Genomic DNA, 56,579 nt, shown 5'->3' on the forward strand with positions numbered 1-56,579 from the left:
CCCCGGCGGATCCTCGCGGGCCCAGCGCACCCCGGCGACCCCGTCCCGCGCCGGCCCCACCACGACGACCGGGTCGGCCCCGCCCACCGCGGCGATCACCCGGTGCAGCAAGGGTTTCCCGCCGACCACCAGCATGGGCTTGTCCACACCGGACAGACGGCGAGCGAAACCCCCCGCGAGCACGACGGCGGCCAGGTCGCTCATCAGCCCAGCCTATCCCGGCACCCAAACACTCCGCATTATTACCTATCTTCCCTCTAGAAGGGCTGTTAAGGTACCGATATGACCGTGATCTACAAGTCCGACACCGGTAAGCGGGAGATCCTCCGCCGCTACGAGCAGGCCCTCGCCGCCTGGCCCGTCCCCGCCGAGCGCCGGCACGTCCCGACCCGCGAGGGCGACACCTTCGTCCTCACCTGCGGCCCCGAAACGGCCCCGCCGCTCGTGCTGCTGCACGGCTCGGGCTCCAACGCGGCGATGTGGGCCGCCGACGTGCCGGTGTGGGCGAAGCACTTCCGCGTCCACGCCGTCGACCTGATCGGCGAACCGGGCCTGTCCGCGCCCGCGCGCCCGCCGCTGGGCTCCCCCGCCTACGCGGCCTGGCTCGACGGCGTCCTGGACCACCTGAACCTGGACCGCGTGGCCATCGCCGGGGCCTCCCTGGGCGGGTGGCTGGCCCTGGACTACGCGACGCGGCGGCCCGAGCGGGTCGAGCGGCTCGCCTTGCTGTGCCCGGGCGGCGTCGGGCGGCAGAAGATCGGATTCCTGCTCAAAGCCCTGTTCTACAAGCCGTTCGGGCAGTGGGGCACCCGCCGGTCGATCAAGGCGGTCGCCGGAGTCGACCCGCGCGAAAACCCCGAGGTCGCCGACTACCTCACGCTGATGTTCACGCACTTCCTTCCCCGCCGGGACCGGCTGCCGGTGTTCGGTGACGCGGCCCTGCGGAAGCTGACCATGCCGGTGCTGGTGATCGTCGGCGGACGCGACGCGATGTTCGACTCCCGCGACACCGCGCGGCGGATCGAGCGCGCCGTGCCGCACGCGACCGTCACCCTGCTGCCCGAGGTCGCGCACTCGATCCTCGGACAGACCCGGCCGGTGCTGGACTTCCTGACTAGCCGACCAGACGGGTCGCGAACGGCATGATGTCGCCGTAGCGCACCCGGGTGACCCGCACGGTCAGCCCGGACTGCGGCGCCTCGATCATCATCCCGTTGCCGAGGTACAGCGCCACGTGGTGGATGCCGCTGCGGCCCCAGAACAGCATGTCCCCGCGCCGCATCTGCGCCAGCGGCACGCGCCGCCCGGACGTGTACTGGTAGCCGCTGTAGTGCGGCAGCGACTTCACCCCGGCGAAGGCGTAGATCATCAGCCCGGAGCAGTCGAACCCGACCTTGCGGTAGTCGCCGTAGGCGTCGGCCACGCCGCCGTCCCGGATGCCGCGCGTGGGGCCGTAGGCGTTGCCGCCGCCCCACGCGTAAGGCATCCCGAGCTGCGACATGGCCCGCGCGATCACCCGCTCGATGACCTGCGACGACGACCCGGACACGGCCGGCGCCGGGGCCGGACGGCCACCCCCGCCCGACGACGCGGACGAGGAGGACGACGACGACGCGTTCGCCGCGGCCAGCGCCGCCTGCCGCGCCTGCTCCTCGTCCTCGCGCTGCTTCTGCGCGAGCCAGTCCTCGTAACGCTGCCGCAGCCCCTGCAGCCCGCTGACCCGCTGCTGCGCCTGGTACAGCTGCTGCTCGACCGTCGTCTTCTGCGCGACCAGCTGCGCGTTCTGCGCGGCCTGGCTCTGCTGGGCCTGCACGGCCGCGGCCTGCGCGGAGTCGGCGGTGATCTTGGCCTGCGCGGCCTGGTCCTGCGCCTGCTGGGCCAGCTGCAGGGCCTGGCGGGCGGCGGCGTCCTTGTTGGACTTGTCGGTCTGCGCCTGCTGCATCATCTCCAGCGCGTTGAGCTGGCTGCCGCTGACGGCTTCCAGCAGCTGCGCGCGGGACAGGAGGTCCTTCGGGCTGGAGGCGCCCAGGTAGGCCGAGATCGACCCCATGGTGCTGCCCTGCTGGTAGCTGCTGGAGATGAACGCGTCGAGATTCGCCCGCGCCGCGTCGATCTGGGCCTGGGCGGCGTCGGCCTCGCGTTTGGCCGCGTCGGCGTCGCGCTGCGCCTGATCGGCGGCCTCCTGCGCGGCCTGCAGGTCGACCAGCGCTTTGTTGGCCTCCTCCATGCGCAGCTCGACCGTGCTCTGCAGCTCGGCGAGCCGCGACTCGGCCTCGGCGAGCTGGTTGGTCAGCTGCCCGACCTCGCCGGCCTTGGCGTTCGCGTCCTGCCGGCTCGCGCTGATCTCGGAGTCGCTCGGGTTGGGCGGCGGCGGGGGCACGGCGGTGGCCGGCCCGGTCGCGACCGACACGGCCACGAGCGCCAGTGCGCCGATCCCCATCCAGCGGCGCGCCCTCCGGCCCTGGTCACCCACGCCCTCGACTCCCTCCACGCACACGTCCCCACTGCACCCGAGACTGTGCCACCCGAGTCACTCGCAGACCAGGTGTCACACACTGCACAGCGACAACTTTCACCCCAACCGGGGATCCTCCGGACGTTCCGGTGCGTCCGAGGTGCGTGCAGAGATCGCGGATTGGCCCCGCCGTCGCCGCGCTGGGCCTGGTCCTGGTGGTGGCGGGCACGTTCCTGCCCTGGTTCCGGTCCGGGTCGGTGAGCCGGAGCAGCTACGCGGCGACCGGGCTGGCCGACCGGCTGGCGCTGCTCGACGACCCGCTCGCCGGCACGGGGCTGCGCGCGTGGGTGGCGGTTCCGGCGCTGGCGGCGGTGTGCCTGGTGCTGCTGGTCTGCGGTCTGGCGCGCACGGGCGCAACGTTGACGGCGATCCTGGCGATTACCGGGGGAACCGTCGCGCTGATCGCCACCGTCCAAGCGGGCGGAACCACGGGCGTGGTCTCCGTCTCCCTGGCCGGGCCGGTGACCACGCTGGGCGGATCCGCCCTCGCGCTGGCCGGCGCGGTCGGCACCTTCATCACGGCGAGAGCAGGTAGGACACGGTGAGCATGCCTCCCCAGGACGGTCAGTGGCCGTACCAGCAGAACCAGTACCCCCAGCAGCCGTACGGGCAGCAGCCCCCGTACCCACAGCAGCAGTACCCACAGCAGCAGTACCCGCAGCAGCCGTACACGCAGCCCTTCCAGCAGCTGCCGCCGCAGCAGCCGCCGAAGAAGGGCCGCCGCGGGCTGATCATCGGGCTGGTGGTCGCGCTGGTCGTGCTGCTCGGCGGCGGCGGTACGTGGTTCGCGCTGTCGCAGCGCGATTCGGTCGCCGCCGGTGCGGCCACCCCCACCGAGGCGGCGCGCAACCTCGCGACCGCGCTGAGCGGCAACGACGTGGTCGGCATGGTCGGCGCCCTCGCGCCGGCCGAGGCGAAGCTGCTCACCGAGCCGATCGGGCAGACCACCGACGAACTCAAGCGGCTGGGCATCCTCAAGCCGGACGCGAACCCGCAGGCCCTGACCGGCATGCAGGTCAAGGCCGAGAACCTGACCTTCGACGAGGCCGCGGCCGAGCAGGTCAACGACCACCTGACGATCACCAAGCTCACCGGCGGCACGATCACGGTGACCGCGGACCCGTCGAAGCTGCCGCTGTCGGACCGGCTGATGGAGCAGATGCCCGCCGGCGAGGGCCCGCAGACCGAGACGATCGACATCGCCGAGGAGGTCGCCGACTCCGGTGAGCCGATCCGCATCGCGACCGTGAAGGTCGACGGCGAGTGGTACCCGAGCCTGCTCTACACGATGGCCGACTACGCGCTGCGGGACGAGAACGAGCCGTGGCCGACCACCTCCATCCCGGCGCGCGGCGCGAACAGCCCGAACGAGGCCGTCAAGCAGCTCGTGCAGGCCGCGCTGGACGCCGACGTCACGCGCGTCATCGAGCTGCTGCCGCCGGACGAGATGGCCGTCCTGCACGACGCCGGCCCCGCGCTCGTCGCGGCCGCGGCCGAGGACGCCGAGCCCAGCGGCGCGAAGCTGCTCGACCTGCGGACCGAGACCTCCGCGGTGCCCGGCGGCACCCGCGCCACCGTGACCCACGTGCAGATCGAGAGCCCCGCCGGCGAGACCTACACGGTGACGAAGAAGGGCGACTGCTACGAGGCCACCGGCGAGGGCCGCACCGAGGAGCTGTGCGCCGACTTCGTCACCGACAACATCGAGAGCGAGATCGGCTCGTCGGTGCCCGAGGAGGTCACGCAGGTGCTGCGGCACCTGTCCAGCGGCATCCTGGGCCAGGGTCTCGGCGTGGTCACCACCGAGGTCGCCGGCCAGCACTACGTCAGCCCGCTGCGCACGTTCAACGAGCTGGGCCTGACCGTGCTGCGCAGCCTGCAGCCGGAGGACATCGACGCGCTGCTGCGCCTGGCGGAGTAGCGCGAAGGAGATCACACCGCCGCCTGGGCGGGTCGCGTTGAAGTCAAAAAAGGACAAGCGTACTGTTTGGGGCGTGGGAGCCTGCGCCGTCCCCGCGTCTGCGGACGCGAGCCGCGTGCGCCAGACTCGCGACAGACAGACCCGAACCGAACTGACGGCGACGACCCTGCCCAGGGAGTTAGACGTGACCGCACCAGCCAGCAAGGACAGCTTCGGCGCCCGTGACACCTTGAAGGTGGGTGACGCCTCCTACGAGGTGTTCCGCCTGGACAAGGTGTCCGGGTCCGAAAAGCTGCCCTACAGCCTGAAGATCCTGCTCGAAAACCTCCTGCGCACCGAGGACGGCGCGAACATCACCGCCGACCACATCCGCGCGCTGGGCAACTGGGACCCGGCCGCCGATCCGTCGATCGAGATCCAGTTCACCCCGGCCCGCGTGATCATGCAGGACTTCACCGGTGTCCCCTGCGTGGTCGACCTGGCCACCATGCGCGAGGCCGTCACCGACCTCGGCGGCGACCCGGACAAGGTGAACCCGCTCGCCCCGGCCGAGCTGGTCATCGACCACTCGGTGATCATCGACGTGTTCGGCCGCGCGGACGCGTTCGAGCGCAACGTCGAGATCGAGTACGAGCGCAACCGCGAGCGCTACCAGTTCCTGCGCTGGGGCCAGGGCGCCTTCGACGAGTTCAAGGTCGTCCCGCCGGGCACCGGCATCGTGCACCAGGTCAACATCGAGCACCTGGCCCGCACGGTGATGGCCCGGGGCGGCCAGGCCTACCCCGACTCGTGCGTGGGCACCGACTCGCACACCACCATGGTCAACGGCCTGGGCGTGCTGGGCTGGGGCGTCGGCGGCATCGAGGCCGAGGCCGCGATGCTGGGCCAGCCGGTGTCGATGCTGATCCCGCGCGTGGTCGGCTTCAAGCTGACCGGCGAGATCCCGGCCGGCGTGACCGCGACCGACGTGGTGCTGACGATCACCGAGATGCTGCGCCGCCACGGCGTGGTCGGCAAGTTCGTCGAGTTCTACGGCGAGTCGGTCGCGCAGGTACCGCTGGCGAACCGCGCCACCATCGGCAACATGAGCCCGGAGTTCGGCTCGACCGCGGCGATCTTCCCGATCGACGACGAGACGATCCGCTACCTCAAGCTCACCGGCCGCTCGGCCGAGCAGGTCGCGCTGGTCGAGGCCTACGCCAAGGAGCAGGGCCTGTGGCACGACCCGAGCCGCGAGGCGTCCTACTCCGAGTACCTGGAGCTGGACCTGTCGACGGTGGTGCCGTCGATCGCCGGCCCGAAGCGCCCGCAGGACCGCATCGAGCTGACCGACGCCAAGTCCGCGTTCCGCAAGTCGGTGCACGACTACGTCGAGGAGCAGCACCCGACTCCGCACACCAAGGTCGACGAGAAGGTCGAGGAGTCGTTCCCGGCCAGTGACGCGCCGAGCCTGTCCTTCGCCGACGAAGAGGCCGCGCCGGTCGTGGCCTCCGCCGCCAACGGCGCCTCGGGCCGCCCGTCCAAGCCGGTCACGGTGCGTTCGGAAGAGCGTGGCGAGTTCGTGCTGGACCACGGCGCCGTGGTGATCGCCTCGATCACCTCGTGCACCAACACCTCCAACCCGTCGGTGATGCTGGGCGCCGCCCTGCTGGCCCGCAACGCGGTGGAGAAGGGCCTGTCGGTCAAGCCGTGGGTCAAGACGTCGATGGCGCCGGGCTCGCAGGTCGTCACCGACTACTACGAGAAGGCCGGCCTGTGGCCGTACCTGGAGAAGCTGGGCTACCACCTGGTCGGCTACGGCTGCACCACCTGCATCGGCAACTCCGGCCCGCTGCCCGAGGAGATCTCGGCCGCGGTGCAGGAGAACGACCTGACGGTCGTGTCGGTGCTGTCCGGCAACCGGAACTTCGAGGGCCGCATCAACCCGGACGTCAAGATGAACTACCTGGCGTCCCCGCCGCTGGTCATCGCCTACGCGCTGGCCGGCACGATGGACTTCGACTTCGAGGAGCAGCCGCTCGGGCAGGACTCGGACGGCAACGACGTGTTCCTGCGCGACATCTGGCCGTCGCCGCAGGAGATCCAGCAGACCATCGACTCGGCGATCACGCAGGAGATGTTCACCAAGGACTACGCCGACGTGTTCGACGGCGGGGAGCGCTGGAAGTCGCTGCCCACCCCGGAGGGCAAGACCTTCGCCTGGGACCCGGAATCGACCTACGTGCGCAAGCCCCCGTACTTCGAGGGCATGCAGGCCGACCCGGAGCCGGTCACGGACATCACGGGCGCCCGCGTGCTGGCGAAGCTGGGCGACTCGGTGACCACCGACCACATCTCCCCCGCCGGTGCCATCAAGGCGGACTCGCCGGCCGGGAAGTACCTGGCCGAGCACGGGGTGGACCGCAAGGACTTCAACTCCTACGGCTCCCGGCGCGGGAACCACGAGGTGATGATCCGCGGCACCTTCGCCAACATCCGGCTGCGCAACCAGCTGCTGGACGACGTGCAGGGCGGCTACACCCGCGACTTCACGCAGGAGGGCGGCCCGCAGGCGTTCATCTACGACGCCGCGCAGAACTACGCCGAGGCCGGCATCCCGCTGGTCGTGCTCGGCGGCAAGGAGTACGGCTCGGGGTCGTCGCGGGACTGGGCCGCCAAGGGCACCCGGCTGCTCGGCGTGCGCGCCGTGATCGCCGAGTCGTTCGAGCGGATCCACCGGTCCAACCTGATCGGCATGGGGGTCATCCCGCTGCAGTTCCCGGCGGGCGAGTCGGCCTCGTCGCTGGGGCTGGACGGCACCGAGACGTTCGACTTCGAAGGCGTCACGAAGCTCAACGAGGGCGAGACGCCGCGGACGGTCAAGGTGACCGCGACGAAGCAGGACGGCACCAAGGTGGAGTTCGACGCCGTGGTCCGGATCGACACCCCGGGTGAGGCGGACTACTACCGCAACGGCGGCATCCTGCAGTACGTGCTGCGCAAGATGACCCGCGCCTGACGGTTCGCCGGCGAGAAGCGCCGCGAGTCCCCTGTGGACTCGCGGCGTTTTTTCGTCGTGCCCGGCTCCGCCGGACGGGCCGGCGGCGCTGCGGAATGCGGTGGACGTGTGGTGCGTTCGCACCGTATAAGTGGTTCGGCTGTGTTCGCCCGCCCTGCTGGGGGATGGGGTGCGGCCGTTCCGGCGGCGCCGACGCCGCGACCCCGACCACTCGTTCCTGTGAGGTGCATCCATGGCCGCCCCCGCGACCACTCCGACCGACGCCGTCCACGAGGCGCCGCCGCGGTCCGGGCTGCTCATCGGTGTCCTGGTCGTCTCCGCGTTCGTGATGATCCTGAACGAGACGATCCTCAGCGTCGCGCTGCGTGACCTCACCGCCGACCTCGCCGTCTCCACCACCACGGTGCAGTGGCTGACCAGCGGGTTCCTGCTGACCATGGCGGTGGTCATCCCGACCACCGGGTTCCTGCTCGAACGGTTCACCCCGCGCCAGGTGTTCCTCGCGTCGCTGACCCTGTTCAGCGTGGGCACCGCGATCAGCGGCCTGGCGCCGGGCTTCGGCATGCTGCTGGCCGGGCGCGTGGTGCAGGCGTGCGGCACCGCCGTGATGCTGCCGCTGCTGATGACGTCGGTGATGCGCCTGGTGCCGCCGCACAAGCGCGGCGCGACCATGGGCACGATCACCATCGTGATCGCCGTGGCCCCGGCCATCGGGCCCACCATCGGCGGCGCGGTGCTGGCGTCGCTGGGCTGGCGCTGGATGTTCTGGATCGTGCTGCCGCTGGCGCTGGCCGCACTGGCGATCGGCGCGGGCTGGTTCCGCCTGGACAGCGCCACCCGCAAGGTGCCGCTGGACATCCCGTCGGTGCTGCTGTCCGCCCTCGGGTTCGGCGGCGTGCTCTACGGCCTGGCCGGCATCGGCGAGGGCGGCGGGCACGCCCCGGTGCCGCCGTGGCTCACGATCGCCGTCGGGCTCGCCCTGCTCGCCGTGTTCACCTGGCGGCAGACCCGGCTGCAGCGCATGGACCGGGCGCTGCTGGACCTGCGGCCGTTCACCCACCGCAGCTTCGTCGTGGCGCTGGTGCTGGCCGCGCTGCTGTTCGTGTGCCTGCTCGGGGTCGCCTCGATCATGCTGCCGCTGTACCTGCAGACCGTGCTGCACACCAGCACGTTCGTCAGCGGGCTGGCGGTGCTGCCCGGCGGCCTGACGCTCGGCCTGCTCGGCCGCCCGGTCGGGGCGCTGTTCGACCGGTTCGGCGCCCGGCCGCTGGTGATCCCCGGCGCGGCGGCGCTGGCGGTGTCGATGTGGCTGTTCGTGCTGCTCGGGCCGGGGTCGCCGCTGGCCGCGGTGATCGTCATCCACGTGCTGCTGATGGCGGGCCTCGGCTTCATGATGACCCCGCTGATGACCGAGGCGCTGGGTGTGCTGCCGGACCACCTGTACTCGCACGGCAGCGCGATCCTGGCGACCGTGCAGCAGGTCGCGGGCGCGTTCGGCACCGCGGTGTTCGTCAGCGTGGCCACGCTCGGCAGCGCCGACCCGGCCGGCACGCCCGACGCCACCGGCCTGCGCACGGCGTTCCTGGTGGCCGGTGTCGTCGGGGTGCTCGCCCTGGTGACCGCGTTGTTCGTCCGCAAGCCCGCCCCGGCGGAGCCCGTGGCTCAGTAGCCGCGGGCGATCCACTCCGCCAGGTGCGGGGCTTCGGCGCCGATGGTGGTGCCGTCGCCGTGGCCGGTGTGCACGCGGGTGTCCTCGGGCAGGCTGAACAGCCGCTCCCGGATCGAGCCGATGATCGTCGGGAAGTCGGAGAACGAGCGGCCCGTGGCGCCCGGCCCGCCGGCGAACAGGGTGTCGCCGGTGAACAGCGCCTTCGCCTCGGGCAGGTGCAGGCACACCGAACCGGGCGAGTGGCCCGGCGTGTGGAGCAGCTCGATCTCGGTGCCGGCGACGGCGACGCGCTGACCGTCGTCGGCCTTCCAGAACGCCTGCCCGGCGTGGGTCATGTCCCACAGCTGCTGGTCGGCCGGGTGCAGGATCACCGGCGCGTACAGCTGCTCGCCCAGCTGCGGGGCGAAGGTGACGTGGTCGTTGTGGCCGTGGGTGCAGATCACCGCGACCACCTTGCGCCCGGCCACGGCCTCCACGATCGGCTTGTCGTCGTGGGCGGCGTCGACCACCACCACCTCGTGGTCGTCGCCGATCAGCCAGACGTTGTTGTCGACCTCCCAGCTGCCGCCGTCGAGTTCGAAGACGCCGGAGGTGACGACCCGGTCGATGCGGAAGCTCACCAGACCACCACCGAGCGCAGCACTTCACCGGCGTGCATCGTGTGGAAGGCCTTCTCGACGTCGTCCAGCGCGATGCGCTCGGTGACGAACCTGTCCAGCGGCAGCCTGCCCTGCAGGTACAGGTCGATCAGCACCGGGAAGTCGCGCTCGGGCAGGCAGTCGCCGTACCAGGACGACTTCAGCGCGCCGCCGCGGGAAAAGAAGTCGAGCAGCGGCATCTCCAGCCGCATGTCCGGGGTCGGCACGCCGACCAGCACCACCGTGCCCGCGAGGTCGCGCGCGTAGAAGGCCTGCTTCCAGGTTTCCGGGCGGCCCACCGCGTCGATAACGACGTCGGCGCCGAACCCGCCGGTCAGGGCCTGGACCGCCTCGACGACGTCGGCGTCGGTGGCGTTGACCGTGTGCGTGGCGCCCAGTTCGACCGCCCAGTCGAGCTTCTTCGCGTCCCGGTCCACCGCGATGATCTTGCTGGCCCCGGCCAGGCGGGCCCCGGCGATGGCGGCGTCGCCGACGCCGCCGCAGCCGATGACCGCGACGGAGTCGCCGCGGCTCACCGCGCCGGTGTTGACCGCCGCGCCCAGGCCGGCCATGACGCCGCAGCCGAGCAGCCCGGCGACCGCGGGGTCGGCGGCGGGGTCGACCTTGGTGCACTGCCCCGCGTGCACGAGCGTCTTGTCCGCGAACGCGCCGATGCCCAGCGCCGGGGTCAGCTCGGTGCCGTCGGTCAGCGTCATCTTCTGGGTGGCGTTGAAGGTGCTGAAGCAGTACTGCGGGCGGCCGCGCTTGCAGGCGCGGCACTGGCCGCACACGGCGCGCCAGTTGAGGACGACGTAGTCGCCCGGCTGGACGGAGTCGACGCCCTCGCCGACGCTTTCGACGGTGCCGGCGGCCTCGTGGCCGAGCAGGAACGGGAACTCGTCGTTGATGCCGCCCTCGCGGTAGGTCAGGTCGGTGTGGCACACCCCGCACGCGGCGATCGCGACCACGACCTCACCGGGGCCGGGATCGGGGATCACGATGTCGGTGAGCTCGACCGGAGCTCCCTTCGAGCGGGCGATCACGCCGCGGACCGTCTGTGGCATCGGCTGTTCCTTTCGGTGGAGAAGCATGCGCGGTGACGCATACCGTTGGCGACGGTAACCCCGATGAGCGCCGGCGCGACCTGGCCGTCGGACCAGTAAAACCTCGACCTCCGGCTAGAGTGGCCGGATGGATGCCGTGTCGGGTCTGGTGGCGCTGCGGGAGGTCGTGGACGGGCCGTTGCACGAGATCGCCCGGCGCCTGTCGCGGTTGCTGTCCGAGCGGTGGCCGCACACCGCGCTGGTCATCTTCACCCGGGAGTGCACCGGGCGGCCGCGGAAGGTGGCCGGCGCGACGGAGATGATCAACAAGGTCACCATCGGCGAGCTGGAGGCGCTGAAGGCGGCGGTCGAGCCCGGCCGTCCGGTGAGCACGACCGCGTCGATCGCGGGCGCGGCGCGGACGGTGTGGGTGGTGCGCGATCCGGCCGGCACACTGCTGGTGCTGGTCCCCCGCGCGGCGCGGCGTCGGCTGCCCGAGCCGGAGCTGCTGGCCGCGATCTTCGGCCTGGTGGTGACGTCGATCAGCCAGCAGGTCGCCCAGGCCAGCCCGGACTACCTGGCCGAGTCGCGCGCGGCCTCCAGCGAGCGGGAGCGGACGATCGCCGAGCTGGCGGCCGCGCACGAGGCGGCGCTGGTGACGATCCTGACCACGCTGCGGTCCAGCGCGCTGGACGACGGCCGTGCCCGGCTGGCGGCGGCGGACTCGGCGTCGGCGGCGCTGCTGGCGTTGCGGTCGGCGCAGAAGTCGGAGCAGGCGCTGTCCGAGGAGCCGGCGCCGGAGGCGTTCGCCCGGCTGCGGGAGGACATCCGGCGGATGCTGCGCCACCACGAGGCGCCGATCGAGTTCGTCGCCCCGGCCGGCGGGTCGCTGCCGGGCGAGATCGCCTACGCCGCCCGGGCGATGACGCGGACCGCGGTGCTGGCGTTCACCGCCCAGCCCGGGCTGGCGCGGCTGCGGATCGCCTGGTCCGGCGACGGTTCGGGGCTGGTGGTCGACGTGCGGGACCAGGGGTCCGGGGAGCTGGACGCCGAGGGGCTGCGCCGCGGCCTGCAGGGCCGGGCGCGCACGCTGGGCGCCACGGTGGACATCGACGCCGCCCCGGGCTGGGGAAGCCGCGTCACGATCTCGCTGCCGCTCGCCCCGCCGGCCGAGTCCTCGGGCGAGACGCGGCTGACGAACCTCAACCGCCGCGAGCGGGAGGTGCTGACGCTGCTCGCGCAGGGCAAACGCAACAAGGCGATCGCGGCGGAGCTGGGCGTCACCGAGAGCACGGTGAAGTTCCACGTCACCGGGGTGCTGCAGAAGCTGGAGGTGAGCTCCCGCGGCGAGGCGGCGGCGCTGGCGCTGAGCGCGGGCTTGAAGTAACGCCCGCCGCGCCCGCCGGGGCGCGGTTTCCTCAGCCTCCGCCAGCAGGGTCGTCGAGCGCGGCCGCGGCGTCGCGGGCGAGCGCGGGACTGAAGCAAAACCCACCGCGTCCGCCGGGGCGCGGTTTCCTCAGCCTCCGCCAGCAGGGTCGTCGAGCGCGGCCGCGGCGTCGCGGGCGAGCGCGGGACTGAAGCAAAACCCACCGCGTCCGCCGGGGCGCGGTTTCCTCAGCCTCCGCCAGCAGGGTCGTCGAGCGCGGCCGCGGCGTCGCGGGCGAGCGCGGGACTGAAGCAAAACCCACCGCGTCCGCCGGGGCGCGGTTTCCTCAGCCTCCCCTGGCCGAGTCGTGGAGCGCGGCCGCGGTCAGGGTGAGGTGCTGCACCAGCGCCTCGGCCGCGGCGTCCGCGTCACGGGCGAGCGCGGTCTCCTCCAGCCGGCGGTGTTCGTCGCCGCCGTCGCGGCCGGGGGTGCGCCTCGCCGCCCACCGCCGGGCCAGTTCGCTCGCGGTCCACATCCGGTCGAACGTCTCCAGCAGCACGGGATTGCCGCATCCCTCCAGCAGGGTCCGGTGGAAGACCCGGTGGGCTTCGGACCATTCCTCGCTGTAGTACTCGCCGTCGCCCGGCAGGTACGCCGGGGTGCGGGCGAGACGGTGGTGAGCGGCACGCACGCGGGCTTCCCAGTCGACGTCGCCGCGCTCGATGGACAGGCGCAGCACGACCGGTTCGACGGTCCGGCGGGCCTCGGCGATCTCCTGCCACCGCCGGTCGGAGAAGGCCGGGACGGCGAAACCCCGGTTGGGCAGCCGGTCGGCGAGACCGTCGCCGACGACCCGCACGAGCGCCTCGCGCACGACGGCCAGGCTCACGCCCTGCTCGGCGGCCAGCTCGTGCGGTTTGAGGGCCGCCCCGGGGGTGTAGTCGCCACGCATGATCGCCTCCCGCAGGCGGACGTACACCTGCTCGGACAGCATCTGCTTCCCCGCGCTCATGGACCGACTATAGATGACCGAGCTAATAATCGATTATTTGCGCTATCATCGATCACATGGCAACCGATGCGATCACCAACGACCCCTTCGCCCGCCTGCCCGGGGCAGCCTCCTTCACCGTCACCAGCACCACCGTCGCCGACGGCGCCGCCTGGCCACCCGCGCAGCTCTCCGCCGACCTCCCCGGCGGCCAGGACATCTCCCCGCAGCTGTCCTGGAGCGGCGCCCCCGAAGGCACCAAGAGCTACGCCGTCACCGTCTACGACCCCGACGCCCCCACCGGGTCCGGGTTCTGGCACTGGGCGGTCGCCGACATCCCGGCGGCGGTGACCGAGCTGCCCGAGGGGGCCGGGGACGACACCGGTCAGGGCTTGCCCGCGGGCGCGTTCCAGCTGCCCAACGACGCCCGGGTGGCCCGCTTCCTCGGCGCGGCCCCGCCCGCCGGGCACGGACCGCACCGCTACTTCGTCGTGGTGCACGCCCTCGACGTGGAGTCCGTCGGCGTCCCGGCCGACGCCACCCCGGCCCTGCTCGGCTTCGTGATGTCCTCGCACGTCCTCGGCCGCGCGGTCCTGGTCGCCACGGCGGAAACACCGCCGCCGGGCGGCACCACCGAGCGGATCGAGGTGTCCCGGCTCGTTCCCGCCCCCGCCGGCGCCGTCTTCGCGGTCCTGACCGACCCGAAGGGCCACGTGGACATCGACGCGTCGGGAATGCTCATGGACGCCGAAGGCGAACCGGTCCGGCGGGCCGGCGACCGGTTCGTGGTCCACATGGACCGGGACGCGCTCGGGGACGTCCCGCTGGGCAAGTACGACGTCGAGGTCGTCATCACCGCGTTCGTCCCGGACGAGGAGATCGCCTGGACCGTCGAGGGGCCGCAGCCGCCGCACGCGCGCCACGTCTACGGCTACCGGCTGGAGCCGGCCGAGGGCGGCACCCTCGTCACGTCGTACTACGACTGGTCGCAGGTCGGCGAGGAGTGGCGGCGGCGCGTCACCTTCCCGGTCGTCTCCGCGGCCGCGCTCAAGGCCACCCTCGGGATCCTCGAGCGCACGCTCCGCCGGAGGAAGGAGCGCCCGGCGACCTGAGCCGGGCACCGTCCGCAGTGGACATAGGCGGAAAACACGCACGGCCGCTGCGTCCGGTGCGTACAGTCCTCGGCAACGGCGTGACCGGAGGGGGCGGCGGATGCGTGCGATGCTGGGGGCGGCGCTGCTGGCCGTGACGCTGCTGACGGCGTGCCAGGACGACGAACCGGGTCCGAAGGAGTCGTCCGCCCCGACCCCGGCCGGCACGGACGAGACATCGGCGCCGCGGTTCGCGCCGCGGGTGTGGCTCGCCGAGGACGAGCGGTTCACCCCGATGTCGGCGACCGCGTTCATCCGCCAGTCGGTGCTGCGGTACGAGCACGACGACTGCGTGGACCCCGAACCGGTGGCCGATCCGGTCGACCCCGGCAAGCTCCGGACGAGCGACTACCGGCACCGCAAGGACGCCGATCCCGGTGTCCCGTCCCCGGCCAAGCCGGTCTTCCCCTGCGTCCGCCACTCGGGCGCGGAGGTTTCGCCGGACGCCGACGGCGGGTTCTACCTCGACGCGCCGGACGGCATCCAGCCCGACGACGCTCCCCCGCCGATGTACTGGGAACACCACCGCGCCGACGACACGCGCTCCGCCTTCGTGTACTGGTTCTTCTACGGCCGCAACGAACTCCGGCCCGCGGGCACCCCGGCCGGCAACACGCACGAGGGCGACTGGGAACGCGTGGCCGTCCAGTTGCGGCACGGCGAGCCGGTCGCGGTGACCTTCTTCGGCCACGGCGCCGACCCGTGCTCGGTGCCCTGGGCGGAGCTGGACCACGAGGACGGCCACCCGGTCGTGTACTCGGCCAGGGGATCGCACGCGTCGTACCCGTCGAAGGGCTGGCACGTCTCCGGCGCCACCTTCGACTGGACGTCGCAGGGCGATCTGTGGAACACGCAGCCCCGCGCGCTGGATGCCGAGCCGTGGTACGGCTACCGCGGCGCGTGGGGCGCCCAGTCGCTCGTGCCCGGGTTCTCCGGGCCGGCCGGCCCCTACCCGGGACGGCAGCTGGCCGACGTGTTCACCGACCGCCGCTGCGCGGTCCCCGCCCGGCTGCCGGACGGGTTCGCGGGGACCTGGGAAACCCGCGACCCGGTCGAGCAGTCCCCGGCGACGCGCCCGTACCACATGCGGGTGGTCCTGGACGGCGAGTCGAACGCGGTCGAATACCGCACGACCTGGACGGACCCCGATCCGCACCTGGCCTGCAGCGGGGTCCTCCAGCTGACCGACGCGACCGGGCAGTGGCTCGAGCTGCGCGAACGGATCCTCGAGAAGGAGGCCGGCAACTGCGTCACCGAGGGCACGGTGACGCTCCACCGGGACGGCGAGTCGCTGAAGATGACCTACACCGGCGGTGGCGTGACGGGGTCGGCCACGCTGTACCGCAAGCAGGACCGACCGCCCTCGCCACCCGCCCCGGCCGCACCCGACGGCATCCGGCGCTTCGAGGAGTTCCTGCACGCGCTGGGCCGGGAGGACATCGCGGTGGTCTGCGAGATCGCCGCCCCGGCCGCGAAGAAGGCCGAGGACCAGGGCTTCGGGCCGTGCGAGCAGACCTTCCGGATCACCTTCGAGATGATCTCGCCGGCGCAGAAGCGAGCCCTGCGCACCGCGACGGTCGACCGGGCGGCCGTCACCGAAACCACCGGCCGGATCGAGGTCCCGGCCACCGCGGTGCGCGCGGACACGCCCTTCACGGAGAACGACCTCGGCGACTACACCCTGCAGTACCTCGACGGCCAGTGGTACATCGTGGACTAGGGAGTGCCCGGTCACCGATTGAGGCTGCCGCTGCCGGATGGCATCCAGGTGGCTCGGACCGGGCCGGGCCGTCCGCGGTGCCGGCCCGAGATGGTCGTCACGGACAAGGCCCATTCGCATCCCTCGACCCGGCAGGCGATGCGGGACCGGCGAGTCCGATCCACCAGCCCTGAACGGGAGGACCAGATCGCCCGTCGCGCGGCGAAAGGTTCCCGCGCCACAGCAGGATCACTCACCGGGAGGCTCCGCAGCCACGGTTGCGCCCGCCCGGACAGCGGCGCAAGGTGGAGGGCTACCGGCGGCGCCGCCGGGACGCCGCCTCGATCGGAGAGGGGGTGGGAGGCGTGTTCGCGCGTTCCACCACAGTGCAAGCTCACCAGGACACCATCGACGCGGGCATCGCCCACCTGCGCGACGAGGTCATGCCGGAGCTGATGGCCATGCCCGGTTGTGTCGGCCTGTCGATGCTCGTCGACCGGGACTCCGGGCGCTGTATCGCCACCAGCTCGTGGGAGTCGCGGGAGGCGATGCGCGACAGCGCGGACCGGGTGCGCCCGCTGCGCGACCACGCCGCGGAGGTGATGGGCGGCAACCGCGCCCAGGTCGACGAGTGGGAGATCACGGTGCTGCACCGCACCCGCCCCGCACCCGAGGGCGCCTGCTGCCGCGTCACCTGGACCCGGTTCGACGAGCTCGAGCGCGCCATCGACACCTACCGCATCGGCCTGCTGCCCGAGCTGGAGCGCCTCGACGGGTTCTGCAGCGCCAGCCTGATGATCGACCGCGAGGCCGGCATCGCCGTGTCCTCGGTGACCTACGACAGCCACGAGAACATGGCGAGCACCCGCAACCGGGCCGACGCCCTGCGCTCGCGCGGCGCCGAGGAAGCCGGCGTGGAGATCCTGGAGGTGGCCGAGTTCGAACTGGCCCTGGCGCACCTGCGCGTCCCCGAAATGGCCTGACGGCCGCACCGGCCGGGGCACACCCGCCCCGGCCGGTGCTCCCTCACGCGGGCACCTTCACCGCCAGGACCGGCACGTCCGCGTTGAGCAGCAGGAACTGGGCGAGGCTGCCCAGCACGAGCTTGCCCACCGGGCTGCGCCGCTTCATGCCGATCACCAGCAGCTCCACCTCGTCGCGGTGGCGCTCCAGCAGGCCGAGCACGTGCTGCCCCACCTCGACGTCCGGCTCCCGGTCGAGCACGGTCGTCGCCACGTCGGCGGGCACGTGCGAGACCTCCAGCGGCGCCAGCCGCAGGTTGGCGGCCAGCAGACCGGTCCCGCGCCGCCGGGCCTCGGCGACCGCGGCGTCCAGCGCCAGCGTGCCCTCGTCCGAATCGCTCACCGCGACCAGCACCGCCATCAGACCGTCACCGTCCCCGTGTAGCGGGTGCGCAGTTCCTTCTCCAGCGTCTCCAGCGACCGGCCGCGGGTTTCCGGCACGAACCTCGCCACGAACGTGATCGCCCCGACGCCGAGCGCGGCGAACAGGAAGAACGTGCCCGAGATGTGGATGGCCTCCACCAGCAGCGGGAACAGCAGCCCGACCGCGAAGTTGGTCAGCCACAACACCAGCGCGCACAGCCCGAACCCGAACCCGCGCAGCTTGAGCGGGAAGATCTCGGACAGCATCAGCCACGTCACCGGCGAGATCGAGCCCTGCTGGAACGCCAGGAACGTCACCGTCAGGGACAGCACGACGAACGCGCGCCCGATCCCCTCCGGCAGCAGCAGCGAGAACAGCCCGATCAGCAGCAGCGCGGAGGTGGTGCCGATCTGCCCGGCGATCAGCATCGGCCTGCGGTCGACCCGCCCCAGCAGCCAGATCCCGGCGAAGGTGGCCAGCACCGAGATCACGCCGTTGGCGATGTTCGCGGTCAGCGCGCCGTTGGCGGAGAACCCGGCGTCGGTGAGGATCTGCGTGCCGTAGTACATGATCGAGTTGACGCCGGTGATCTGCTGGACGATCGCGATGCCGACCCCGGTCAGCACGAGCCGCCGGATCCACGGGGTCGCCAGGTCCGACCAGCCGCCGGTCTTGGCCTGCCGGTCCTCCAGCGCCAGCTGGCGCACCTCGGCCAGCTCGGCCTCCGCGCGCCGCCCCGACCGGACCTCCTTGAGCACCGCCAGCGCGTCGCCGAACCGTTCCCGCGAGGCCAGCCACCGCGGGCTCTCCGGCATGACCAGCATCCCGAACCACAGCACCACCGCCGGCAGCGTGGCCAGCACCAGCATCCACCGCCACACCCCGCCGCTCTCGCCGAAGGCGTTGCCGATGATCGCGTTGAAGGTGAACGCGAGCAGCTGACCGGTGACGATCATCAGCTCGTTCTGGGTGACCAGCCGGCCGCGCCGCTCGGCGGGCGAGACCTCGGCGAGGTAGGTCGGCACGGTCACCGACGCGCCGCCGACGGCCAGGCCGAGCACGAACCGCGAGAGCACCATGACCGTGGTGTCCGGCGCGAACGTGCAGCCCAGGGTGCCGACGAGGAAGATCACCGCCAGCGCCAGGATGGTGCGGCGGCGGCCGCGGCGGTCGGACAACCGCCCGCCCAGCACCGCGCCGAGCGCCGCGGCCAGCAGCAGCGAGCTCGTCACCAGGCCCTCGGTCAGCGGGGTGAGCCCGAGGTCGGCCTGCATGTAGGGCAGGGCGCCGTTGATCACGCCCGTGTCGTACCCGAACAGCAGACCGCCGAAGGTGGCGATCACCGTGACCAGGCGCAGCCGCCGCTTGTGCGGCCCCGGCTGGTCCGCGGGGAGGGTCTGCCCGGATGGTGCGTCGTCTTTGACGTGTGACATGAGGGGTGTCTTCCTCTAGGCGGCCAGTTCCTTGGTAACGCGTTCGAGCATGAAAGCGGAGGATTCGACGGCGCGTTCCTCCCAGGCGAAGACGCACACCGTGGCGACCCCGTCGAAGCCGAGTTCGCGCAGCGTGCCGAAGAAGGCGTCCCAGTCCACCTCACCCTGGCCGATGTCCAGGTGCTGGTGGACGCGCGCCGGGGTGCCCGGCGGGTTGAGGATGTAGCGCAGACCGGAGGACGCCTTGTGGTTGAAGGTGTCCGCGATGTGCACGTGCTGCAGCTTGTCGCCCGCGTAGCGCATCATCGCGGCGATGTCGCCCGCGCCGTCGGAGAGGTGGAACGTGTGCGGGGCGCAGTACAGGTAGTTCACCCACGGCTCGTTGATGGCGCGCACCAGGTCCACCGCGGGGTCGTTCAGCTCGCAGAAGTCGTCCGGGTGCGCCTCGAGGTTGAGGGCGATGCCTTCGCGTTCGAAGACCGGCAGCAGCTCCTCCATCGACCGCCAGAACGCGGCCTCGCTCTCCGCGGCCTGCTCCGGGCGGCCGTTGAACTCGGAGTTCATCAGCGGGCAGCCCAGCTCGGCGGTCACTTCGATCATCCGCTTCCAGTACCGGACCGCGGCCTGCCGCTCGGTCTCGTCGGGGCTGGACCACTTGTACAGCGGCAGCACGCTGGCCAGCCGCACACCGGTCTCGGCCAGCACGCGCTTCAGCTCGGCGACCTTGTCGTCGTCGGCGCGCGGGTGCAGGAAGAACGGCATGAAGTCGGCGCGCGGGGACAGTTCGAGGTACTCGTAGCCGATGTCGGCGACCGTGCGGACCATCTCGCGCATCGGCAGGTCGCGCAGCATGTAGGGGTCGAGTGCGATCTTCACGTCAGCTCCCGTAGAGGTCAGGGCGGTCCTTGAGGCGCACGGACACCACCCGCCCGGTTTCCAGCGCCTCGGTGCCGGCGTCGGTGGCCACCGCCGCGGCGTAGCCGTCCCACGCGCTGGGGCCGGCGAGCCTGCCGTCGTCGATCGAGGCGATCCATTCCACGAACTCGCGGTCGAACGCGGCGCCGAAGCGGTCCTTCCAGTCCTGCAGCACGCCGGTGCGCTGCACGGCGGCGGTCTTGACGAGCACGTCCGCCGGATCGGGCAGCCGCACCGTGCCGGACTCGCACACGGTCTCGCACTGGATGTCGTAGCCGAACTGGCAGTTCACGAACACCTCCAGGTCGACCCGCACCCCGCTGGCGGTCTCGAACAGCATGAACTGCGGGTCCACCAGGTGCTCGAACCGGTTGGCGGTGCGGCGCGGGCGGATCACCTGCGCCGAGACGATCTCCTCCCCCAGCAGCCAGCGGATCGTGTCGATCTCGTGCACCGCGGTGTCCTGCACGGCCATCGCCGAGTGGTAGGCCTCGGGCACGGTGGGGTTGCGGTGCGCGCAGTGCACCATCAGCGGGTGGCCCAGGCCGCCGGAGTCGAGGACCTCCTTCATCGCGCGGTAGCCGGCGTCGTAGCGGCGCATGAACCCGACCTGCACCAGCCGCCGCCCGAAGGACTGCTCGGCCTCGATGACGCGCAGGCAGTCCTCGGCGGTGGTGGCCAGCGGCTTCTCGCAGAACACGTACTTGCCGGCCGCGATCGCGGCCAGGACGTACTCCGCGTGCGTGGGCCCCCAGCTGGTCACCACGACCGCGTCGACCAGCGGGTCGGCGATGACGTCCTGGCCGGTGGGCAGGGCGCGGGCGCCGATGCCGGAGGCGACCTCGGCGGCGCGGGCGCCGTCGACGTCGGTCACCGCGACCACCTCGGCACCGGTGACCACGTCGGTCAGGCGCCGGATGTGGTCCTGGCCGATCATGCCGGTGCCGATCACTCCGATGTGGATGGTCATGCGCGCTCCCCTCCCGGGCGGCGGGTGCCGGAGAGGCCGCACGAGTTCAGGTACTCGCGGGTGCGCACGGCGATGGGCAGGGGCACGTCCGGGGCGCACGGGTAGAGGTCCTGCTCGACGATCACGAAGATCTCGGCGTCCAGTCCGGACAGCGCGTCGATCACCTCGGCCGGGTTGGGCACGCCGGCCGGCGGTTCGACGCACACGCCGAGCTTGACCGCCTCACCGAAGGACAGGTTCTCGGCCCGCACCCGGTCGAGCACCGCCGGGTCCATCTGCTTGATGTGGACGTAGCCGATGCGCTCGCCGAAGCGGCGGATCAGGTCGACCGCGTCGCCGCCGCCGTAGGCGACGTGCCCGGTGTCCAGGCACAGGTTGGCGTAGCGGGGGTCGCTCTCGTTGAGGTAACGCTCGATCTCCTGCTGGGTCTGGATGTGGCTGTCGGCGTGCGGGTGCAGCACGAGCCGCACGTCGTACTCCTCCAGCAGGATCCGGCCCAGGTCGCCGGCGCGGCGGCCGAAGGAGGCCCACTGCTCGGCGGTCAGCTCGGGCGATTCGGTGTAGGCACCGGTCTTCTCGTCGCGGTACATCGGCGGGATGTAGACGAGGTGGTGCGCGCCCGCGGCGGCGGTCAGCTCGGCGACCCGGCGGGTGGTGGCGAGCATGTCGTCCCACTGGCCGGGGCGGTGCAGGGCGCCGAAGGTGGTGCCGCCGGAGACCTTCAGGCCGCGCTCCCCCAGCTCGTCGGCCAGCTGCCGCGGGTCGGTGGGCAGGTAGCCGAACGGGCCCAGCTCCAGCCATGCGTAGCCGGCCTGGACGAGTTCGTCGAGGAACCGGGTGTGCGGGACCTGCTGCTCGTCCTGGGGAAACCAGACGCCCCACGAGTCGGGGGCGGAGCCGAGGCAGAGGTTGCCGATCACGGTGCGCGTCGTCGCGGTGGTCATGGTGCTCCTAGCTGGAGGTGGGGAAGTCGAACCCGGCGGTGAACTTGCCGGTGTGCGGCCAGCGGCTGGTGACGACCTTGGCGCGGGTGTAGAACCGGACGCCTTCCGGGCCGTGGATGGGGCTGTCGCCGATGAGCGAGTCCTTCCAGCCGCCGAAGGAGTAGTAGGACATCGGGACCGGGATGGGCACGTTGACGCCGATCATGCCGACCTTGACCTCGCGCTGGAACCGGCGGGCGGCCTCGCCGCTGCCGGTGAAGATCGCGGTGCCGTTGCCGTAGGGGTTGGCGTTGATCAACGCGATGGCCTCGTCGATGGTGTCCACCCGCACGATCGCCAGGACCGGGCCGAAGATCTCCTCGCGGTAGGCGTCCATCTCGGTGGTGACGTGGTCCAGCAGCGACGGCCCGACGAAGAAGCCGTCCTCGTGACCGTCCACGGTGAGGCCGCGGCCGTCGACGACGACGGTGGCGCCCTGCTCGGCGCCGCTGGTGACGGCGCCGATGACGCGTTCGCGGGCGGCCTGGGTGACGACCGGGCCCATGTCGTTGCCGGCGTCCGAGCCCGGGCCGACCTTGACCTCGTTCGCCTTGCGTTCGAGGATCTCCACCAGCTCGTCGCCGGCCTCGCCGACGGCGACCCCGACGGAGATCGCCATGCACCGCTGGCCGGCGGAGCCGAACGCGGCCGCGGTGAGGTGGTTGGCGGCGAACTCCAGGTCGGCGTCGGGCAGCACGACGGCGTGGTTCTTCGCCCCGCCGAGGGCCTGGACGCGCTTGCCGGAGGCGGTGGCCCGCTCGTGCACGTACTTGGCGATCGGGGTGGAGCCGACGAACGACACCGCCGCGACGTCCGGGTGATCGAGGATCGCGTCCACCGCGACCTTGTCGCCGTGCACCACGTTGAACACGCCCTCGGGCAGCCCGGCTCGCGCGTACAGCTCGGCGACGAAGTTGGACGCCGACGGGTCGCGCTCGCTGGGCTTGAGCACGAAGGTGTTGCCGGTGGCGATCGCGATCGGGTGCATCCACAGCGGCACCATGATCGGGAAGTTGAACGGCGTGATGCCGGCGACCACCCCGAGCGGCTGGCGGAAGCTGTGCACGTCGACGTCGCGGGAGACCTGGTCGGAGAACCCGCCCTTGAGCGCGTCGGCGATGCCGCACGCGTACTCCACGACCTCGCGGCCACGGACGATCTCACCGCGCGCGTCGTCGATGACCTTGCCGTGCTCGGCGGAGATGATCCGCGCCAGCTCGTCCTCGTGGCGCACGAGCAGCTCGCGGAAGGCGAACATGACCCGGACGCGCTGGGTGAGCGAGGAGTTGCCCCACGACTCGAAGGCCTTGCCCGCGGCCGCGACCGCGGTGTCCACGTCGGACGGTCCGGCGAGCAGCACCTCGGCCTGCTGCTGCCCGGTGGCCGGGTCGTAGACGGGGGCGGTGCGGGTGGAGCCGGCGCGGGCGGGCGCGCCGCCGATCCAGTGTTCGATGGTGTTCACGCTGTTCCTCACAGGTAGTGGCGCTGTGCTCGTTTGGTGGCGGAGTAGGTTTCGTAGGCCTTGCGGGTCGAGTCGAGTTCGGAGACCTCGCTGACCGGCACGTCCCACCACGCCGATCCGGGCGGGTTGGGGCCGTACAGGTCGGTCTCCACGTGCACGACGGTGGTCGTGCGGTTCGCCTTCGCCCGGGCGATCGCCGCCCGGAACTCGTCCACCGTGGACGCCCGCAGGACCGTGGCGCCGAGGCTTTCCGCGTTGGCCGCCAGGTCGACCGGCAGCACGCCGCCTTCCAGCAGGCCGGTGTCGCCGCTGCGGTACCGGTACCGCGTGCCGAACCGCTGGGAGCCCAGGGTTTCCGACAGGGAGCCGATGGAGGCGAACCCGTGGTTCTGCACCAGGACGATGATCACCTTGAGGCCCTCGGAGACCATGGTGACGATCTCCTGCGCCATCATCAGGTAGGAGCCGTCGCCGACCAGGACGACGACCTCCCGGTCCGGTGCGGCCATCTTCGTGCCGACCCCGGCCGCCACCTCGTAGCCCATACAGGAGAAGGCGTATTCGACGTTATACGCCTTCGGGTCGCGAGCGCGCCAGAGCATCTGCAGGTCGCCGGGCATGGAGCCGGCCGCGTTGATCACCACGTCCCGGTCGTCCAGGGCGGCGTTGAGGGCGCCGAGGATCTCGGTCTGCGCGGGCAGCGGCTGGTGGCCGATGGTGAAGCAGGCGTCGGCCGTGCGGTTCCAGTCGTCGGCGAGCATCCGGGCGCGGGCGCGGTAGGCCTCGCCGACCTGCCAGCCGCCGAGCGCCTGGCGCAGTCCTGCGATGCCGAGCTTGGCGTCGGCCAGCAGCATCTCCGCCGAATGCTTGGCGGCGTCGAGGCGGGCCACGTTCAGGTTCACGAACTCCACGTCCGGGTTGCCGAACACGGTGTGGCTGGCGGTGGTGAAGTCGGAGTAGCGGGTGCCGATGCCCAGCACCACATCCGCCTCCGCGGCCAGCGCGTTCGCGGCGGTGGTGCCGGTGGACCCGATCCCGCCGACCGCGCACGGGTGGTCCCACGGGACCGCGCCCTTCCCCGCGTGCGTGTCGGCCACCGGGATGCCGGTGGCCTCGGCGAACGCGCGGAGTTCCGGCTCGGCTTGCGAGTACACCACTCCCCCGCCGGCCACGATCAACGGCGCCTTCGCTCCACGCAGCAACCCGGCGGCACGGGCCAGGGCGCCGGGTTCGGGCAGGGGGCGGCCGATGTGCCAGACGCGGCGGCGGAAGAACTCCTCCGGCCAGTCGAACGCCTCGGCCTGCACGTCCTGCGGCAGGCACAGGGTCACCGCCCCGGTCTCCACGGGGTCGGTGAGCACCCGCATCGCCGCGAGCGCGGCCGGGATGAGCTGCTCGGGGCGGGTGATGCGGTCGAAGTACTTCGACACCGGCCGGAACGCGTCGTTGACCGTCACGTCCCCGCCGCGGGTGTCCTCCAGCTGCTGCAACGCCGGATCCGGGGACCGGGTGGCGAACATGTCGGACGGCAGCAGCAGCACGGGCAGCCGGTTGGTGGTCGCCAGGGCCGCGCCGGTGATCATGTTCGTCGAGCCCGGGCCGGTCGACGCCGTGCAGGCGAAGGTCTGCAGCCGGTTGCGCATCTTGGCGAACGCCGCCGCCGCGTGCACCTGGCCCTGCTCGTTGCGGGCCAGGTAGTAGGGCATCTCGTCGGCGTACTGCAGCAGCGCCTGCCCGATGCCGGCGACGTTGCCGTGCCCGAAGATGCCCCAGGTGCCGGGGATCAGGCGCTGCTCGACGCCGTCGCGCTCGGAGTACTGGTTCGCGAGGAACTTCACGAGCGCCTGCGCGGTGGTGAGTCTCATGGCGTGCTCCCGAAGGGAAGGCGCGGGTCGGTGTCCTGGGACTCCCAGGTCTGGCGCACCCAGCCGTGGGCGGGGTCGTCGCAGATCAGCCAGGCGCGGTCCGGGCCCGGCCCGGCCATCACGTTGAGGTAGTAGAGGTCGTAGCCGGGCGCGGCCATCGACGGGCCGTGCCAGCCGTGCGGGATCAGCACCACGTCCCCGCTGCGGACCTCGGCCAGCACGTCGGAGGAGCCGTACACGCGCTGGTAGCCCATGCCGCCGCCGGAGACCTCGAAGTAGTAGATCTCCTCCAGCACGCTTTCGCCGTCGCGGGCTTCGTCGTGCTTGTGCGGCGGGTAGGACGACCAGTTCCCGCCCGGCGTCAGCACCTCGCACACCAGCAGCCGGCCGGCGTCGAAGGTGTGCGGCAGGCAGTAGTTGTTGACCTGGCGGGAGCAGTTGCCCGCGCCCCGCAGTTCCACCGGGGTCGCGCTCGCCGGCTGGTACCGCGCCGGCAAGCGGCGGCCGGTCTTCGCGGCCGGCAACGCGAACCGGCCGGTGCCGGCAATCGTGGCCTCCGCATCCCGCGGCAGGTAGGCGAAATCGGTGACCGAGTCGAACACCCCGGCGCGGCCGGCGAGAGCGAACTCCTCACCGTCCACGGTGACCGTGCAGCTGCCGGACAGCGGCAACACGAGTGTCTCGAAGTCGCCGGTGCGGACGGTTTCGGTGCCGTCCAGGTCCAGCACCCGCAGTCCGGAGTGGACCCAGCCGGCCGACTCCGGGGTGACCACCACGTCGAACGGTCCCCCGGCGGTGCTGCCCGCCTCGCGATGGAGCTTCACAGCAGCCCCACCGCCGTGTCCACTGCCTTGGCGACATCGCCGTCGTGCGGGTACAGCAGCGACCGCCCCACCACGAGCCCCTGCACGGTCGGCAGCGCGAGCGCCTGCTGCCAGGACGCGAACGCCGCGTCCGGGTCCTCGACCTCGCCGCACAGCAGCACGGCGGGCAGCGTCGAGGACGCCATCACCCGCTCCATGTCCGCGACCACCGGCAGCTTCAGCCAGGTGCAGGCCGAGGTGCGGCCCAGCCCGGAGGCGATGGTGATGGACCTGATGACGGCCTCCGGGGAGAGGTCGTTGCGCAGCTTCCCGTCCACCCATTCGGACAGGAACGGCTCGACCATCGCGATCAGCTTCCGTTCGGCCAGCTCGTTGACCGCCCGCGCGGTGTTCTCCAGGACGCCCGGGGTGGCCGGGTCGGTCAGGCAGATCCGGGTCAGCGTCTTGCCGCCGTCGAAGCGCATCCGCTCGATCGACTCGGCGTCGCAGCAGGCGAACCGGTCGTCGATCTCGAAGGCCGACCCGGCCAGGCCGGTGCGGTTCATCGAGCCGATCACCGTCTTGCCGTCCAGCACGCCCAGCAGCAACAGGTCGTCGAGGATGTCCGCGGTCGCCAGCACCCCGGTGACCCCCGGCCGTTCCAGGGCCAGGCAGAGGCGGTCCAGCAGCTCACCCCGGTCGGCCATCGCCAGCGGGTCCCCGCCGACGGCGTTCGCACCCCGGGCGGGGTGGTCCGCGGCGATGATCATCGTCCGGCCCTTGTCGTTGAACGGCGACTTGGCCCGCACCCGGTTCGCCGCCGCCTCGGCGATCGCCTCCGGGTCGTGCACCCGCTTCGCGACGATCCGCCGCACCGTCTCAGACACCCTGTGTTCCTCCCAGCTTGCGCAGTACCTGGTCTTCGGTCGGCATCGCGTCCGAACAGGACAGTTCACCGGCCACGTGCGCCCCGGCGGCGTTGGCGAAGCGCATGACCCGCGCGGTGTCCCAGCCGGACAGCAGCCCGTGGCACAGGGCCCCGCCGAACGCGTCCCCCGCGCCGAGGCCGTTGACCACCCGCACCGGCACCGGCGGGACCTCGACCTCGCCGTCGTCGTCCACCGCGAGGACACCCTTCGGGCCCTGCTTGACGACCGCCAGCGAAACGCCCTTGTCCCGCAACGCCTTCGCCGCTTCCCGTGGCTCCCGGGTGCCGACCGCGGTGTCGCACTCGTCGAGGTTGCCGACGGCGACGGTGACGTGGTCCAGGGCCTTGCCCACCCACTCGCGGGCCTGTTCCCGGGACTCCCAGAACATCGGGCGGTAGTCCAGGTCCAGGATCGTGATCCCGCGGCGGGCCCGGGCCTCCAGCGCGGCCAGGGTCGCGGAGCGGCTGGGTTCCTGCGACAGGCCGGTGACGGTGACCCAGAAGATCTTCGCGGCGCGGATCGCGCCGAAGTCCAGATCCTCCGGCGCGAGGTCGAGGTCGGGGGCCTTCGGGAAGCGGTAGAAGTAGAGCGGGAAGTCGTCCGGCGGGAAGATCTCGCAGAAGGTCACCGGGGTCGGCAGGTGCCCGGACGTGCCGACGAAGCGGTCGTCCACGCCGTAGCCGGCCAGTGCCCGGTGGAGGAACCGGCCGAACGGGTCGGCGCCGGTCTTGGTGACGACCGCCGTCCGGCGCCCGTACCGGGCGGCGGCGACGGCGACGTTGGTCGCGCTGCCACCGAGGTACTTGCCGAACGAGGTGACGTCCTCCAGGCCGGTACCCGTCTGCAGTGGATAGATGTCCACGCCGATGCGGCCCATGGTGACGACGTCGAAGGTCACCCGGACACCTCCTTGTGTGTGGCCTGCGGGGAGCGGTTAGCGCGCTCTATTAGCGCGCTCTAGTACCCGGTACTATGGAGACAGCCGAGAGTCGTGTCAAGAGCCGCGGAGGAAGTGGATGAGCGCAGAGGCCGGGGACGAGCCCGGCAAGCCGAGGCGCGGGCGGCGCCCGACCATGGGGGATGTGGCCCAGCGGGTCGGGGTGTCGCGGGCGCTGGTGTCGCTGGTGTTCCGCAACGAGCGGGGGCCGAGCGAGGAGACCCGGCAGCGGGTGTTCGCCGCGGCGCGCGAGCTGGGTTACCGGCCGGACAGCGCCGCGCAGATGCTCGCGAGGTCCCGCAGCAAGGTGCTCGGCGTGATGTTCACGGCGCGCAACCCCTTCCACAACGACCTGATCGAGGGCGTCTACCCGGTGGCCGAGGAGCTGGGCTACGACATCCTGCTGTCGGCGACCGCGCCCAGCCGGGCCGAGCAGGCCGCGGTCGAGGCGCTGCTCAGCCACCGGTGCGAGGGACTGGTGCTGCTCGGCCCGAACCTGGAGCCGGGGTACGTGCGGGAGCTCGCCACGCGCATCCCGACCGCGGTGGTGGGCCGCCGGTTCAGCGGGGCCGAGGTGGACGCGGTGCACGCGGCGGAAGCCCAGGGGGTCCGCCAGATCATCGACTACCTGGTGGAGCTGGGGCACAAGTCGATCGCGCACATCGACGGCGGCGACGGGCCCGGTTCGGCCGAGCGGCGCCGCGCCTACAAGGCCGCGCTGCGGCGGCACGGGCTGGCTTCGCACGTTTCGGTGCTGCCCGGCGACCAGACGGAGGAATCCGGCGCGGCGGCGGCGCGCGCCCTGCTGGCCGACCGGGAGTCGATGCCGACCGCGGTGTTCGCCGGCAACGACCGGTGCGCGGTGGGGTTCCTGGACACCGTGTGGCGGGCCGGGCTGGAGGTGCCGGGCGACATCTCGGTGGTGGGTTTCGACGACAGCCCGCTGGCGCAGCTGTCGCACATCGACCTGACGACGGTGGCGCAGGCGCCGGAGCGGCAGGCCGAACTGGCGGTCCGCGCGGTGGTCTCCCGCCTCGACGACCCCGCGCGGGAGCCCGCGCACCTGGTGATCCAGCCGAAGCTGGTGGTCCGCGGCACGACGGGCAGCCCGCGCGCCTGACCCGCAGCTCCCGCCGAGGGGAGGTCACACTGGCACGGGGCCCCGACAGGCGCGCCGGCCCGCCGGCTCGCGCCTGATCCGTGCCCGGCCGAACCCGGCCAGGCACTCCCCACCGGAGGTGGGCACCCGGTGAACCAGCAGGCCGCGGCCCCGCCACGGCGGATAGGCTGGCCGCGTGGGTGCGCGGTGGACGGTGGCTCGGGTGCTGGCGCTGGCCCCGGACGCCGGCTCCGCGCGCGCCGCCCGCGGGCTGGCCCATCCGCGCACCTGGTCGGACCTCGGCAGCACCAGCTCACTCGTCTGGGGCAAGTGCCAGGGCAGCGCCCGCGCCCCCTACCAGGTGACCGTCGACCTCACCGAGCCCTCCTTCCGCTGCACCTGCCCGAGCCGCAAGTTCCCCTGCAAGCACGGCCTGGCACTGCTGCTCATGTGGGCCGCCGGCGACGGATCCGTCGCCGAGGACACCGGACCGGCCGACTGGGTCGCCCCGGCCACGCCCCGCAAGGAACCCACCAAACCCGACCCCGAAGCGCAGACCAGACGGCTCGCCGAGCGGGAGTCGCTCATGTCGGCCGGCCTCGACGACTTCGAGCTGTGGCTGCACGACCTCGTCCGCCAGGGCCTGGCCACCGCCCGCCGCCAGCCGCCCGGCTTCTGGGACACCGCCGCCGCCCGCCTGGTCGACGCCCAGCTGCCCGGCCTCGCCGACCGGGTTCGCACCGCCGGGGCCGACATCCACGCCCGCGCCGACTGGGCCCAGCACCTGCTCGGCGAGCTCGGCCGCTGGTACCTCGCGGTCCGCGCGTGGCGGCGCCGGGCCGAACTGGACGATGCCGCGCTCGGCGACCTGCGCACGGTCCTGGGCTGGGCCCGCCGCCGCGACGAGATCGGCGACCGCGTCACCGACCGGTGGTGGGTCGTCGGCCTGAGCCAGGAGGAGGACGAGCGCCTGCTGTCCCAGCGCACCTGGCTCCACGGCGAGCGCACCGGCGAGACCGTGGTGCTGCTCGACTTCGCCGCCGCCGGTCAGGCGCTCAAGGTCGCGCACGTGCTGGGGTCCGTCGTGGACGGCGAGATCGCCCGCTACCCCGGCGGCTCGCCCCGCCGCGCCCTGCTCACCGGCGACGAGCACAAGATCACCCCCGGCTCCGGCCTCCCCCACGCCACCGACGTCCGCACCGCCCTCGCGCAGGCCGCCCGATGGCTGGCCGGAAACCCGTGGCTGCGCCGCATTCCGCTCGCCCTGGCCGGGATGACCGTGGTCCCCGGCGAACCGCCGCTGCTCGTCGACGCGAGCGGCACCGCGCTGACCCTGGCCCCGGACACCGACGTGTGGCAGCTGCTCGCCCTGACCGGCGGCCACCCGGCCCCGGTGTTCGGCGAGTGGATCGACGAGCGCCTGCACCCGCTGAGCGTGCAGGCCGGCGACCGGCTGGTGGCCCTGTGACCGCCTGGGACGACCTCCTCGGCACGGCGCTGGTCGGCACCGGCCGCCGCCCCTTCGACCTCGCCGCCTCCGGCATCCCCGGCGCCGGCAACGTCACGGCCGGCACCCCCGAGGCCGCCGTCCTGGCCGCGGCGGCGCTGGCCGCCGGCTACCGGCGCGCCGGCTGGACCCCGCCCACCTGGCGCGGCACCCGAGCCGAACCCGCCGCCCCCGGCGACCTTCCCGAGTGCACCCCGGCCGCCGCCCAGCTGCTGGAACTGCTGCTCACCCGCGCCATCCGCCTGGAAGCCGGCACCGAACCGCTCACCACCGACTGGCTCACCGCCGCCCGCGACGCCGGACGCCGCCCGCCCCACCGGCTGCTGCCCGAGCTGCTCCGCTTCGGCACGACCACCGCCACCGCCCGCGGCCTCGTCCGGGAGGTCATCGGCCCGCGCGGCGCCTGGCTGGCCGGGCACAACCCGGCGTGGAGCTGGGCGGCCACCGTCCCGCCCGGCGAGGTGGCCGAGCGGTTCGCCACCGGCACCCGCGCCGAGCGGGTGGCGCTGCTGACCGATCTGCGCGCCACCGAACCCGCCCGCGCCCGCGACCTGGTCGGGGAAACCTGGGCCGCCGAACCGGCCGCCACCCGCGCCGCGTTCCTGGACACCCTGCGCACCGGCCTGTCCGGCGACGACGAACCCCTGCTCGAACGCGCTCTCGACGACCGCGCCGCCACCGTCCGCGCGGCCGCCACCGCCCTGCTCGACCACCTGCCCGGCTCGGCCCGCGCCCGCCGCATGGCCGCGCGCGCCCAGGCGCTCCACCAGCGGGGCGGCGCCTTCGACCTGCCCGGCGAACCCGACGAGGCGGCCCGCCGCGACGGCGTCACCGGCCACCGCGAACCCGGCCTGGGCCGCGCCGCGTCCCGGCTGATCCAGATCCTCGCCGCCACCCCACTGTCCACCTGGGACACCCGCTGGATCGCCGCGGCGGACCACGACGTCCTCCTCGGCTGGACGAAGGCCGCGCTGCGCCAGCGCGACCAGGACTGGCTCACCGCGCTCGCCCGCCACCAGCCCACCCCGGAGCTGATCGCCGCGCTCACCCCGGAGGTGGCCGCCGAAATCCTGGGCGGCCGGCAGAAACTCGACGCCCGCTTCGGCGCGCTGCTCGCCGCCGCGCCCGGGCCGTGGCCGGCGGCGTTCTCCACCGAGATCGTCGGGCGGCTGCGCACCGGCAAGGCCGACGCCGTCCTGCGGCTGGCCGCCCGCGCCATGGCCGAGCACCTGCACCCCGCGGCGCTCGCCGCCGTCGAGAACTGGCTCTTGAGCCTCGGCACCGACCGCAACCCCGCCGCGCGCACCCTGCGCGGCATCGCCCACGCGCTCACCATCCGAGCGACCATCCTGCAGGAGTTCACATGACGGATGTGCTGAGAGCACACGCCGAGCAGCAGCACGCCGGCGAGCTGGCCGCGCTCGCCGCCGACGACGACCGGCCCCGGCCGCCCAACTGGAAGCTGTCGCCGTGGGCGGTCGCCACCTACGTCCTGGGCGGACAAGCCCCGGACGGCACGCCGGTCACGCCGAAGTACCTCGGGGCGCGGCGGCTCGTCGAGGTCGCGATCGCCACGCTCGCCACCGACCGTGCGCTGCTCCTGCTGGGCGTGCCGGGCACGGCGAAGACGTGGCTGTCCGAGCACCTGGCCGCGGCGATCTCCGGCGACTCGACGCAGCTCGTGCAGGGCACGTCCGGCACCGCGGAGGAGGCGATCCGCTACGGCTGGAACTACGCGCGCCTGCTCGCCGAGGGCCCCTCGCCCAAGGCGCTGGTCGCCAGCCCGGTGCTGCGCGCGATGGAGACCGGCGGCATCGCGCGGATCGAAGAGCTGACCCGCATCCCCTCCGACGTGCAGGACGCGCTGATCACGATCCTCAGCGAGAAGACCCTGCCGATCCCGGAGCTGGACAGCGCGGTGCAGGCGCTGGCCGGGTTCAACGTGATCGCCACGGCCAACGACCGCGACCGCGGCGTGAACGACCTGTCCGCCGCGCTCAAGCGCCGCTTCAACGTCGTGGTGCTGCCGCTGCCGGAGGACGCCGAGTCCGAAGTGGAGATCGTCCGCCTGCGCGTCGAGCAGCTGGGCCGGTCGCTCCAGCTGCCGGCCGGGGCGGAGACCGTGGACGAGATCCGCCGCGTGGTCACGGTGTTCCGCGAGCTCCGCGACGGGGTCACCACCGACGGCCGCACCAGGATCAAGTCGCCGTCGGGCACGCTGTCCACGGCCGAGGCGATCTCGGTGATGACCAACGGGATCGCGCTGGCCACGCACTTCGGCGACGGCGTGGTGCGCGCCGACGACGTGGCGGCCGGGCTGCACGGCGCGGTCGTGAAGGACCCGGTGCAGGACCGGATCGTGTGGCAGGAGTACCTGGAGACCGTGGTCCGCGAGCGCAAGCCGTGGTCCGACCTCTACCGCGCGTGCCGGGAACTGGTGTGACCGTCCACGTCCTCGGCATCCGCCACCACGGGCCGGGTTCGGCCCGCGCGGTGGCCGACGCCCTGGGCCGGCTCGATCCGGAGGTCGTGCTGATCGAGGGGCCGCCGGAGCTGGACGCGGTCGCCCCGCTCGCCGCCGCGGCAGGCATGCGGCCGCCGGTCGCCGGGCTGGTGTACGCGGCCGACAAGCCCGCCACCGCCGCGTTCTACCCGATGGCGGTCTTCTCCCCGGAGTGGGTGGCGCTGCGGTGGGCGCTGGAGCACGGCCGGCAGGTGCGGTTCCTCGACCTGCCCGCGAACGTCGCGCTGGCGCTGGAGGACGCCGACGACCCGGCCGCCGAACCGCCGGTCGACCCGATCGCGACGCTGGCCGCGGCCGCCGGGTACGACGACCCGGAACGGTGGTGGGAGGACGCGGTCGAGCTGCGCTACCACGGGCTGGAGGTGTTCGACGCGCTGCTCGACGCCATGCGCGCGCTGCGTGAAGGGCACGTGCCGGACCTGCGCACGCAACGGCGCGAGGCCGCGATGCGGCGGGTGCTGCGCGGCGTCGTCCGCGCCGGTGCCGGGACCATCGCGGTGGTGTGCGGGGCCTGGCACGCGCCGGTGCTGGTGCCGCCGGAGTTCCCGTCGCAGGCCGCCGACAACCGGCTGCTCAAGGGCCTGCGCACCACGAAGGTCGCCGCGACCTGGGTGCCGTGGACGTCGTCGCGGCTGGCCCTGGCCAGCGGCTACGGCGCCGGCATCGCCTCCCCCGGCTGGTACCACCACCTGTTCACGACCGCCCGGGACGAGGCGGTGCGCCGGTGGCTGGTGCGGGTGGCGCACCTGCTGCGCCGCGAGCAGCACGACGTGTCCCCGGCCGCGGTGATCGAAGCCGTCCGGCTCGCCGACGCGCTCGCCGTGCTGCGCAACCGGCCCCACCCCGGGCTGCCCGCGGTGCTGGAGGCGTGCCAGTCCGTCCTGTGTGGCGGGTCGGACGTCCCGATGCGGCTGGTCGCCCGCGAGCTGCTGGTCGGCGACATCCTCGGCCGCGTGCCCGCCGAGACGCCCATGGTGCCGCTGGCGAAGGACCTGGAAGCGACCCGGAAACGGTTGCGGCTCAAGCAGAGCGCGGCCGAGCAGCCGCTGGAACTGGACCTGCGCACGCCCACGCACCTGGAACGCAGCAAGCTGCTGCACCGGCTCCTGCTGCTCGGCGTGCGGTGGGGCGAGCCGGCGGAGACCACCCGGACGAAAGGCACGTTCCGCGAATCCTGGGTGCTCCAGTGGCGGCCGGAGCTGGCGGTGGCGCTGATCGAGGCGAGCGGGCACGGCACCACGATCGAATCCGCGGCGACGGCCGTGGTGGCGCAGCGCACCGCCGGGGCCGACATCGCGGAGCTCAGCGCGCTGGTCGAGGACACCCTGACCGCGGACCTGCCGGACGCGCTGGCCGGGGCGCTCGCCGCGCTCGACGAGCGGGCGGCGCGCCAGCACGACACCACCCGGCTGATGGCGGCGGTCGAGCCGATGGCGCGCGTCCGCCGCTACGGCAACGTGCGCCGCGCCGACACCGAGCTGGTGCAGCGGGTGCTGACCGGGGTGGTCACGCGCATCGCGGTCGGGCTGCCCGCCGCGTGCGCGGGTCTCGACGACGAGGCCGGGCGTGAGGTGCGGCAGCTGCTCGACAGCGTGCAGCGCGGGATCGGGCTGCTCGACCAGCGGGAGCTGCGGGAGGTCTGGTACGGCGCGCTGCGGACGGTCGCCGACCGGCTCGGCGTGCCCGGGGTGATCGCCGGCCGCGCGGTGCGGCTGCTGCTGGACGCCGGGCTGCTCGATGTGTCCGACGCCGGTGACCGGCTGTCCCGGCAGCTGTCGCTGGCCGCGGACGCCACCCAGGCCGCGGGGTGGCTGGAGGGGTTCCTGTCCGGGGAGGCGGCGCTGCTGGTGCACGAGCCGGAGCTGCTGGAGATCGTCGACCGGTGGGCCACCGGGGTGAGCGAGGACGTGTTCGACCACCTGCTGCCGTTGCTGCGCCGGACGTTCGCCGAGTTCACCGCGCCGGAGCGGCGGGAGATCGGGTTGCGGGTGAAACGCCTCGACCGCGGCGACGGCGCGTCCGGGGTGCGGGCGGCGGACGAAACGCTGGACCACGAGCGGGCCGCCCTGGTGGTGCCGCGGATCCTGGAGCTGCTGGGATGACCGATCGGTTGCGGCGGTGGCGGATGATGCTCGGCGGGCAGGACGCCGACGGCACCGGCGTGTCGCTGTCCGGTGTGGACACCCGGCGGGACGCGACGCTGGAGGCGTTGTACGACAAGGAGAAGGACCGCCGGGGCGGGCTCGGCGGGTCGTCGCCGCGGGTGGCGCGGTGGCTGGGCGACATCCGCGGCTACTTCCCCAGCTCGGTGGTGCAGGTGATGCAGCGCGACGCCATGGAACGGCTCGGGCTGCGGCAGTTGCTGCTGGAGCCGGAGATGCTGGAGTCGGTGCAGCCCGACGTGCACCTGGTGGGCACGCTGCTGTCGCTCAACCGGGCCATCCCGGAGCGGTCGCGGGACACCGCGCGGGCGGTGGTGCGCAAGGTGGTCGAGGACCTGGAGAAGCGGCTGGCGCAGCCGACGCGGCAGGCGGTGAGCGGGGCGCTGCACCGCGCCAACCGCACGAGCCGGCCGCGGCACGGCGACATCGACTGGAACCGCACGATCCTGGCCAACCTGAAGCACTACCAGCCCGAGCAGCGCACCGTGGTGCCGGAGCGGCTGGTCGGGTTCGGGCGGCGGCTGCCGAGCGTGAGCAGGCAGATCGTACTGTGCCTGGACCAGAGCGGGTCGATGGCATCGTCGGTGGTGTACGCGAGCGTGTTCGGGGCGGTGCTGGCGTCGATCCGGTCGCTGCGGACGCGGGTCGTCGCGTTCGACACCGCGGTGGCGGATCTGACCGAGTCGGTGGCCGACCCGGTGGAGCTGCTGTTCGGCGTCCAGCTGGGCGGCGGCACCGACATCAACGCGGCGCTGGCGTACTGCCAGACCCGGATCGACGCCCCGCGGGACACGGTGCTGGTGCTGATCAGCGACCTCTTCGAGGGCGGCAACGAAGAGGAGATGCTGCAGCGCGCGCAGGCGCTCCAGGCGGACGGCGTGCAGGTGGTGTGCCTGCTCGCCCTGAGCGACGACGGAGCACCCGCCTACGACCACGACACCGCGGCCGTGCTGGCGGCGCTCGGGATCCCCGCGTTCGCGTGCACGCCGGAGAAGTTCCCGGACCTGATGGCGGCGGCGATCCAGCGGCAGGACGTGGCCGCCTGGGCGGCGGCGAACGACATCCCCACCGCGGCGGCGGAGGACTGACGAGAGAACTCTCGCGACCAGCGGATTCCGGGAGACAGCGGCGGCCGAGGGGCAGCCTGAGAAGCCTCGCCACCCCACCGACGGCCACTGGCGGAGACGCCAGCCACACCCGATTGCATGATCATGCATCGCCATGCATATACTGTCCTCGTGTCCAAGGTGCTCACCTCTCTGCCTGTCGGTGAACGTGTCGGGATCGCCTTTTCCGGGGGCCTCGATACGTCCGTAGCGGTCGCGTGGATGCGCGAGAAGGGGGCGGTCCCCTGCGCCTACACGGCCGACATCGGGCAGTACGACGAGCCCGACATCGCCTCCGTGCCGGGCCGGGCCAAGACCTACGGCGCGGAGATCGCGCGGCTGGTCGACTGCCGGGAGGCGCTCGTCGAGGAGGGGCTGGCCGCCCTGGCCTGCGGCGCCTTCCACATCCGCTCCGGCGGCCGCGTCTACTTCAACACCACCCCGCTGGGCCGCGCGGTCACCGGCACGCTGCTGGTGCGCGCGATGCTCGAGGACGACGTCCAGATCTGGGGCGACGGCTCCACCTTCAAGGGCAACGACATCGAGCGCTTCTACCGGTACGGCCTGCTCGCCAACCCGGCCCTGCGCATCTACAAGCCGTGGCTGGACGCCGACTTCGTCACCGAGCTGGGCGGCCGCACCGAGATGTCGGAGTGGCTGACCGCCCGGAACCTGCCCTACCGCGCCAGCACCGAGAAGGCCTACTCGACCGACGCGAACATCTGGGGCGCCACCCACGAGGCCAAGGCCCTGGAGCACCTCGACGCCGGCATCGAGCTGGTCGAGCCGATCATGGGCGTCCGCTTCTGGGACCCCGAGGTCGAGATCCCGGCCGAGGACGTCACCATCGCCTTCGAGCAGGGCCGCCCGGTGCGGATCAACGGCAAGGAGTTCGCCTCCGCCGTGGACCTGGTGCTGGAGGCCAACGCGATCGGCGGCCGGCACGGTCTGGGCATGTCCGACCAGATCGAGAACCGGATCATCGAGGCCAAGTCGCGCGGCATCTACGAGGCCCCGGGCATGGCGCTGCTGCACGCCGCCTACGAGCGGCTGCTCAACGCGATCCACAACGAGGACACGGTCGCCAGCTACCACAACGAGGGCCGCCGCCTGGGCCGCCTCATGTACGAGGGCCGCTGGCTGGACCCGCAGTCGCTCATGCTGCGCGAGTCGCTGCAGCGCTGGGTCGGCACGGCCGTCACCGGCGAGGTCACGCTGCGGCTGCGGCGCGGCGAGGACTACTCGATCCTCGACACCGCCGGCCCGTCGTTCAGCTACCACCCGGACAAGCTGTCGATGGAGCGGACCGAGGACGCCGCGTTCGGCCCGGTGGACCGCATCGGCCAGCTGACCATGCGCAACCTGGACATCGCCGACTCCCGCTCGCGCCTGGAGCAGTACGCGGGCCTGGGCATGGTCGGCACCGGCGGCACCCAGCAGCCCGGGCTGGTCGGCGCCGCCCAGGCCGCCTCGACGGGCCTGATCGGCGCCATGACCGAGGGCGGCGGCGAGGTGATCGCCTCGCGCGGCGCCAGCGCCGAGGACGTCGAACTGCTCGACCACGCGGCGCTGGAAGCCGGCAACGACTGACGGCCGCGGACGGGGGGCGAGTCGCCTCGCCCCCCGTCCGGTCAGCCCGGCAGGCCGAGGTTCACCGGGATCGACAGCGGGCCGATCGTGAAGAACGACGGCGAGTACGGGATGTCGTCCGGATCGACGGCCAGGCTCAGATCGGGCAGCCGCCGGTACAGCGCGGCCAGCGCCAGCCGGCTCTCCAGGCGCGCCAGCGGCGCGCCGATGCAGTACCGCGGGCCGTGGCCGAACCCCAGGTTCGCGCCCTGCTCGCGGGTGATGTCGAACTCCCCGGCGGTCTCGCCGTACACCTCCGGGTCGAGCCCGCACGCCTGGTAGACCACCCCGACCGCGTTGCCCTTGGGGATGTCGACGCCCGCGACGGTCACGTCCGCGAGGGTGAAGCGGAAGCTGGTCATCATCACCGAATGCCGGTACCGGATCGTCTCCTCGACGACGTCGGCCCAGCGCTGTTCGCGCTTCGCCAGTTCCAGCTGGCCCGGGTGCTGCGACAGCGCGATGACGGCGTTGCCGAGGAGGTGCACGGTGGTCTCGTGCCCGGCGATGAGCATCAGCCACAGCACCCCGACGAGCTCGTCGGTGGTCAGCTCGTCGCCTTCGTCGCGGGCCTGGACCAGGCTGGTGGTCAGGTCGTCGCCGGGCTCGGCCTTCTTCCGCTCCACCAGTTCCCGCAGGTAGGCGATGAGGGCTTCCTGCGTCGCGAACGCCTCCCCGGCCGGGGTGGTGTGGGCCAGCAGCGTGGCGGTCCACTTCCGCAACCGCATCCGCTCCGGCCCGGGCACGCCGAACAGCTCGCAGATCACCGACATCGGCAGCACCTCGGTGAAGGCCGGCACGAGGTCGACCCCGTCACCCGCGGCCACGACCCCGTCCAGCAGCTCGTCGACGAGCTGCTGGATACGCGGCTCCAGGTCGAGCACCCGCGCCGGCGTGAACGCCTTGCCGACCAGGCCGCGCAACCGCCGGTGGTCGGCACCGTCCTTGGTCGACAGGTGGTCGCCCTGGACGATGCTGCGCAGCGGCCAGTCCGCCGGAATGGACCCGTCGTGCAGCGCGGGCCAGTGCTTCGGATCGCGCGCGAACGTCCTGTTGTCCCCGGCGAGGATCTCCCGGACCGCGTTGTGGGTGAGCGCGAGGTAGGCGGGCACGCCGCCGGGGAACTCCGCGCGGACCACCGGGGCGATCTCGCGGAGGCGGAGGCAGGTGTCGAGCGGTCGTTCGTCGGCGGCGGGAAACGCGGGAAGGCCAGCGGTCATGGCATGAGCCCTTTCGGCACCGTGCGCCCGTGTTCGGGCGCGGTACGTCAACTGAACCCGGACCACGCAATCCGCCATTCGGGAAGACCCGCCTTTGCACTCCCACCGTGAGAGTGCAACAATGCACTATGACATGAATAGTGCACCTACCGGCCGCTCCGAGCGGATGGCCGCCACCGCCGCCCGGGTGACCACCGTGGCGCGCCGGCTCACCGCCGAGCGGGGCCTCACCGGCTTCACCGTCGAGGAGGTGTGCGAGCGCGCCGGCATCTCGCGCCGCACCTTCTTCAACTACTTCGCCACCAAGGACGACGCCGTCCTGGGCCGGTCCGCGCACCGCGACGACGAGGACCTCGTGGCCGCCTTCCTCGACGGCACCGCCCCCCTGCTCGACGACCTCGCCCGGCTGACGGCGCAGCGCTGGGCACGCGCCGACATGACGGTCGAGAACTGCCGCGAGGTGCAGGCCGCCGTCGAACGGGAACCCCGGCTGCTCGCCAAGTTCCTCGAGCAGCTCCTGCGCGACGAACAGTCCGATGTGGAGCTGGTCGAACGGCGGGAAGGCCTGCCGCGCGGCGACGTGCTCCCGGCGACCGCCGTGCAGGTCGTCGGCGCCCTGGCCGGCGCCGCCGTCCGCGAATTCGTGTCCGAGGGCAGCACCACGCCCTTCGCCGACCTCCTCACGCGCCGGCTGGACGCCGCGCGCACCCTCCTGTCCCCCGACCCCGAACGGACGTCATGACGACCACCGCGCCCGCCCCGCTGCTGCTGACGCAGAGACGGATCTGGATCATCTTCAGCGCCCTCATCGCGGGCATGCTGCTGTCCAGCCTCGACCAGACGATCGTGGCGACCGCGATGCCGACGATCGTGGGCGACCTCGGCGGCGTCGAGCACCAGGTGTGGATCACCACCGCCTACCTGCTCGCCACCACGATCGTCATGCCGATCTACGGCAAGTTCGGCGACGTCCTGGGCCGGCGGCGGCTGTTCCTCGTCGCGATCGCGTTGTTCACCCTCGCCTCCGTCGGCTGCGCGTTCGCCACCGACTTCTGGGTGTTCGTGGTGTTCCGCGCGCTGCAGGGCTTCGGCGGCGGCGGGCTGATGATCCTGTCCCAGGCGATCATCGCCGACATCGTGCCCGCCAACGAGCGCGGCAAGTACCTGGGCCCGCTCGGCGCCGTCTTCGGGTTGTCCGCCGTCGGTGGCCCGCTGCTCGGCGGGTTCTTCGTCGACCACCTCAGCTGGCAGTGGGCGTTCTACATCAACATCCCGGTCGGCGTCGCGGCGTTCGTCATCGCGCTGGTCGCGCTGACGCTGCCGAGCAAGAAGGCGACCCAGCCGATCGACCTGGCCGGTGTGGTGTTCCTGTCGCTGGCCACCACGTGTTTGATCTTCTTCACCGACTTCGGGGGCGACTCCGACCACGGCTGGGCGGCGCTGGAGACCTGGGCGTGGGGCCTGGGGCTGCTCGTGTCGGCGGTGGCGTTCGTCGTGGCGGAAAAACGCGCCGCGGACCCGATCATCCCGCTGAGCCTGTTCCGCAACGGCATCTTCGTCAACGCCACCGCGATCGGGCTGGCGCTGGGCCTGGGCATGTTCGCCGCGATCGGGTTCGTGCCGACGTTCCTGCAGATGTCGTCGGGCACCTCGGCGGCCGCGCTCGGCCTGCTGCTCCTGCCGATGATGGCCGGCCTGATCGGCACCTCGATCGTCTCCGGGTCGGCGATCACCAAGACCGGGCGCTACCGGATCTACCCGATCCTCGGCACCGTCCTCACCGCCGTGGCGATGGTCCTGATGACCACGCTCGCCGCGGACACGCCGATCTGGCTGATCTGCGGGTACCTGTTCGTGTTCGGCGCCGGGCTCGGGCTGATCATGCAGGTGGTCGTGCTGGTGGTGCAGAACGCGGTGCCCGCCGCGATGATCGGCACCGCGACGAGCACGAACAACTACTTCCGCGAGGTCGGCGCGGCGCTGGGCACGGCCGTGTTCGGCACGATCTTCACCACACGCCTGACGGAGAACCTCAACGGCGTGTTCACCGCGGCCGGCGCCTCGGCCGCGGACGCCTCGGCCACCACGGCGACCCTCGACCCGGCCGCGCTGAACCAGCTCCCCGAGCCGGTGCGCGACGGGGTCGTCACCGCCTACGCCGACGCGCTCGCCCCGGTGTTCTGGTACCTGCTGCCGTTCATCGGGATCGCGTTCGCGTTGTCGCTGGTGCTCAAGCAGATCCCGCTGTCGGACGTGGCCGGCCTGGTGGCCCGCGGCGAGGCCATCGGCGGCGAGGAGGCCGAACGCCTGGAGGCCGAACACCGTCGCGGGTGACATGGCGGCGATCTCACCGTCATCCGTGCTACTTTCCGACCGTCGGCTGGGGGACCACCGACAGGTAGGGAAGACGCACATGACACGCACGAGGCCGGCGGTGCTGCTCGCCGCTTCCCTGCTCCTGCTGACCACCACCACCGGCACCACGGCCTCCGCCGCCAGCACGACCTGCGCCGACCCGGTGTTCACCACCAGCGACCCGAACGGCGGCTGGTCCGTCGGCGGCTACTACGTGCACAACAACATGTGGAACCAGGCCGAGGCCGGCCCGCAGACCCTCTACGCCTGCTCCCACGACGACTGGTACGTGGAGTCCACCCAGCCCGGCACGACGTCGGTGAAGACGTACCCGAACGTCCACAAGGACATCAACGACCTCGACGGCGCACCGCTGTCGGACTACTCGACCATCACCTCGACCTTCGCCGGGCGCGGGCCCGGCACCGGGATCTACAACGTCGCCTACGACATCTGGCTCAACGGCGTCGGCCAGGGGCCGGGCGCGACCGAGCTGATGGTGTGGACGGAGAACCACCACCAGGTGCCCGCCGGGGACGTGGTCACCACCTACACCGCGGGCGGCGTGACCTACGACGTGTGGCACGACGACGGCTACCTCGCGTTCGTCGCGCGATCGACCCAGTTCTCCGGCAGCATCGACATCAAGGCGATGATCGACTGGGCGGTGGGCCGGGGGTACGTCCCGCCGGACCCGACGGTGAACCAGATCGGCTACGGCATCGAGTTCTGCTCCACCAACGGCGTCCCGGCCCGCTTCACCGTGACCGGCTTCTCCGTGACGATGACCTGATCTCGCTCTGCCTGCGGCGACGCGGAGGGAACACCATGACCACCTTCGATGAGATCAAGGCCAAGCAGCACAAGACCTGGAGCAGCGGCGACTACGGCCGCATCGCGTGGCTGACCGTCCCGCTCGCGGAAACGCTGTGCGCCGCGGTGGATCCGCGGCCCGGGGCGCGCGTGCTGGACGTCGCCACCGGAACCGGGCACGTCGCGCTCGCGGCGGCGCGGCGGTTCTGCCGGGTCACCGCCATCGACTACGTGCCCGCCCTGCTCGAGGTCGCCCGGCGGCGCGCGGAGGCGGAGGGGCTGGAGGTGCGCTTCCGCGAAGCCGACGCCGAAGCCCTCCCCTGCGCCGACGGCGAGTACGACGTCGTCCTGTCCGCCATCGGCGTCATGTTCACCGCCGACCACCAGCGCGCCGCCGGCGAACTGGTCCGGGTCTGCCGTCCGGGCGGCACCATCGGCCTGGCCGGCTGGACCCCGTCCGGGTTCATCGGCGCACTGCTCGCGATCGTCGGCCGGCACGCGCCGCCACCGGCCGGCGCCCTGCCGCCCACCCGGTGGGGCACCGAGGAGACCGTGCGCGAGCTGCTGGGCGACCGGGTCACCGACTTCTTCCTCACCCACTACGGCCCGACGCACCTGGCCGCGCAACGCCTCACCCAGGAGGGGTGGGACGCGTTCCGCGCCGACCTCGTCACCCTCGCGCAGGACAACAACCTCGCCACCGACGGCACCTTCGCCGGCGACTGGGAGTACCTGGTCGCCGTCGCCACGAGAACCGTCAGCTGAGCACTTCGCGCCGGCGCAGGTGGTCCACCAGCTGGCCGCCGACGTGCTCGATGTGCGCCGACATCGCCCGGCGGGCTCCCTCCGGATCGCGGGCCCGCAGGGCCTGGAAGATCGCGCTGTGGTCGTGGGCCGAGGCCGACGACCACCCCTCGATCGAGGCGTAGTAGCCCAGCGGCACGTAGTTCACGGTGACGCCGAGCAGGACGGCCAGCCGCGCCGAGTCCGACGCCTTGTTGATGGTGCGGTGGATCCGGTAGTTGAGCGTCTCGACGAGCTCGAAGTCGCCGTCCCGCTCGGCCTGCTCCAGCTTGGCCTGGGTCTCCTCGAGCAGATCCAGCTCGTCGTCGCGCAGCTCGGTGGCGGCGCGCGCGGCGAGCTCGCCCGCGATGAACGCCTGCACCCGGAACAGGTCGCTGACGTCCCGCGTGGTCAGCGGCACCACCCGGTACCCGCGCCGCGGCTCCCACCGCACCGACCCCTCGCTGCCCAGCAGCATCAGCGCTTCCCGCACCGGGGTGGGGCTGACCCCCAGCTCCTCGGCCAGCCGTTCGGTCCGGATGTACTCGCCGGCGCGGAACTGGCCGACCATGATGCCCTCACGGATGTAGGCGGCGACCTTCTCGCTGAGCTGCTGCTTGCCGCCGAACGACGTGCGCCGCGGGCTGCTCCCGCGGCCCTGCGCTGCACCCATGCCCCCGCCTCCGTGCCGGAAAACTGGCCACATCCTATCCCCGGGAACAGATTCTATAGAATAGCGTGCGTGCGGCAGGTGAGCGGTAGTGACCACGACGCAACCCAGGAAGGACACCGGATGGACGGCCTGACCGAGGACGAGGCCGCGATCGTCGCGGCGGTCGGCGAGTGGGTCGGCCGCGAGGTGCGGCCCGTGGTGCGGGAACTGGAGCACGCCGGCACCTATCCGGAGAAGCTCATCGATCAGATGAAGCAGATGGGCATCTTCGGGCTGGCGATCCCCGAGCCGTGGGGCGGGGCGGCGGTGTCGGCGCCGTGCTACGCCGCGGTCACCGAAGAGCTGGCGCGCGGCTGGATGAGCCTGGCCGGCGCGATGGGCGGCCACACGGTGGTCGCCAAGCTGCTGCTGGACCACGGCACGGCCGAGCAGCAGGACCGCTACCTGCCGCGGATGGCGACCGGCGAGCTGCGCGCCACCATGGCGCTCACCGAGCCCGGGGGTGGCTCGGACCTGCAGGCCCTGCGCACGACCGCGCGCCGGGACGGCGCGGAGTACGTGGTCAACGGGTCCAAGACGTGGATCACCAACGCCCGCCGCTCCGGCCTGGTCGCGCTGCTGTGCAAGACCGACCCGGAGGCCGACCCGCCGCACACCGGGATCAGCGTGCTGCTCGTCGAGAAGGGCCCCGGCTTCCACGTGTCCCGGGACCTGCCGAAACTGGGCTACAAGGGCGTGGAGAGCTGCGAGCTCGCGTTCGACGACCTGCGGGTGCCCGCCTCGGCGGTGCTGGGCGGTGTGCCGGGACGGGGGTTCGCGCAGATGATGCGCGGGCTGGAGATCGGGCGCATCCAGGTCGCCTCCCGCGCCCTGGGCGTGGCCCGCGCCGCGCTGGAGGATTCGCTGCGCTACGCCCAGCAGCGGGAGTCGTTCGGCAAACCGATCTGGCAGCACCAGTCGATCGGGAACTACCTGGCCGACATGGCGACGAAGCTGGAGGCGGCGCGGCAGCTGGTGCACCACGCCGCCCGCCGCTACGACTCCGGCCGGCGCGCCGACCTGGAATGCGGCATGGCCAAGCTCTTCGCCTCCGAAACGGCGATGGAGATCGCGCTGAACGCGGTGCGCATCCACGGCGGCTACGGCTACTCCACCGAATTCGACGTCGAACGCTACTTCCGCGACGCGCCCCTGATGATCGTCGGGGAAGGCACCAACGAGATCCAGCGCACCGTGATCGCCCGTCAGCTCGTCAACCGGAACCGGATCTGAGCAGGAAGGTCATGTCGGAGATCGTCGAGCGCACCGAGGTGCTGCTGCCGGAGCCCGCGCGGGCGCTGGGCGCGCTGCTGGACGTGCCGGTGCCGGACCTCGACCGCGGCGAGGGCCTGCCGCTGTTGTGGCACTGGCTGTACCTGCTGGAACGCCCCGCCCAGGCCGATCTGGGCCCGGACGGGCACCCGGTCCGCAACTGCGTCCCGGCGCCGCCGGGCCCCGGCCGCCGCCGCATGTGGGCCGGTGGCCGCGTCCGGACCCGCGGGGCACTGCGGTGCGGGGAGCCGGCGACGCGGCGCACCCGGGTGCTGTCGGTGCGGGACAAGCAGGGCCGGTCCGGGCCGTTGACGTTCGTGGTGGTCGAGCACCGGATCTCCCAGGGCGGCCGGATCGTGGTCGACGAGCAGCAGGACATCGTGTACCGGCCGGCCACGTCGGGTGGCCTGCCCGCCGCGGACAGCGAGACGATCGTGCCGGCCGGGCCGGGCGAACGGGCGATCGAGGTGTCCCCCACCCTGTTGTTCCGGTTCTCGGCGCTGACCTACAACGCCCACCGGATCCACTACGACCGCGACTACGCCCGCGACGTCGAGGGCTACCCCGGCCTGCTCACCCACGGCCCCCTGCAGGCTCTCGCGATGGCCGAAGCCGCCCGCGCCACCGGCCGCGGCGGCGATCTGGAGTTCGGCTACCGGCTGGTGTCGCCGCTGTTCGACCACCAGGGCCTGATCGCCGGTGCGGTCACCGAGCAGGACCAGACCACCACCGCGGTGCGGGACGTGCACGGGCGTCAGACCGCGACCGGAGCCGTGCGGAGCGCGCGATGACCGATCCGCTCGCCGGCGCCCGCAGCTTCCTGTTCGTGCCGGGACACCGGCCGGACCGGTTCGCCAAGGCCGCGGCCTCCGGGTGCGACCTGGTCGTGCTGGACCTCGAGGACGCGGTCGGCCCGGACCGCAAGGCCGACGCCCGTGAGCACGTCCGGTCCTGGCTGGACGACGGGCAACGGGCGGTGGTGCGGATCAACGCGCCCGGCACCCCGTGGTCCGGCGACGACCTGTCCGCCGTCGCGGGCCGGGCCGCCGCGGTGATGGTGCCCAAGGCCGAGGACCGGGCGGTGCTCGACGCGATCGCACGCAGGTCCGGCGCCGCGCTGATCCCGCTGATCGAGACCGCGCTGGGTGTCGCGAGCGCGGTCGAGGTGTGCCGGGCCGATGCGGTGGTGCGGCCCGCGTTCGGCAGCATCGACCTCGCGGCCCAGCTCGGGGTCGACCCCGCCTCGCACGCGGCGCTGCAGCACGCGCGTTCCGCGGTGGTCCTCGCCGCCGCCGCGGCCGGATGCGGCGCGCCGGTCGACGGGGTCACGACGGTCCTGGACGCCGACACCGTGCTGCGGGACGATCTCGCCCACGCGGCCGAGCTGGGGTTCACCGGCAAGCTGTGCATCCACCCCCGCCAGGTGCCGCTCGTCAACGACGCCTTCACGCCCTCGGCGGCGGAGGTCCGGTGGGCCGAGGAGGTGCTGGCCTCGGCCACCGACGGGTCGGTCGGTGTCCACGACGGCCGGATGGTGGACCGGCCGGTGATCCTGCGCGCGCGGGCCATCCTCGCGCGCGGGACGGCTCGGTGACCGCGCCCGCGGACGGGCCCGCCCGGCGGCTCAGTGCGGCCGGGTGAGGTCCCCGGCGCGGAAGGTCTTCACCGTGCGGCTGACCGGCCCGTCGAGCGCGTCCTTGGCCGCGCGCGGGTAGACCCACCGCAGCGTGGCCGTCGAGCCGGGGCCGACGAAACCGCGTTCGTAGAAGATGCGGCCGTCGCCGCGGTAGCCGGAGATCGTGTACAGCTCGCCTTCCACGCGCTGGGCCGTGACCTGCCCGCCTTCGGCGCGGATGTCCTCCGCCGCCCCGGCCAGGACGTCCGCGGTGGAGTGGCCGGCGGTGTTGTTGGCTCCCCACACGGTCATCGTCGCCCCGAGGCTCGGGTCGGTGAACTCCATGCCGTCGCCACCGGGCGGCGTGTAGGGCTGCCGCTGGTAGCCCTCGGGCACCAGCGCGGTGAACCCGAAGCGGGCGTTGGTGTAGGTGCCGTCGTCCGCGGCCGGGAAGGACGACGGGACACCGGCGCCGCGGCCGAGCATCGCGAGCAGCTCCGGCCGCAGCAGGTCCGTGATCTCCGCGTACGGGAGCGTGATCGTCTCCTGGCCGGCGGCGGTGGTACAGCCGAGTTCGGAGTACAGCACCAGGAAATCCACGCCGGCATGCGTGAACACGAGGTCCGCGGCCGGTACGTGGTCGCCGCCGCGGGGCGTGTCCGCGGTGTCGATCGACGCGGGCGCACCCGGCCCGCTGACGCTGACCCGGCGGCAGAACCCCTGCGCCGAGCGCGCCACCAGCCGTTCGGTCAGCGTGGCCATGCCCTGCGCGGTCAGCACGTCCTCGCGGAAGACGTCCCGCGGTCCGAGGACCCGCCCGGTGGCCAGGTCGACGGTGACGCTCTCCGGGAACCGCCAGCTGGTGTGGGACAGGAAGTCCGAGTCGAGCGCGTGGTCGTAGCGCACGGACAGCAGCCGGTCGGTGCGCAGGGCGACGACCGCGGTGGTCCGCACGCCCACGGTTTCGCCGCGGCTGAGGAAGTCGGGCAGGATGTCCGGGCGGGACAGTCCCTCCCGCAGCGAGCGCAGGCGTTCGTCGGCCGGCGCCCGCAGCGCGGCGTTGATCCGCTCCTGCACGGCGGCGTCGGGGTGCCCGGTCACCCGCGGGTACTGCAGGTCGTAGGTGATCGGCAGCGCGGGGTCGGTGCCGGCCGTGGTCTCGATGTCCACGCTCAGGGCGGCCTGCCGCGGCGGATCGTCGAACTGCTGGTAGACCAGGAATCCGCCGACGGCGAGCACCGCGGTCACCAGAACACCGATGACCACCTTGCCGATGGTCGTGGCCGCGATCCCCGCTCCGGCCGGCGCGGCGGCCGTCAGCGGGGCGGCCGCGGTTCCGGCGGTCGCGAGCAGCGCGAGCGGGGTGAGGGCCGTCAGGGCGGCGACGGGTGCGGCGAGCCGCTTCCACCCGCGGCTTTCCCAGTCCGGGCCGTAGGCGGCGCGCGCGGTGGCTTCGAGTTCGGCCACGAACGCGTCGGCGGTGACCGGGCGCTGCCGGGGGTCCTTGGCCATGCCGCGCGCGATGAGCGCCCGCAGCGGCTCGGGCACCGCGGCCAGCGGCACCGGCGCGGACTGGTGCAGCGCGCGCAACCGCTCGGTGGTGTCCGCCTCGAACGGCCGGTGCCCGGTGACGCACTGGAAGAACACGCAGGTGGCGGCGTAGACGTCGGTGGCGGGCAGTCCCGGCAGTCCCGCCCACTGTTCCGGGGCCATATAGGAGGGCGACCCGGCGGCGAGCCCGGCCTGTCCGTCCAATGTGGCCAGTCCGAAGTCCACGAGCTTGGACTCCCCCGCCTGCGACACCAGGACGTTGCCCGGCTTGTAGTCGCGGTGCACGACGCCGACGGCGTGCGCGGCCGCCAGCCCCAGCAGGGAGCCCTTGAGGATGGCCAAAGCCGATTCGGGCGCCAGGGTCTTCTCGGCGGCCAGCAGCACGCGCAGCGAGACCCCGGGAACGGCCTCCATGACCAGCGCGGCGCCCTCCGGGCGTTCGACGAACTCGTGCAGCCGCGCGACGTGCGGGCTGCGCACGCCGTGCAGCAGATGGGCCTCGCGGCGGAACCCGTCCAGGATTCCCGGGTCGGCCAGGAACTCCGCGTGCAGGTACTTGATCGCGACGAGCTGCCCGGAGGTCTCGTGCTTGGCCAGGACGACGTGGCCGAAGCCGCCGGTGCCGAGCACCTCCAGCTCGGTGTAGCCGGGCACCCGCCACCGATCGTCCATGATCCGGTATCAGAGCACGAACGAACCGGTCGCGCCACCGAAACCGCGGTATTCGCGGTGGTGACGGGCACCATGACCGGCTCGCCGATTGTGTTGCCCGGCAACGCGGTCCCGCGACGGCGTGGTTCTTACCATCAGCGGCACCGGAACCGACCTCGACGTGGAGGTGTGCCGATGCGCCGCGCGCTGACCGCCCTGCTGACGCTCGTCCTGGCCTTGCTGGGCCTCGCACCGCCGGCGCAGGCCGCCGGGCCGGCGGAGGTGACCGGCTTCGGCTCGAACCCGGGCAACCTGCGCATGTTCCGCTACGCCCCCGACGGGCTGCCCGCCGGCCGCCCGGTCGTCGTGGCGCTGCACGGCTGCACCCAGAACGCGGCCGGCTACGCCACCGGCACCGGCTGGATGAAACTGGCCGACCAGTGGCGGATCTCGGTGGTGTTCCCGCAGCAGAGTTCCGCCAACAACGCCAGCAGCTGCTTCAACTGGTTCGAACCGGCCGACACCCGCCGCGGCTCGGGTGAGGCGTTGTCGATCAAGCAGATGGTCGACCGCACGAAGGCCGACCTCGGTGCCTCGTCGGCCTACGTCACCGGCCTGTCCGCCGGGGGCGCGATGACCGCGGTCATGCTCGCCACCTACCCGGACGTGTTCGCCGGCGGCGGGATCGGCGCGGGGCTGCCGTACGGGTGCGCGACCTCCGCCGTCACCGCGTTCAGCTGCATGAACCCGGGGACCGACCAGGCCCCGGCGCAGTGGGGCGACAAGGTGCGCGCCGCGGCCGACCACTCCGGCACGCACCCGCGGGTGTCGATCTGGCACGGCACCGCCGACACGACCGTCGCCCCGCGCAACGCCACCGAACTCGTCGAGCAGTGGACCAACCTGGCGGGCACCGACCAGACGCCGGAGGTGAGCGACACGGTCGCGGGCTATCCGCACCGGATCTACGGCGGCGCGGTCGAGTACTTCCAGATCACCGGGATGGGCCACGGTCAGCCGATCGACCCGGGCACGCAGGCCACGCAGTGCGGCACCGCCGGCGCCTACCTCCTCGACGTGAACCTCTGCTCGGCCTACCACCTGGGCCGTTTCTGGGGCATCGCCGACGACACCGGCGCCCCACCGGCCGGCCACACCGACACCGCGGTCGGCACCGCCACCGACCACTACGTCGCCGGGCGGGTGGACGTCACCGGGTACAACGCGCTCGGCGCCCGCTACGGCTACACCGCGCCGATCACCCTGTACCTGTGCGGCACGAACTGGACCGACCGGCCCGATTGCACGCCGATCTGATGCTGGTGCCGTATTTTCGGCGTATGGGCACCGCGGACGAGCGCAGGGCGGACGGCGAGGGCGGTCCGCGTCCGCTGCTCGTGCTGGGCAAGATCGTCGACATCCTGGACGCGTTCACCCTGCACCAGCCCTCGCTCACGCTGCGGGAGCTGCAGCAGAAGACGGGGCTGCCGCAGTCGACGGTGCAGCGGCTGGTGACGAACCTGGTCGCGCACGGGTTCCTCGACCGCGCCGGGGACGGGTTCCGGCTCGGGGTGCGGATGGCCTACTGGGGCGCGGCGGCGGGCAAGGACCTCGACGTGCTGTCGGTGGTGAACCCGGTGCTGAAGGACCTGCGCGACGCGACCGGCGAGACGGCGTGCTTCTTCCGCGCGGAGGGGCACCACCGGGTGTGCATCGCGGTCGCGCAGACGCGGCACGCGCTGCGGCGGGAGATGTCGGTCGGCAAGATCGCGCCGATCACGGTCGGGTCGCCGGGGCGCGTGCTGCTGGCGTGGTCGCCGGGGCTGGCCGAGGAGGTGCTGCGGGAGGACCTGCCCCAGCTGACCGAGAGCACGGTGACCGACCGGGACGAGCTGCGGCGCCTGATCAAGCAGACCGCGGCCGAGGGCTACGCGATCACGGTCGGCGAGCGCGTGGACGGCGCCTCGGGCCTGGCCGCGCCGGTGTTCGACTCGGCGGCCGACCTGGTCGGCGCGCTGGTGGTGAGCGGCCCGACGATGCGCATGCCGTACGAGAAGTGCCTGGACTGGGTGGACGTGCTGGTCGAACACGCGGAACGGATCACCCGCGCGCTGGGCGGCCGCCACCCGGGCTGAGCCGCTCGCCGATCGCCCACGGGAACGCCGTCGCGCTCGTGCGGGCCCCCTGCGCGGCCCGCGACCGGTTCGGCTCCCCCAGCTCGTCCAGCAGATCGCCGGACAACCGCACGATCCGCGCGAACGACGACGGCGTGAGCCACGGCGGCCGCACCGCGAACAGCAGGTCCTCAGTGGACGCGTTCCCACTGGCGCCGGGCGCGAAGGGGCACCCGCCGAGCCCGCCCAGCGCACCATCCACTTCGGACGCCCCGGCCGCGATGGCGGCCAGCGTGTTCGCCACCCCCAGGCCCCACGTGTCGTGCCCGTGGTAGACGATGCGGCGCGGCGGCGTCTCCGCCGCCACCCGGGCCACCAGGCTGGTCACCTGCGCGGGCACGGCCTGTCCCAGGGTGTCGCACAGCACGATGTCCCCGGCGCCCTCGGCCCGCGGGTCGCGCGCGATCGCCAGCACCCGCTCCTCCGGCACCGCGCCGTCGAACGGGCAGGTGAACGACGTGGCGACGCACAGCTGGATACAGCCACCGGCAGCGGCCGCCGCCGACACCGCTCGGGGCATCGCCGCGAGACTGTCCTCGGTGGAGCGTCCGAGGTTGGCGCGGTTGTGCGCATCGGATGCGGACAGGCAGTACTGGAAGTTCACCGCACCGGCCTCCCCGGCGCGTTCGACGTGCCGCGGCGTGGCGACCCACACCCAGCAGCGCGCCAGCTCTCCGGGTTCCAGCAACCGGATCACGTCGAGCGTGTCGGCCAGCGGCGGCACCAGGTCCGGGCGCGCCATCGAACCGATCTCGATGCTGGGCACCCCGGCGGCCAGCAGCTCCCGGATCACCGCGACCTTGCGTGCGGTCGGCAGCGGTTTCCCGGTCAGCTGCAGGCCGTCCCGCAACGTCACGTCCCGCAGATCAGTCATTCCCGGCCTCCTTCCGGCCCAGCAGGCGCAGGATCTCCGCGGTGTGCTCGCCGAGCTCCGGCCCCGGGGTGCGCAGCGGCAACGACTCGGTGCCGATCACCGGCACGACCCCGGGGAACCCGATCGGCACCTCCTCCCCCGTGCCCGGGTCGACGGGCAGCGGCTGGATCATCGCCCGGGCGCGGTACTGCTCGTCGGCGCAGATGTCGGCGGCCGTGTAGATCGGGCCGGCCGGCACCCCGGCCTCGTCGAGGACCTTCAGCACCTCGTCCCGGTCGCGGCCGCGGGTCCACTCCCCGATCGCCTCGTCCAGCTCGTCGCGCCGCGCCCAGCGGCCCGCGTTGTCCGCCAGCCCAGGGTCGCCGGCGAGGTCGGGGCGGCCGATGGCGAGCATGCAACGGCGGAAGATCGAGTCGCCGTTGCCCGCGATCACCACGCTGGTGCCGTCGCCGCACTCGTAGGCGTTGCTGGGCGCGATGCCCTCCATCCGCCCGCCCACGCGCTGCCGCTCGACCCCGTAGGCGAGGTGGTCCGGCACGAGCGACTCCATCATCGAGAACACCGCCTCGTGCAGCGCGACGTCGACCACCCGCTCACGCAGCGGCCGCCGTTTCGGCAGCACGGCGCGCTCGTACAGCTCGACCATCACCCCGAACGCGGCGTACAGCCCGGCGATCGAGTCCCCGATGGACACCCCGACCCGCGACGGCGGCCGGTCGGCCTCCCCCACCAGGTTGCGCAGTCCGCCCATCGCCTCGGCCACCGCGGCGAACCCGGGCCGGCCGGCCAGCGGCCCGGTCTGGCCGAACGCCGAGATGCGCGCGAGCACGACGTCCGGGTTGGCCCGTTCCAGCTCGGCCGGTCCCAGGCCCCACTTCTCCAGCGTGCCGGGGCGGAAGTTCTCGATCACCACGTCGCACCGGCGCACGAGGCCGAGCACGATGTCCCGCCCCGCCGCGGTCCGCAGGTCGACCGCGATGGACTTCTTGTTGCGGTTGACGGTGTGGAACAGCATGGACACCGTGCCCGCGTAGAGCCGCCAGCCGCGCAGCTCGTCGCCGCGGCCGGGCCGCTCGACCTTGATCACCTCGGCGCCCAGGTCGGCCAGCAGCCGCGCGGCGGTCGGCCCGGCGATGTAGTTGCCCAGCTCCAGGACGCGGATCCCGCGCAGCGGCAGGTGTGCGTGTTCGGTGTCCATCGGAACCTTTCCGTGTCTAGAGGACGAGGTTGAGGGCCAGGATCGGGCCCAGCGCCACCACGGAGGCGACCGAGACGCCGACCGAGACGGTCTTCAGCGCGCCGCGCGTCGTCTGCCCGAGCAGCGATTGCAGCAGCCAGAACGTGTTGCTGGTCAGGTGGACCATGAACAGCGATCCGGCGCCCGCGGCCAGCGCGATGAGGACCGGGTCCAGCCCGAGGGACGGGGCGATCGGGGCGAGCAGGCCGGCCGAGGTGATCGCGGAGATCGTCACCGACCCGACCGCGATGTGCAGGACCGCGGCCATCAGCCACACGAGCAGCAGCGGGGCCCAGGTGTTGGCGGAGAAGTACTTGCCGAGGATGTCGCCGAGCCCGGCCGCGGCCAGCACCGCGGCCAGGCATCCGCCCACGCCGTTGAGCAGCAGGATCTGCCCGCTGTCGCGCAGGCCCGAGCCGAGCGCGGACTCCACCGCGGGCTGGCCCATGTACCGCCGCCCGATCAGGCAGGTGCCGACCAGCCCGAGCAGCAGCGCCACCACCGGGCTGGACAGGAACGCCACGACCGGGTTCGACCACTCCAGCATCTCGGCCACCGCGCCGGTGGCGATCAGCACGAGCGCGCCGAGCAGCGGGCTGAACACCACCGGCAGGGCGGGCGGCTTGCGCAGGTCGAGCGCGGCCACGGTGCCCGGGCCGCCCCGCGGCGCTTCCGGTGCCACGGCCTCGTCGGCCATCTCGTCCTTGGCCGGGTCCCACCAGCCGCGGGCGAAGAGCACCGACATGATCGCGATCGCGATCGTCACCGTCGGGATGATCACGACGAGACCGAAGAGCAGGTACTTGCCCAGCGGCACGTGCAGCAGGCCGGCCAGGGCCAGCGCGCCGACGCCGGGAACGGTGAACACGATGCCGCACTCCAGCGCGATCGCCAGCGCCGTGGCCATGCGCGCGACCCCGCGCGGTCCGAGCCGCTTGCCGATGCCCCTGGCCAGCGGACCGGAGATCACCAGCAGCACGTCGAGGAAGATCGACTGCAGGACGGTGGCGATGGTCAGGGCCATCGCGTACGGGATCCGGCGCGGGCCGAACACCGTCAGCAGCTTGTCCACCAGGCGTTCGATGGCCCGCAGATCGCGCAGGATGGCGCCGATGAGCACGCCGAACGCGATGAGCAGGCCGATCTCGGCCATCACGTCACCGAAGCCGGTGGTGATCTCCTCCACGGTCTTGCCGACGCCGAGCCCGGTGGACAGCCCCAGGTAGCAGGAGCCGAGCACCAGCGCGATGACCGGGTTGAGCCGGAAGCGGACGATCAACACCACGATGGCCGCGACCGTGACCCCGGTGTTGATCAGTGTTGCCGTGTCTGACATGCGGTTGTCCCGTCGCTCGTGCCACGTTGCACTGTTCGCCACAATATGAACATGAACCCACCATGTGGGTCAATAGTGCGTGAGTGAGTAACCGACGTGCCGCCAGTCGACAGAAACCAATTGATTTTCAATAGATATCGAGCGATACTCGGTGCATGTTCGCTGAACGCTGGGTCGTCCCCCTCCTCCGGATCCTCCTCGTGGCGCTGTTCGGGATCCTCGTGCTGCTCCAGGTGATGTCGCTGCCCGGGCAGTTCGCGCACATGGCGCGGGAGAACCCCGATCTCGCCCACCTCCGGTGGCCGGCCACCGCCGTCACGGTGTTCTGGGTGCTGTGCGTCCAGGTGGTGATCGTGGCGATGTGGCGGCTGCTGACGATGGTGCGGAAGGACCGCATCTTCAGCGCGGGGTCGATGCGGTGGGTCAACGTGATCGTCGGGGCGATCGCCGCCGGGTGGCTCGTGCTCGTGGCGGTGTTCCTGTACGTCGGCTTCCGCGCCGACGACCCCGGCCTCCCGCTGCTGCTGTTCCTGATGGTGGTCGGGGTCGCCGTGGCGGGCCTGCTGATGGTCGTGATGCGCGCGCTGCTGCGGCAGGCCACCACGCTGCGGACCGACATGGAAGCGGTGATCTGATGCCGATCGTCGTGCGCATCGACGTCCAGCTCGCCAAGCGCAAGATGAGCGTCGGCGAGTTCGCCGAGCGGGTCGGCATCACCCCGGCGAACGTCGCGGTGCTGAAGAACGGCCGCGCGAAGGCCGTGCGCTTCTCCACGCTGGAGGCCATGTGCCGGGTGCTCGGCTGCCAGCCGGGCGACCTGCTGGAGTGGGTCGCCGACGACGACGCCGACGCGGAGACCGCGGACCAGGCGGGCACCCTCAGCCCGTGACACCGCCGTCGATCATGCCGGGCTGGAGCGGGATCGCGCGCCCCCCGCCGCGATGGCCACCACACCGGCAGCCGCGGTGAGCCCGCCGCACACCATGACGGCCGAGGCGGAACTCCGGTCCACGACGAAACCACCGGCGAGGGCGCCGAGAGCGATCGTGGCCTGGAAGGACGCGGTGAACAGGACCGAGGCCGCTTCCGCCGCGCGGGGTGCCGCCAGGGCGAACCACGTGTGCGAGGCGACCGGAACGGCCCCGTACGCCAGGCCCCACGCGACCAGGAGCGCCACCGCGCCCGCGAGCGAGGTCCCGGCGAGCGGGAGCAGCGTGGTCGCGGCCGCCAGCAGCCCCGCGCTCACTCCGAAGACCACGCGCGGATACCGCGGGAGGCCGGCACCGGCGAGGAAGTTGCCGGCGATCCCGGCCGTGCCGTAGATCAGGAGCACGACCGTGATGGCCGCCGGGGACGCCTCCGTCACCTGCTCGAGGAACGGCCGCACGTAGGTGTAGGCGCCGAAGTGCGCCAGGACCACGAGGACCGTCACCAGCAGGGCCGCGCGGGTGCCCGGGCGGCCGAGCACGGCGGTCAGCACGCCCCGGCTGGTCGCCCGGAGCGGCGGCAGCGGGGGCAGGACCACGGCCAGTGCCGCGAGCACCGCGCCGGAGAGGACCGCCAGGACGACGAAGGCGGTGCGCCAGCCGGAGAGGTCGCCGAGGAAGGTTCCCGCCGGGACGCCCAGCACCGAACCGAGTGGCACCGCCGAGAAGATCACCGCGGTGGCCCGCGCCGCGGACCGGGGCGGGACGAGGCGTTCGGCGAGCCCGGACGCGATCGCCCAGAACCCGCCGATGGTGACCCCGACGAGGACGCGTGACACCAGCACGGCCCAGTAGCCGGGCGCGGCGGCCGCGACGACGTTCGCCACCGTCAGCACCGCGAGGAAGGCGCACAGCATCCGCCGGCGGTCCAGGCGCGCGGTCACGACGGTGATGACCGGGGCGGCGATCGCGGCCAGGATTCCCGGCATGGTCATCATCAGGCCGGTGGAGCCGTCCGAGACGGCGAACGCGGCGCCGATCGGCGTCAGCAGGCCGATCGGCAGGATCTCGGTGGTGACGATGACGAAGATTCCCGTCGTCACCGACAGGACGGCGACGCGGCCCCGCCACGCCGGAAGCGGGTGAACGCCGGTGCCGCCGCGTCCGGCGTCGTGTGTGGTGGCTGCCGCCATGACTCCTCGCCCGGTTGGTGGTCGATCATCCGGGCACCAGTCCAGCAGCCGGGGCGCGGGCGGTCTGGCAGGTTTCCGACCCCACCGTCGGGAGCGCCGGCCGCTCCTGCCCGCGCGACCGGATCAGGCCGGGTAGTCGTCGTGCCAGTGCCACCACTCGTAGGGC

General features: G+C 72.6%; 50 protein-coding genes (1 of these 50 running past the window's edge). 27 read left to right on the forward strand and 23 right to left on the reverse strand.

Annotated features, from left to right (window positions below):
- On the reverse strand, positions 1-204 hold a 204-nt coding region (gene mobA, locus D0D15_RS00005), incomplete at its 3' end, for a molybdenum cofactor guanylyltransferase (protein WP_162830475.1).
- Between the two features lie 78 nt (positions 205-282).
- Here mobA and D0D15_RS00010 point away from each other — a divergent pair.
- Positions 283-1,146, forward strand: a complete 864-nt coding sequence (locus tag D0D15_RS00010) for an alpha/beta fold hydrolase (RefSeq protein WP_094002873.1) — start codon at positions 283-285, stop codon at positions 1,144-1,146.
- On the opposite strand, the gene D0D15_RS00015 is transcribed toward D0D15_RS00010, so the two are convergent.
- Positions 1,115-2,440: an NlpC/P60 family protein gene (locus D0D15_RS00015; RefSeq protein ID WP_162830478.1), complete on the reverse strand. Its 1,326-nt coding sequence runs from the start codon at positions 2,438-2,440 to the stop codon at positions 1,115-1,117. The two genes, D0D15_RS00010 and D0D15_RS00015, sit on opposite strands and share 32 nt — an antisense overlap.
- A 179-nt stretch (positions 2,441-2,619) precedes the next feature.
- On the opposite strand from D0D15_RS00015, the gene D0D15_RS00020 reads away from it, so the two are divergent.
- The 4 genes from D0D15_RS00020 to D0D15_RS00035 all read left to right on the forward strand — a co-directional run bounded on the left by D0D15_RS00020 (position 2,620) and on the right by D0D15_RS00035 (position 9,103).
- A complete protein-coding gene (locus D0D15_RS00020) occupies positions 2,620-3,060 on the forward strand; it encodes a hypothetical protein (RefSeq protein ID WP_115944117.1) in 441 nt (146 codons plus the stop codon).
- Between the two features lie 2 nt (positions 3,061-3,062).
- Complete coding sequence (locus D0D15_RS00025) at positions 3,063-4,436, forward strand: flagellar basal body protein FliL (RefSeq protein ID WP_233157003.1); 1,374 nt, start codon at positions 3,063-3,065, stop codon at positions 4,434-4,436.
- Positions 4,437-4,620: 184 nt separating this feature from the next.
- Complete coding sequence (locus D0D15_RS00030) at positions 4,621-7,434, forward strand: aconitate hydratase (protein WP_094002869.1); 2,814 nt, start codon at positions 4,621-4,623, stop codon at positions 7,432-7,434.
- A gap of 232 nt (positions 7,435-7,666) precedes the next feature.
- A complete protein-coding gene (locus D0D15_RS00035; protein ID WP_094002868.1) occupies positions 7,667-9,103 on the forward strand; it encodes a DHA2 family efflux MFS transporter permease subunit in 1,437 nt (478 codons plus the stop codon).
- Here D0D15_RS00035 and D0D15_RS00040 read toward each other — a convergent pair.
- Both D0D15_RS00040 and D0D15_RS00045 read right to left on the reverse strand, forming a co-directional pair.
- Positions 9,097-9,723, reverse strand: coding sequence for an MBL fold metallo-hydrolase (locus tag D0D15_RS00040; protein ID WP_094002867.1), 627 nt, complete (start codon positions 9,721-9,723; stop codon positions 9,097-9,099). The two genes, D0D15_RS00035 and D0D15_RS00040, sit on opposite strands and share 7 nt — an antisense overlap.
- Entirely contained in the window at positions 9,720-10,805 is a 1,086-nt protein-coding gene (locus D0D15_RS00045; protein ID WP_094002866.1) for an S-(hydroxymethyl)mycothiol dehydrogenase, read from the reverse strand. Before D0D15_RS00045 ends, D0D15_RS00040 begins: the two co-directional genes overlap by 4 nt.
- A 127-nt stretch (positions 10,806-10,932) precedes the next feature.
- On the opposite strand from D0D15_RS00045, the gene D0D15_RS00050 reads away from it, so the two are divergent.
- Entirely contained in the window at positions 10,933-12,171 is a 1,239-nt protein-coding gene (locus D0D15_RS00050; protein WP_094002865.1) for a helix-turn-helix transcriptional regulator, read from the forward strand.
- Positions 12,172-12,496: 325 nt separating this feature from the next.
- Here the strand turns inward: D0D15_RS00050 and D0D15_RS00055 are convergent, their stop codons facing one another.
- Entirely contained in the window at positions 12,497-13,144 is a 648-nt protein-coding gene (locus tag D0D15_RS00055; RefSeq protein ID WP_162830479.1) for a GntR family transcriptional regulator, read from the reverse strand.
- Between the two features lie 74 nt (positions 13,145-13,218).
- Here D0D15_RS00055 and D0D15_RS00060 point away from each other — a divergent pair, with 74 nt between their 5' ends.
- The 3 genes from D0D15_RS00060 (at position 13,219) to D0D15_RS00070 (ending at position 16,974) form a co-directional block, all read left to right on the forward strand.
- Complete coding sequence (locus D0D15_RS00060) at positions 13,219-14,253, forward strand: YbhB/YbcL family Raf kinase inhibitor-like protein (protein ID WP_094002826.1); 1,035 nt, start codon at positions 13,219-13,221, stop codon at positions 14,251-14,253.
- A 100-nt stretch (positions 14,254-14,353) separates the two neighbouring features.
- Positions 14,354-16,012, forward strand: a complete 1,659-nt coding sequence (locus D0D15_RS00065; RefSeq protein ID WP_143266124.1) for a hypothetical protein — start codon at positions 14,354-14,356, stop codon at positions 16,010-16,012.
- Positions 16,013-16,356: 344 nt separating this feature from the next.
- Entirely contained in the window at positions 16,357-16,974 is a 618-nt protein-coding gene (locus D0D15_RS00070; RefSeq protein WP_198958082.1) for an antibiotic biosynthesis monooxygenase, read from the forward strand.
- Between the two features lie 43 nt (positions 16,975-17,017).
- Here the strand turns inward: D0D15_RS00070 and D0D15_RS00075 are convergent, their stop codons facing one another.
- From D0D15_RS00075 to iolC, 10 genes are read right to left on the reverse strand one after another with little or no spacing between them, the layout of a single operon-like run.
- On the reverse strand, positions 17,018-17,374 hold the full coding sequence (locus D0D15_RS00075) for a universal stress protein (RefSeq protein ID WP_094002823.1): 357 nt from the start codon (positions 17,372-17,374) through the stop codon (positions 17,018-17,020).
- Positions 17,374-18,810, reverse strand: coding sequence for a sugar porter family MFS transporter (locus tag D0D15_RS00080; RefSeq protein ID WP_115944119.1), 1,437 nt, complete (start codon positions 18,808-18,810; stop codon positions 17,374-17,376). The genes D0D15_RS00075 and D0D15_RS00080 overlap by 1 nt, the downstream gene beginning before the upstream one ends.
- Before the next feature lie 15 nt (positions 18,811-18,825).
- A complete protein-coding gene (locus tag D0D15_RS00085) occupies positions 18,826-19,686 on the reverse strand; it encodes a sugar phosphate isomerase/epimerase family protein (protein WP_094002821.1) in 861 nt (286 codons plus the stop codon).
- Between the two features lies 1 nt (position 19,687).
- Complete coding sequence (locus D0D15_RS00090) at positions 19,688-20,695, reverse strand: Gfo/Idh/MocA family protein (protein ID WP_094002820.1); 1,008 nt, start codon at positions 20,693-20,695, stop codon at positions 19,688-19,690.
- The gene (locus D0D15_RS00095) at positions 20,692-21,639 is read right to left on the reverse strand and encodes a TIM barrel protein (RefSeq protein ID WP_115944120.1); all 948 of its coding nucleotides are present in this window, start codon (positions 21,637-21,639) and stop codon (positions 20,692-20,694) included. Before D0D15_RS00095 ends, D0D15_RS00090 begins: the two co-directional genes overlap by 4 nt.
- 7 nt (positions 21,640-21,646) lie before the next feature.
- Positions 21,647-23,140, reverse strand: coding sequence for a CoA-acylating methylmalonate-semialdehyde dehydrogenase (locus tag D0D15_RS00100; RefSeq protein ID WP_094002818.1), 1,494 nt, complete (start codon positions 23,138-23,140; stop codon positions 21,647-21,649).
- Between the two features lie 8 nt (positions 23,141-23,148).
- Complete coding sequence (gene iolD, locus D0D15_RS00105) at positions 23,149-25,005, reverse strand: 3D-(3,5/4)-trihydroxycyclohexane-1,2-dione acylhydrolase (decyclizing) (protein ID WP_094002817.1); 1,857 nt, start codon at positions 25,003-25,005, stop codon at positions 23,149-23,151.
- The gene (iolB, locus tag D0D15_RS00110; RefSeq protein WP_094002816.1) at positions 25,002-25,829 is read right to left on the reverse strand and encodes a 5-deoxy-glucuronate isomerase; all 828 of its coding nucleotides are present in this window, start codon (positions 25,827-25,829) and stop codon (positions 25,002-25,004) included. The genes iolD and iolB overlap by 4 nt, the downstream gene beginning before the upstream one ends.
- Positions 25,826-26,695, reverse strand: a complete 870-nt coding sequence (locus tag D0D15_RS00115) for a Cgl0159 family (beta/alpha)8-fold protein (RefSeq protein ID WP_115944121.1) — start codon at positions 26,693-26,695, stop codon at positions 25,826-25,828. The genes iolB and D0D15_RS00115 overlap by 4 nt, the downstream gene beginning before the upstream one ends.
- Positions 26,688-27,635, reverse strand: a complete 948-nt coding sequence (gene iolC, locus D0D15_RS00120) for a 5-dehydro-2-deoxygluconokinase (RefSeq protein ID WP_255407817.1) — start codon at positions 27,633-27,635, stop codon at positions 26,688-26,690. The genes D0D15_RS00115 and iolC overlap by 8 nt, the downstream gene beginning before the upstream one ends.
- Positions 27,636-27,753: 118 nt before the next feature.
- Between iolC and D0D15_RS00125 the strand changes: the two genes are divergently transcribed.
- The 7 genes from D0D15_RS00125 (at position 27,754) to argG (ending at position 37,662) form a co-directional block, all read left to right on the forward strand.
- The gene (locus tag D0D15_RS00125; protein WP_233156995.1) at positions 27,754-28,794 is read left to right on the forward strand and encodes a LacI family DNA-binding transcriptional regulator; all 1,041 of its coding nucleotides are present in this window, start codon (positions 27,754-27,756) and stop codon (positions 28,792-28,794) included.
- Between the two features lie 175 nt (positions 28,795-28,969).
- Positions 28,970-30,241, forward strand: a complete 1,272-nt coding sequence (locus D0D15_RS00130; RefSeq protein WP_233156994.1) for an SWIM zinc finger family protein — start codon at positions 28,970-28,972, stop codon at positions 30,239-30,241.
- A complete protein-coding gene (locus D0D15_RS00135) occupies positions 30,238-31,647 on the forward strand; it encodes a DUF5691 domain-containing protein (protein WP_115944122.1) in 1,410 nt (469 codons plus the stop codon). The genes D0D15_RS00130 and D0D15_RS00135 overlap by 4 nt, the downstream gene beginning before the upstream one ends.
- Complete coding sequence (locus D0D15_RS00140) at positions 31,644-32,723, forward strand: ATP-binding protein (protein ID WP_115944123.1); 1,080 nt, start codon at positions 31,644-31,646, stop codon at positions 32,721-32,723. The genes D0D15_RS00135 and D0D15_RS00140 overlap by 4 nt, the downstream gene beginning before the upstream one ends.
- Positions 32,720-34,906 (forward strand): DUF5682 family protein, encoded by a 2,187-nt coding sequence (locus tag D0D15_RS00145; RefSeq protein WP_115944124.1) that lies wholly within the window; start codon positions 32,720-32,722, stop codon positions 34,904-34,906. Before D0D15_RS00140 ends, D0D15_RS00145 begins: the two co-directional genes overlap by 4 nt.
- Complete coding sequence (locus D0D15_RS00150; protein ID WP_115944125.1) at positions 34,903-36,054, forward strand: VWA domain-containing protein; 1,152 nt, start codon at positions 34,903-34,905, stop codon at positions 36,052-36,054. The genes D0D15_RS00145 and D0D15_RS00150 overlap by 4 nt, the downstream gene beginning before the upstream one ends.
- Before the next feature lie 150 nt (positions 36,055-36,204).
- Positions 36,205-37,662 (forward strand): argininosuccinate synthase, encoded by a 1,458-nt coding sequence (gene argG, locus D0D15_RS00155; protein WP_094002808.1) that lies wholly within the window; start codon positions 36,205-36,207, stop codon positions 37,660-37,662.
- 41 nt (positions 37,663-37,703) lie between these two features.
- Here the strand turns inward: argG and D0D15_RS00160 are convergent, their stop codons facing one another.
- Positions 37,704-38,921 carry a cytochrome P450 family protein gene (locus D0D15_RS00160; RefSeq protein WP_094002807.1) on the reverse strand — a complete coding sequence of 406 codons (1,218 nt, stop codon included), beginning with the start codon at positions 38,919-38,921 and terminating at the stop codon, positions 37,704-37,706.
- 133 nt (positions 38,922-39,054) lie between these two features.
- Between D0D15_RS00160 and D0D15_RS00165 the strand changes: the two genes are divergently transcribed.
- The 4 genes from D0D15_RS00165 to D0D15_RS00180 all read left to right on the forward strand — a co-directional run bounded on the left by D0D15_RS00165 (position 39,055) and on the right by D0D15_RS00180 (position 42,854).
- Positions 39,055-39,663, forward strand: coding sequence for a TetR/AcrR family transcriptional regulator (locus D0D15_RS00165; protein WP_244214916.1), 609 nt, complete (start codon positions 39,055-39,057; stop codon positions 39,661-39,663).
- The gene (locus D0D15_RS00170) at positions 39,660-41,255 is read left to right on the forward strand and encodes an MDR family MFS transporter (protein ID WP_115944127.1); all 1,596 of its coding nucleotides are present in this window, start codon (positions 39,660-39,662) and stop codon (positions 41,253-41,255) included. Before D0D15_RS00165 ends, D0D15_RS00170 begins: the two co-directional genes overlap by 4 nt.
- 79 nt (positions 41,256-41,334) lie before the next feature.
- Positions 41,335-42,069: a GH12 family glycosyl hydrolase domain-containing protein gene (locus tag D0D15_RS00175; RefSeq protein ID WP_094002804.1), complete on the forward strand. Its 735-nt coding sequence runs from the start codon at positions 41,335-41,337 to the stop codon at positions 42,067-42,069.
- A 35-nt stretch (positions 42,070-42,104) separates the two neighbouring features.
- The gene (locus tag D0D15_RS00180; protein WP_094002803.1) at positions 42,105-42,854 is read left to right on the forward strand and encodes a class I SAM-dependent methyltransferase; all 750 of its coding nucleotides are present in this window, start codon (positions 42,105-42,107) and stop codon (positions 42,852-42,854) included.
- Here the strand turns inward: D0D15_RS00180 and D0D15_RS00185 are convergent.
- Positions 42,847-43,545 carry a GntR family transcriptional regulator gene (locus tag D0D15_RS00185; protein WP_094002802.1) on the reverse strand — a complete coding sequence of 233 codons (699 nt, stop codon included), beginning with the start codon at positions 43,543-43,545 and terminating at the stop codon, positions 42,847-42,849. The two genes, D0D15_RS00180 and D0D15_RS00185, sit on opposite strands and share 8 nt — an antisense overlap.
- 120 nt (positions 43,546-43,665) lie before the next feature.
- Here D0D15_RS00185 and D0D15_RS00190 point away from each other — a divergent pair, with 120 nt between their 5' ends.
- From D0D15_RS00190 to D0D15_RS00200, 3 genes are read left to right on the forward strand one after another with little or no spacing between them, the layout of a single operon-like run.
- On the forward strand, positions 43,666-44,817 hold the full coding sequence (locus tag D0D15_RS00190) for an acyl-CoA dehydrogenase family protein (protein ID WP_094002801.1): 1,152 nt from the start codon (positions 43,666-43,668) through the stop codon (positions 44,815-44,817).
- Positions 44,818-44,828: 11 nt separating this feature from the next.
- Positions 44,829-45,647 (forward strand): HTD2 family dehydratase, encoded by an 819-nt coding sequence (locus tag D0D15_RS00195; RefSeq protein WP_094002800.1) that lies wholly within the window; start codon positions 44,829-44,831, stop codon positions 45,645-45,647.
- The gene (locus D0D15_RS00200; RefSeq protein WP_094002799.1) at positions 45,644-46,450 is read left to right on the forward strand and encodes an HpcH/HpaI aldolase/citrate lyase family protein; all 807 of its coding nucleotides are present in this window, start codon (positions 45,644-45,646) and stop codon (positions 46,448-46,450) included. The genes D0D15_RS00195 and D0D15_RS00200 overlap by 4 nt, the downstream gene beginning before the upstream one ends.
- 30 nt (positions 46,451-46,480) lie before the next feature.
- On the opposite strand, the gene D0D15_RS00205 is transcribed toward D0D15_RS00200, so the two are convergent.
- Positions 46,481-48,694: a serine/threonine-protein kinase gene (locus tag D0D15_RS00205; RefSeq protein WP_094002798.1), complete on the reverse strand. Its 2,214-nt coding sequence runs from the start codon at positions 48,692-48,694 to the stop codon at positions 46,481-46,483.
- Between the two features lie 174 nt (positions 48,695-48,868).
- On the opposite strand from D0D15_RS00205, the gene D0D15_RS00210 reads away from it, so the two are divergent.
- Positions 48,869-49,990 (forward strand): extracellular catalytic domain type 1 short-chain-length polyhydroxyalkanoate depolymerase, encoded by a 1,122-nt coding sequence (locus tag D0D15_RS00210; RefSeq protein ID WP_115944128.1) that lies wholly within the window; start codon positions 48,869-48,871, stop codon positions 49,988-49,990.
- Positions 49,991-50,013: 23 nt separating this feature from the next.
- Positions 50,014-50,808, forward strand: coding sequence for an IclR family transcriptional regulator (locus tag D0D15_RS00215; protein ID WP_115944129.1), 795 nt, complete (start codon positions 50,014-50,016; stop codon positions 50,806-50,808).
- Here the strand turns inward: D0D15_RS00215 and D0D15_RS00220 are convergent.
- From D0D15_RS00220 to D0D15_RS00230, 3 genes are read right to left on the reverse strand one after another with little or no spacing between them, the layout of a single operon-like run.
- Entirely contained in the window at positions 50,774-51,721 is a 948-nt protein-coding gene (locus D0D15_RS00220) for a beta/alpha barrel domain-containing protein (RefSeq protein ID WP_094002795.1), read from the reverse strand. The genes D0D15_RS00215 and D0D15_RS00220 overlap by 35 nt on opposite strands.
- Positions 51,714-52,919: a CaiB/BaiF CoA transferase family protein gene (locus tag D0D15_RS00225; RefSeq protein ID WP_094002794.1), complete on the reverse strand. Its 1,206-nt coding sequence runs from the start codon at positions 52,917-52,919 to the stop codon at positions 51,714-51,716. The genes D0D15_RS00220 and D0D15_RS00225 overlap by 8 nt, the downstream gene beginning before the upstream one ends.
- Before the next feature lie 16 nt (positions 52,920-52,935).
- Positions 52,936-54,294, reverse strand: coding sequence for a GntP family permease (locus D0D15_RS00230; RefSeq protein ID WP_094002793.1), 1,359 nt, complete (start codon positions 54,292-54,294; stop codon positions 52,936-52,938).
- A 155-nt stretch (positions 54,295-54,449) separates the two neighbouring features.
- Between D0D15_RS00230 and D0D15_RS00235 the strand changes: the two genes are divergently transcribed.
- Together D0D15_RS00235 and D0D15_RS00240 are read left to right on the forward strand one after the other, a co-directional pair.
- Positions 54,450-54,929 (forward strand): DUF2975 domain-containing protein, encoded by a 480-nt coding sequence (locus D0D15_RS00235; RefSeq protein WP_094002792.1) that lies wholly within the window; start codon positions 54,450-54,452, stop codon positions 54,927-54,929.
- The gene (locus D0D15_RS00240) at positions 54,929-55,183 is read left to right on the forward strand and encodes a helix-turn-helix domain-containing protein (RefSeq protein WP_094002791.1); all 255 of its coding nucleotides are present in this window, start codon (positions 54,929-54,931) and stop codon (positions 55,181-55,183) included. The genes D0D15_RS00235 and D0D15_RS00240 overlap by 1 nt, the downstream gene beginning before the upstream one ends.
- Before the next feature lie 12 nt (positions 55,184-55,195).
- Here D0D15_RS00240 and D0D15_RS00245 read toward each other — a convergent pair whose 3' ends face one another.
- Complete coding sequence (locus D0D15_RS00245; protein ID WP_094002790.1) at positions 55,196-56,413, reverse strand: MFS transporter; 1,218 nt, start codon at positions 56,411-56,413, stop codon at positions 55,196-55,198.
- A gap of 123 nt (positions 56,414-56,536) precedes the next feature.
- Positions 56,537-56,579, reverse strand: partial view of a DUF899 domain-containing protein gene (locus tag D0D15_RS00250; RefSeq protein WP_094002863.1) — the final stretch only. 623 nt of this gene lie beyond the right edge of the window; the window shows 43 of its 666 coding nt (coding positions 624-666); its start codon lies off the right edge, out of view — the gene reads right to left on this strand; it ends in the stop codon at positions 56,537-56,539.

It is taken from the genome of Amycolatopsis thermalba (assembly GCF_003385215.1).
Classification (GTDB): domain Bacteria; phylum Actinomycetota; class Actinomycetes; order Mycobacteriales; family Pseudonocardiaceae; genus Amycolatopsis_E; species Amycolatopsis_E thermalba.

Excerpts from the sequence above, each read along its gene's own strand:
- D0D15_RS00010 (WP_094002873.1), top strand. The coding sequence starts at position 283 with ATGACCGTGATCTACAAGTCCGACACCGGTAAGCGGGAGATCCTCCGC.
- D0D15_RS00015 (WP_162830478.1), bottom strand. The coding sequence starts at position 2,440 with ATGGGGATCGGCGCACTGGCGCTCGTGGCCGTGTCGGTCGCGACCGGG.
- D0D15_RS00025 (WP_233157003.1), top strand. The coding sequence starts at position 3,063 with ATGCCTCCCCAGGACGGTCAGTGGCCGTACCAGCAGAACCAGTACCCC.
- D0D15_RS00035 (WP_094002868.1), top strand. The coding sequence starts at position 7,667 with ATGGCCGCCCCCGCGACCACTCCGACCGACGCCGTCCACGAGGCGCCG.
- D0D15_RS00045 (WP_094002866.1), bottom strand. The coding sequence starts at position 10,805 with ATGCCACAGACGGTCCGCGGCGTGATCGCCCGCTCGAAGGGAGCTCCG.
- D0D15_RS00050 (WP_094002865.1), top strand. The coding sequence starts at position 10,933 with ATGGATGCCGTGTCGGGTCTGGTGGCGCTGCGGGAGGTCGTGGACGGG.
- D0D15_RS00055 (WP_162830479.1), bottom strand. The coding sequence starts at position 13,144 with ATGCTGTCCGAGCAGGTGTACGTCCGCCTGCGGGAGGCGATCATGCGT.
- D0D15_RS00060 (WP_094002826.1), top strand. The coding sequence starts at position 13,219 with ATGGCAACCGATGCGATCACCAACGACCCCTTCGCCCGCCTGCCCGGG.
- D0D15_RS00065 (WP_143266124.1), top strand. The coding sequence starts at position 14,354 with ATGCGTGCGATGCTGGGGGCGGCGCTGCTGGCCGTGACGCTGCTGACG.
- D0D15_RS00075 (WP_094002823.1), bottom strand. The coding sequence starts at position 17,374 with ATGGCGGTGCTGGTCGCGGTGAGCGATTCGGACGAGGGCACGCTGGCG.
- D0D15_RS00080 (WP_115944119.1), bottom strand. The coding sequence starts at position 18,810 with ATGTCACACGTCAAAGACGACGCACCATCCGGGCAGACCCTCCCCGCG.
- D0D15_RS00090 (WP_094002820.1), bottom strand. The coding sequence starts at position 20,695 with ATGACCATCCACATCGGAGTGATCGGCACCGGCATGATCGGCCAGGAC.
- D0D15_RS00095 (WP_115944120.1), bottom strand. The coding sequence starts at position 21,639 with ATGACCACCGCGACGACGCGCACCGTGATCGGCAACCTCTGCCTCGGC.
- iolD (WP_094002817.1), bottom strand. The coding sequence starts at position 25,005 with ATGAGACTCACCACCGCGCAGGCGCTCGTGAAGTTCCTCGCGAACCAG.
- D0D15_RS00125 (WP_233156995.1), top strand. The coding sequence starts at position 27,754 with ATGAGCGCAGAGGCCGGGGACGAGCCCGGCAAGCCGAGGCGCGGGCGG.
- D0D15_RS00140 (WP_115944123.1), top strand. The coding sequence starts at position 31,644 with ATGACGGATGTGCTGAGAGCACACGCCGAGCAGCAGCACGCCGGCGAG.
- D0D15_RS00150 (WP_115944125.1), top strand. The coding sequence starts at position 34,903 with ATGACCGATCGGTTGCGGCGGTGGCGGATGATGCTCGGCGGGCAGGAC.
- D0D15_RS00160 (WP_094002807.1), bottom strand. The coding sequence starts at position 38,921 with ATGACCGCTGGCCTTCCCGCGTTTCCCGCCGCCGACGAACGACCGCTC.
- D0D15_RS00165 (WP_244214916.1), top strand. The coding sequence starts at position 39,055 with ATGAATAGTGCACCTACCGGCCGCTCCGAGCGGATGGCCGCCACCGCC.
- D0D15_RS00170 (WP_115944127.1), top strand. The coding sequence starts at position 39,660 with ATGACGACCACCGCGCCCGCCCCGCTGCTGCTGACGCAGAGACGGATC.
- D0D15_RS00175 (WP_094002804.1), top strand. The coding sequence starts at position 41,335 with ATGACACGCACGAGGCCGGCGGTGCTGCTCGCCGCTTCCCTGCTCCTG.
- D0D15_RS00180 (WP_094002803.1), top strand. The coding sequence starts at position 42,105 with ATGACCACCTTCGATGAGATCAAGGCCAAGCAGCACAAGACCTGGAGC.
- D0D15_RS00185 (WP_094002802.1), bottom strand. The coding sequence starts at position 43,545 with ATGGGTGCAGCGCAGGGCCGCGGGAGCAGCCCGCGGCGCACGTCGTTC.
- D0D15_RS00190 (WP_094002801.1), top strand. The coding sequence starts at position 43,666 with ATGGACGGCCTGACCGAGGACGAGGCCGCGATCGTCGCGGCGGTCGGC.
- D0D15_RS00195 (WP_094002800.1), top strand. The coding sequence starts at position 44,829 with ATGTCGGAGATCGTCGAGCGCACCGAGGTGCTGCTGCCGGAGCCCGCG.
- D0D15_RS00200 (WP_094002799.1), top strand. The coding sequence starts at position 45,644 with ATGACCGATCCGCTCGCCGGCGCCCGCAGCTTCCTGTTCGTGCCGGGA.
- D0D15_RS00205 (WP_094002798.1), bottom strand. The coding sequence starts at position 48,694 with ATGGACGATCGGTGGCGGGTGCCCGGCTACACCGAGCTGGAGGTGCTC.
- D0D15_RS00210 (WP_115944128.1), top strand. The coding sequence starts at position 48,869 with ATGCGCCGCGCGCTGACCGCCCTGCTGACGCTCGTCCTGGCCTTGCTG.
- D0D15_RS00215 (WP_115944129.1), top strand. The coding sequence starts at position 50,014 with ATGGGCACCGCGGACGAGCGCAGGGCGGACGGCGAGGGCGGTCCGCGT.
- D0D15_RS00220 (WP_094002795.1), bottom strand. The coding sequence starts at position 51,721 with ATGACTGATCTGCGGGACGTGACGTTGCGGGACGGCCTGCAGCTGACC.
- D0D15_RS00225 (WP_094002794.1), bottom strand. The coding sequence starts at position 52,919 with ATGGACACCGAACACGCACACCTGCCGCTGCGCGGGATCCGCGTCCTG.
- D0D15_RS00230 (WP_094002793.1), bottom strand. The coding sequence starts at position 54,294 with ATGTCAGACACGGCAACACTGATCAACACCGGGGTCACGGTCGCGGCC.
- D0D15_RS00235 (WP_094002792.1), top strand. The coding sequence starts at position 54,450 with ATGTTCGCTGAACGCTGGGTCGTCCCCCTCCTCCGGATCCTCCTCGTG.
- D0D15_RS00240 (WP_094002791.1), top strand. The coding sequence starts at position 54,929 with ATGCCGATCGTCGTGCGCATCGACGTCCAGCTCGCCAAGCGCAAGATG.
- D0D15_RS00245 (WP_094002790.1), bottom strand. The coding sequence starts at position 56,413 with ATGGCGGCAGCCACCACACACGACGCCGGACGCGGCGGCACCGGCGTT.